A 56302-nucleotide genomic window follows, 5' to 3' on the forward strand; every position below is an offset into this window, starting at 1 on the left:
GACGGGCTGGGAAGAGCTGGGTGGTGTGTTCAGTTCGCCTCCGGCTGTCGTGTCGTGGGGGTCCGGCCGGTTGGACATCTTCGGGCTGGGCATGGACAAGCAGATGTTCCACAAGGCGTGGGACGGTTCGAATTGGTTGCCGTCCAGGACGGGCTGGGAAGAGCTGGGTGGTGTGTTCAGTTCGCCTCCGGCTGTCGTGTCGTGGGGGTCCGGCCGGTTGGACATCTTCGGGCTGGGCATGGACGACCAGATGTTCCACAAGGCGTGGGACGGTTCGAATTGGTTGCCGTCGAGGACGGATTGGGAGCCGTTGGGCGGTGCGTTCAGTTCGCCTCCGGCTGTCGTGTCGTGGGGGTCCGGCCGGCTGGACATCTTCGGCCTCGGCATGGACAAGCAGATGTTCCACAAGGCGTGGGACGGTTCGAATTGGTTGCCGTCGAGGACGGATTGGGAGCCGCTGGGCGGTGCGTTCAGTTCGCCTCCAGCCGTCGCGTCGTGGGGATCAGACCGGCTGGACATCTTCGGCCTCGGCATGGACAAGCAGATGTTCCACAAGGCGTGGGACGGTTCCAACTGGCTGCCGTCCAGGACGGACTGGGAAGAGCTCGGCGGTGTCTTCTCGTCCGCTGCCGGTGGCATGTTGGTCTGACGTTCACCTCCCCAAGTCCCTACTCGGACGCAGCGAGGACCCCACACATCGTGTGGGGTCCTTTCGTCCTACCACCCCGGTCGGGGTCGTTCACGTCCCCAGGACCACCAGGCCCGTCGGGGTGGTCAGGCTGCCCGGCGTCACCGATGTGAAGGTGTGGGGCAGGGACAGGCGGGGGTGGCCGGTGGCCGGGGCCGCGTCGAAGAGGTAGGCCGCCGCGGCCGTGGTGTCGCTGACCAGGTGGGGGCCGTCCGCGGCGGGCGTGGCTCCGGTGAGCGGGGTACGGAAGAGGCGGCGCAGGTGGCGCAGGGTCTCCGGGGTGACCGGGGCCCGCATCGGCCGGGGCTGCGCGGGCGGGGACGGGGGCTCCGCGGCGGGGGAGTCCGCCGCGGCCGGGGCGTCCGGCGGGATCGCGCCGGACAGGAGCAGGGCGAGGAGGACCGGGACGGCCTTGCGGCGCAGGGCCTCGGTGGCCGCGCGCAGGCGGTGGGCATGGCTCGCGGGCAGGGAGAGCGCGAGGCTGCCGGCGGCGTCGCCGGTGGCGATCGGGACCGCCGAGCAGACGACCCCCGGGGAGTATTCGAGCAGGTCGAAGACGGGCGCGCCCGGGGCCACCGCGTCCAGGGCGGTGAACAGGGCCCGGCTGTCGGTGATGGTCTGCGGGGTGAGCCGGGCGGGCCGGTGCCGGGCCACATGATCGGCTCGGCGGTCGTGGTCGAGCTGGGTCAGCAGGCACTTGCCCACCGCGCTGGCGTGGGCGGCCGCCCGGAAATCGACCCACTCCCGGACCGGCGGGGTCGCGGGCCCGTCGGCCATCTGCGTGATCCGGACCTCGCCCTCGGCGTACCGGCTCAGGTACACCGCGGCGCCCGCGCTGTCCCGGGCCAGGGCCAGGGTGCGCTGGAGCTGGCTCGCCAGGCCGTGGCCGCCGGGGGTGGCGAGCCGGTCCAGGGCGGGCCCGCTCGCGTACACCGCCACGCCGGGGCAGTACGCGTACTCCTCCTCGCACAGCATCGACAGCAGGGGCCGCAGCTCCCCTTCGGCGAGGCCCGACTCCCGCGCGAGCTGGGCGGCCCGCACCCCCAGCGGGTGCTGCTCCAGGACGCGTACGACGGTCAGCGCGCGCCGGGCCTCCGCCAGGGCCTCGCTCGTCCCGTCCTGGACGACGGTCCCGCGGGCCGCCGCCGTCAGCGCGGGGTGGCGCAGCGGTCCGGCGGCCGGGCGGCCGGAGCGCTGCGCCACCGCCGCCTCGACCGATACCGAGGTCGATACCGAGGTCGATACCGAGGTCGAGGTCGAGGTCGATACCGAGGCCGCCGCCGTGACCGTGACGGTGACGGGCGGCGGCAGGAACGCGGCCAGCACCCCGGACAGCCCGGGCCGCGGCAGCGGCACCGGCCCCAGATCGGGATCCTCGAGCTGGTCGAGGTAGCGCAGCACGGCCGCCTGCGCGCACAGCCGGACCTCCCGCAGGTCCCGCCGGCCGCCCGGCCGGAACCCGCGGCGGCCGAGCTCGCGCGCCCAGTGCCGGGCGTCGTGGTGCTCACCGCGCCGGGAGTGGTCGAGGAAGAGGCAGTAGGCGGCCGCGGCGGTCCGCGGGCTCCCGGAACCGGCGGCGAACTGCCACCAGAAGCGGGCCCCTTCGCGCAGCCCGGCGAGGTACAGCAGACAGCCGAAGACGGCGGCGCCGGCCATGTCGGTGTGCCCGCCGGTGAGGAAGGAGTCGAGGTGCGCCCCGGCCTTCGGCGCGCACACGGAGGCCAGGCAGGTGGCCTTGAGGTCGCGCCGGGCCCGTTCGGCGTCGAGCGGGCAGTCCCGGGCGGGGTCGCTCCAGCCGTAGGCCGACCGCCGCCGGGCGCGGTGACCGGCGGCGGGGGAGTGCGGTGTGGCGCGCAGCAGGCGGGCCTCGGCGGCGCCGAGGTCGTAGTGCCGGTAGCGGTCGCGGACGCCCGCCCGGGCGAGGAACTCGGCCAGGGAGCGGGGGGTCGCGTCGCCGCCCTGCTGCTGCCGGCGTTCGTACCGGCTCATGACTCGGCCGATTCTGCTGATTCGGTCGATTCGTCCGACTCCGCGGACGTGTCGAGCAGGCGGGCGAGCCGCCGGTGGGCCTGGCCGAGGTAGGAGCGGACCGTGGCCTCGTCGACGCCCATCACGGCGGCGGCCTCGCCGGGGGTGCACTGGAGTCCGTACCGCAGGAGGACGGCGTCACGCTGCCGTTCGGCGAGCCGGGAGACGGCGGAGTAGAAGCGGATGGTGTCGGTCAGCACCTCGTACTGGTCGGCGTGGGCCTCCTTGAGGGCGGCCTCGAAGGCGCTGATGTCCATCGGCTCGGGCTGCTGCTGCCAGGGGTGGCGCCGGCGCTGCCGCTCGGCCAGGCAGTGCTTGAGTATGGTCCAGGCGTAGGCGTCCAGGCGGTCCATGGGGAGCATCCGCAGCCACTCGCCCATGATCGAGTCGAAGGCGGCGTCCACCGCCTCCTCCGCGGCCGCGTCGGAACCCAGCTGCAGATACGCGAAGCGCATGTACGCGGGCCGCCGATTGGCGTGGAAGGCCCAGTACGACAGGCGCGCCGTCGGATCCCACTGGCTCATGGGAGTCGGCCGTCGGCGCCGGCTCGGCAGTCCCACGGCCCCACCGGACTCCTCCGGTCCGCCATCGCTCACCGTTCCACCTCATCCCCTGTGCGCTGGAACAGGAAAGCAGCGCGGGCGCACTCGGAGGGCGCAGAGAGGAAACCTGGAGACATTCCGTCGGTGGTGATCGACTCGTGATCGATGTCGATCGTCCGGGGGTCCAGCCGGTACGTATGCATATGCCCGCTGCCGGTGCCCTCGGCCGCCGTTCGGGGGCGCCGCCGTCCGGCTGTACCATGGGCCCGATCGCGAGGGCCGTGACGGAGAGGTCACTGCCCTCGCTTTTGCGTTACGCCCACCCATGAACAAATGCGGCGCGTGGCCTTTCGGCGGTTCGATACGATGAACCGTATTCACACTCCGTCACGTCACGTTGTACCGCACATAGGAAATGGAGCATCCGAGGATGGCTCGACACCTGATCACCAGCGCGCTTCCGTACATCAACGGGATCAAGCACCTGGGCAACATGGTCGGGTCGATGCTTCCGGCGGATGTGTACTCCCGGTACCTCCGCCAGCGCGGCCACGACGTCCTCTACATCTGCGCCACCGACGAGCACGGCACCCCCGCCGAACTCGCCGCCAAGGAGGCCGGCCTCTCCGTCTCCGAGTTCTGCGCGCAGGCCCACGACGCCCAGAAGGCGGTCTACGACGGCTTCGAGCTGTCCTTCGACTACTTCGGCCGCAGCTCTTCCCAGCAGAACCGCGAGATCACCCAGCACTTCGCGCGCCAGCTCCAGAAGAACGGCTTCATCGAGGAGCGGGCGATCCGGCAGGTCTACTCGCCGGTCGACGAGCGCTTCCTGCCGGACCGCTACGTCGAGGGCACCTGCCCGCACTGCGGCTACGACAAGGCCCGCGGCGACCAGTGCGAGAACTGCACCCGCGTCCTGGACCCCACGGACCTGATCGAGCCCCGCTCGGCCATCTCCGGCTCCACCGACCTGGAGGTCCGCGAGACCAAGCACCTCTTCCTGCTGCAGTCCAAGCTCCAGCACGAGGTCGAGGCCTGGGTCTCCGAGCACGAGGAGGAGTGGCCGCAGCTGGCTTCCTCCATCGCCCGCAAGTGGCTGACCGAGGGCCTGCACGACCGCGCCATCACCCGCGACCTCGACTGGGGCGTCCCGGTCCCGGCCGACACCTGGCCGGAGCTGGCCGCCGACGGCAAGGTCTTCTACGTCTGGTTCGACGCCCCGATCGAGTACATCGGCTCCACCAAGGAGTGGTCGGACCTGGACCCGGAGAACCGCGACTACAAGTCGTGGTGGTACGAGGCCGAGGACGTCCGCTACACCCAGTTCATGGCCAAGGACAACGTCCCGTTCCACACGGTGATGTTCCCCGCCACCGAGCTGGCCACCCGCGAGCCGTGGAAGAAGGTCGACTACGTCAAGGCCTTCAACTGGCTGACGTACTACGGCGGCAAGTTCTCCACCTCGCAGAAGCGCGGTGTCTTCACGGACCAGGCGCTGGAGATCCTCCCGGCCGACTTCTGGCGCTACTTCCTCATCGCCAACGCACCCGAGTCCGACGACTCGTCCTTCACGTGGGAGCACTTCACCGCCACGGTCAACAAGGACCTCGGCGGCACCCTCGGCAACTTCGTCAACCGCGTACTGACCTTCTCCCGCAAGAAGTTCGGCGACGAGGTCCCCGCCGGCAGCCCCGCCGGCGAGGTCGAGGCCAAGCTGGGCGAGCAGATCGCCGAGCTGCTGGCCGAGTACGAGGGCCACATGGAGTCCCTCCAGTACCGCAAGGCGGCGGCCGCGCTGCGCGCCCTGTGGTCGGCCGGCAACGCCTACCTGGACGAGAAGGCCCCCTGGCTGGAGGTCAAGACCGACCTGGAGGGCGCGGCGCTCACCCTGCGCACCGCGATGAACCTGATCCACCTCTACTCGGTGGTCTCCGAGCCATTCATCCCGGCCTCGGCGCGCGCCATGCGCTCCTCCTTCGAGCTCGCCGACGACACGGCCACGTGGGTCACCCCGGAGCAGGCCAAGGCACTGGACGCGGTCCCGGCCGGTACGCCGTTCACCGTGCCGCCGGTGCTCTTCGCGCGGGTCACCGAGGAGGACCTGGAGTCCTACCGCGAGCGTTTCGGCGGCAACCCGGAGGCCTGAGCCTTCGAGTGAGAACTCCGTGAGGGGCGCGACCGGTCCAGGTCGCGCCCCTTCCGCGTACCCGCCGGCGGGGCCGGCATCGGCATGGCGAGCGTGGCGTGGCCGGAGCTGGAGGGGGTCTTCAGCTGCCGGTGCGTACGAAGGTCCGTACGGCGGTGTCGAAGTAGCCGCGGGCCTCGTCGGTCCGGCCCACCGGTGCGGACACCCACACGTCGTACAGCCGGCCGCCCTCCTCCCAGCACATGTCACGGGTGTGCCGGGGGCCCTCGGCCGCCGAGAAGCCGTCCCAGGTGAACCGCCAGAGGGCCGCCTGCCGGTCGTCGTGGGTGGTGGCCACGACCTCGGCGTCGCGGTAACCGGGGTTGCTCTCCGGCCCCTTGGCGTGGGCGCGCTGGTGGACGGCGAGCGGTCCGCCGGATTCCGGATCCGAGACCTTGATGCCGATGCGGAAGGTCTCACCGGGCGACATGTAGAAGATCCGCGAACCCTCGACCTTGCGCGTGAAGCCGGTGGGGACGGCGAGCGAGAAGCCCGCCGGGTCGTTCACGATGCGGTAGCCGGCGGGGGCGGGCTTGTTGTCGGCGGAGGGGGCGGCCGCCGGCGGCGCCGACGGGGACGCCGTCCCCGTCCGCCCACCGGGGGCCGTGGGAGTGGGGGTGCGCGCCGGGGCGGGCGCGGAGTTGCCCACGTCCGTGGCCGCGGTCCGGGTGCCGGCCGCACCGCTCGTGGACGCCTGCCCTCCGCGTTCGTCCTCGTTCATGAGCAGCGCGGCGGCGGACAGGCCGCCCCCGGCGATCGCGGCCGCCAGCAGGCCGGCGATGAGCGCGGCCCGCGGCCGCCGCTTCCCGGAGGCGGCGGCGACGGTGGGCGGGGACGGCGGCGTGGGTGCGGGTGCGGGCGTGGGTACGGGCGTGGGCGTGGGTACGGGCCCGGCTGCGCGGGTCGGCTCCGACCCGGCCGGCCTGGTCACGCTGCGCTGCGTCGGCGTGTACGACGGCGCGGTGTCCACGTAGGCCCGCAGCATGTCCTCCGCCTGCGCCGCGCCCAGCCGCTTGGCCGGATCACGCTCCAGCAGACCCCGCACCACGGGCAGCAGCGCGCCGCACGCGGCGGGCGGCCGGACCTCGTCGAAGACCACCGCGTGCAGCACCCCGCCGAGGGAGTCCCGCCGGAAGGGCGACGCGCCGCTGACGGCCGCGCACAGCAGGGCGCCCAGCGACCACAGGTCGGACTCGGGCCCCACCGGCGTCTCGGCGGACATCCGTTCGGGCGCGGTGTACTCGGGGGAACCGACGAACGCCCCGGTCGAGCTCAGCGTCGTCGCGCCCGCCACCTGCGCGATGCCGAAGTCCGTGAGCACGGCCCGGCCCCCCGGCGCCTCCAGCAGCACGTTCGCCGGCTTGATGTCCCGGTGCAGCACACCGGCCGCGTGCGCCGTACGCAGGGCGCCGAGCAGCGCGATCCCGATCCGGGCGCCCTCGACGAGGTCCACCGGACCGGTGCGGGAGAGCCGGTCGGCGAGGGAGCCGCCCTCGACCAACTCCATCACGATGTAAGGGCGTTGGCGATCCTCGACGATGTCGTGCACCACGATGATGTGAGGGTGCTTGAGCTGCGCGGCCGCGCGCGCCTCGCGGAGCGTGCGCTCACGTTGCAGCCGGGCCTCGTCCCCGGACAGCGCCGGGTCGAGCGCCACCTCCTTGACGGCGACGTTGCGGCCGAGCAGCTGGTCGGTGGCGCGCCACACGATGCCCATGCCGCCGCGTCCGAGCTTGGCATCCAGCCGATACCGCCCGGCGATCAGACGGGCGTTCTCCCCCTCGGTCCCCATGGCGACATCATGCCGCATCTCGCGACGTCCGCCGCGTGTCGAAGGCGGCCCTTGATCGTTTCTCCAGAGGTAGGCCTTACATCTGCTCCGGAGATTCGGGAGGACGCGCGGTGACCGCTTGGCAGTACTTCGCCGGTGCGGGTCTGGTGGCGGCGCTCTGCCCGCTGCACGGCCATGTGGCGGTTGCGGGCGACGGCCACGGCCCCGGCCGCGGAGCGCGCGTCGACCTGTGCGTGCCGGGCGGGCAGCCGCAGCGGCCCGCCGTACGGCCTTCCGCGCGGCCCTCGGTCCGGGCGGCCCTGCCCGGCGACGACCGGCCGACCGTGCACCACCCGGGGCGGACCCCCGAGCCGCCCGCCGCCCCGCGGGGGCCGCGGCGGCCCGGGCAGCCGGAGCCGCCGGGTCCGGCTGCCCCGGCTGGGCCGGCTGGGCCGTCGGCGGAGGCCCGGGCCGGGGACGCGGAGCCGCCGCCGCCCGCGCCGGGTCCCGGGGGCGAGGACGGTGCGGCGCCGGCCGAAGCTTCGGCTCCGCCCCGGCCCAGGGCCGCCGCCGCGCACGTGAGCGCCTTTCACGTGCGTCCGTACCGCTCCGTGGCCCTGAAGCGGCGCGGCCCGGGCGGGATGTCCACCGTGATGCTCATGGTCGTCGTCACCACTCCGGCCGTACTGGCCGCCGCCGCCCTGCGCCCGCGTTCCAAGAGCCGCGGCTGACCGCCGCGCGCGCGTACGTACGGCCCGTACACAGGCCGTACAAGGCCCGTCCATCGAGTCATCCACCGATCCGTCCACCGATCCACACCGGGAGAATCCACGTGTCCGAATGGCTGGTCCTGGCCATCGCCATGGCGCTCGTCTGCGCCGTCGTCCTCGCCATCACCGCGATCCGGCACCGCCGGGCCGCCGACGACGAGGACACCAGCGAAACCCCCGATGTCATCGAGTACATGACGATGATGGTGGGCGTGGTCTACGCGATCGTGCTGGGCCTGGCCATCGCGGGCGTCTGGGAGGCGCGCGGCGCCGCCGAGGACAGCGTGCGCCGCGAGGCCCAGGCGCTGTACGAGGTCACCCAGCGCGCCGACGTCTACCCGGCCCCGGTCCGCGACCGGATCCGCGGCGAGGTGGACGCGTACGTCGCCCACACGGTCGCGGTGGACTGGCCGCGGATGACCTCCGGGGAGACCGCCTCGGCCGAGGGGGCCCAACTGCTCGGCAAGCTGCGCACCGACGTCACCCACCAGAGCCCGGCCACCGAGCTCCAGGCGCAGGCCTACCAGCCGCTGCTGGACCACATCGCCGCCGCCGACGACGCCCGCCACTCGCGGACGCAGAGCTCCGAGTCCACGCTGCCGGCCGTGGTGTGGCTGGGGCTCGTCGTCGGCGGGGTGGTGACCGTCGGGCTGATCTTCACCCTGCAGATCCGCCGCTCCGGGCGGGAGCTGCTGCTGGCGGGGCTGTTCAGCGCCCTGATCGTGTTCCTGCTCTTCATGGTGTGGAGCTTCGACGCCCCGTACGGGAGGGGCGGGATCGACTCGGCGGGCCCGTTCCAGGACCTGTTCCCGGCGACGGCGATGGCCGCCGCCGACTAGCGCTGTGACAGGACGGGGCCCAGCCCGCCAGGACCCGCCAGGACCGAAGGGGTCCTAGACGGACACCCGCTGCCGGACCGCCTGCACCACCGGGGAGTGCCGCAGGGCGTGCGAGATCCGCAGGAGGTCCCGGGGCCCGTCGGCGGTGTCGAGCAGGGGCTCCGCCTCGTCCCCGATGATCTTGCCCTCGGGGTCCGCGGAGCGGGCCCGCACGGCGGCCGCGACCATGGCGGCGTCGGCGACCGCACGGGCGGTCTCCGCGTCGGCCCCCTCGGCGACGGCGCTCTCGTAGGCGCCGTCGCGCAGGCCCTTGTCGAAGTACGGGCCCAAGTGCAGGAAGCCGTCGTGGATGTCCGACTCCCGCTGGATCACCCGCAGCTCACCCGCGGTCCACCAGGCCATCTGCACGGAGGGCGTGCCGCTGGGTGCGGAGATCTGCACCTCCTGCCAGAGGGTGCCGAGCCGGCGGTACGTGGCCCAGGTCTGCCAGTGGTCCGAGAACCGCTGGCAGACGAGCGGGACCACGAAGCCCATCGCGCTGACCAGCGCGCCCACGGCGGCGAGCGGCGGGGCCACGTAGGTGCTCAGGTCGTCGAGGTTGTGGCCGAACCAGCGGGCGGTGACCGCGGACATCTTCGTCGCGTCGTAGGCGAGGTTGAAGATGTAGCCCGCGACGATGATCATCAGGCCGATCCGCAGCCAGCCGCGCACCTGCATGGACCAGCGCCAGCACAGGACGACCATCACCACCGCGGCCACGTGGTGCGCCAGCAGGTAGAGGGCGATCATCGGGCCGATGTACGGGGTGTTCGCGTAGTAGGTGTCGAAGTCGCGCAGCCGCTCGACCGGCGTCTCGCCGAGCGCGAAGAGCACGACCAGCACCACGATCACGGCGCCGTAGCCGATGATCCAGCGCTGCGAGACGCGAAGGGTCTGATCGGGCGGCCCGCCGCGCCAGTTGACCATGAGGACCAGGCAGGACGCGCTGAAGGCCGTGAGCAGGCAGTACACCAGCGGGGCGGAGACGTTGACGATCCCCGTCCAGCGGTTGACCGCCGCGATGGTCGGGGGAGCGGCGAAGGTGAACACCGCTCCCGCCAGGGTCAGCAGGGCCACGACCGAGCGCAGGAGCGGGTCGCGCCAGTTGTGCCGAAGGGCCGGCAGCTTGAAGGCGAGTGAGATCGCCATCGCGGCCGCCGGTATGTAGTAGTCCTCGCCGTTCAACGGTCGTTCCTGTGCCCCCGGTAGCCCAGCGAGGCCTCGATCCGGCCCGCCAGTTGGTCGCGCTGGGCCGGAGGGCGATGGTTCGCCGATCCGGCCAGCCAGGTCCGGCACCGGCTGCCCAGCAGTAAACCGAAGGTCTCGGCTTCGGTCTCCTCCTGGACGTCGGCGCGCGTGCGTGCGGCGACGCGGCGGACCGCCTCGCCGATGTCGGCCTCGTCGGAGAGCAGCCGCGCGGCGACGGCGGCGCCGTCGACGTGGTGGCTGCAGTGGCCGGCCTTCATGTGCCACAGCTCGTGGCCCAGGATCACCAGTTGGTGGTCCGGCGCGGTGCGTTCCTCGATGACCACGAGATCGCGGTCCGCCATGTCGAGCCACAGTCCGCTCGCCGTCCGCGGAGGGAACGAGGCCATCCGGAAGTCCACCCGGCGGCCGCGGTGCCTGCTCATGCCCTCGCAGAGGGCAGCGTAGAGGTCCATGGGTTCCGCGGGTGCGGTCAGCCGGATGCCGGCCACCAGCTCCCCGCACAACCGCCGCTGCTCTCTGCCTATGCTCACCGTTCTCCCCGTCGGCGCGGATCCGGATCAGGACTCAAGGATCAGACCCAGACTTTCGACTGGGTCAGGATTCATTCGGTTTGACGCTTTCGAGGAGCATGTCCAGCCATTCGGTCACCTTGTCCCGGTGCTTGTCGCTGGGCAGTTGGGCGGCGCGCCAGGCGATGCCCCGTACGCCGTGGTTCTGGAGAAGTCTTGCCAGCGGATCGCCCGCCGATGCGGCCGAGGCCGGTACGGTTTCCCGCGCGCGGCCCGCGAAGTCCTGGAGCAGCTGTTGCTCGGTCCGCTGGAGCGCGTCGGTGAGGGCGTCGGAGTCATGGGCCGTCAGGAAACCGGCGTGTACCCCGAAGAAGCGCTGGATCGCGTCGCAGTGCTCCATCGTAGGGCGGCGGTCGCCGTTGATCAGGGCCCCGGCCTGCTGGCGGGACATTCCCGCGCCGTCGGCGATCTCCTGCTGCGTGTAGCGGCGGCCGTTGGATTTGACGCGGGTGCGGCGGAGCAGATCGAGCCGTTGGAGGAAGCGGGTCTGCAGATCGGGTTCGCCGGCCGGCCTGCCCTCCAGCAGGGTCCTGATCACGTCCGTGGGCACGCCCGAGGCCTCCGAGAGCCGCCGCAGGTCGAAGACCTGGTTCGGGTCGCGGCCCATCTTGCCCGCGAGTTCGGCGACACGCGTGATGGTGGCTGCCAGGGGTGCGTTGGCTACCGCGACGGGAGCCGGGAAGCCGTCTGTCACCAGTGGTTCTCCTAGATCGCGCGAAGTCGGTACGGCACATGGTCGGCTTCTGGAATCTAGCCGCTCTCGCCCAGAAGGGCTAGAACGTGCCACAGCTGTGGCGGGAATGAGCTGTCAAGAGGCTGGAATTGCCACAATAGTTGACACTCGAATGAAGTCGGTAGCAGGATCGCCACACGGAATTGAAGATCCATACCGGAGGAGGGGGAGCTCTCGGTGCTACATCTCGCAGCGGTGGGCCCGTCCGATGGCCTCGCCCGAGCCGGTGAGGAACGCCTGGCGGGCGAGGAGTCCGCACGTGGCGCCGTACGGTCGGAGCGACGCAAGGAGATTTTGCGCCAGCGCCGCGAGGAGCTGGGCCTGAGCCAGGAGGACCTCGCGGCACGCCTGCGCATCAGCGTGCGTGCCTATGGAAACTGGGAACGCGGCCTGGTCAAGGAGTGGACGGACCGCAAACTGCTCGCCCTGGCCGAGGCCTTGGAGATGAGCGAGCGGCAGTGCTTCTGGCTGTTCCGCGTCATGGTCGACCGCGACCCGCCGCCCACCTGGCGGGCCGCCGAGGACAGCCGGCTGCCCGAAGACCCCGCCCAGCGCGACTACTTGTGCGACTACGCGGCCCTGATGGAGTCCATGCCCTACCCGAGCTTCCTGGTGGACCACCGCTGGGACGTCGCGCTCACCAACTCGGCCTTCGACACGCTCTTCCAGTCCGTACGGCCGCACCCGACGGCCCTGCCGGACGACAACTTCCTGCGCTTCGTGCTGTTCCACCCGGACGCGGCGGGCGTGCTGGAGGACCACGAACCCGGCTGGTGCGTGCCGCTGCTGGCACAGTTCGCGACCGCGCTGGCCGCGGCCCCGGAGGACGAGGGGCTGCGCAGCATCCGCCAGGAGGTGGCCCGTGACCCGTTCATGGAGGCCGCCTACCGGTACGGGGTGCCGCACTGGCTGAGCATGCGGGGGGCCGACGCCGCCGAGCAGGACGGGGCGGTGCGCAGCGTGCGCCACCCGGACCCGCAGTGGGGGCTGGTGCGCTGCCGGATGGTGGCCGAAAGCAGCCGGATGCTGGACGAGATGGGCCTGACCCGGATCACCCTGATCCTCTCGGCGCCGCTGGGCGCGCCGGTGGGTCCCGTACCGGGCCGCGGCGGATCCCTGCACCAGCAGGGCGCCAGGCTGCGCGCCGTGCCGTCGCTGGGGGAGTGACCCGCCGGGGGAGACTGGTGCCGGCAGGAGCGTGCCGCGGATCCCGTGTCACCGATCGTGTCATCGATCGTGGCACTGGGAACCGCATCGACGCGGGGACTGCCACCGGAAAGGGCACTGCCACCGGGAACGGCACTGCCACCGGGAACGGCACTGGCGAAGGGCGGTAAGGACGTGCGGCTGACGATCCTCGGCGGAGGCGGCTTCCGGGTACCGCTGGTCTACGGAGCACTGCTCGGTGACCACGCCGAGGGCCGGGTGTCCCATGTGACGCTGTACGACGAGGACCCGGCGCGGCTCACCGCCATGGCCCGGGTTCTCCACGACCAGGCCACGGCCGCCGGAGTGCCGGACGCCCCGGCCGTCACGGCCACCGGAGACCTCGACGAAGCCCTGCACGGGGCCGATTTCGTCTTCTCCGCCATCCGCGTCGGCGGCCTGGAAGGGCGCGCCGCGGACGAACGGATCGCCCTGGCCGAAGGGGTGCTGGGCCAGGAGACGGTGGGCGCGGGCGGGATCGCGTACGGCCTGCGGACCGTGCCGGTGGCCCGTGAGATCGCGCGCAGGATCGCCCGTACGGCGCCCGAGGCGTGGGTCATCAACTTCACCAACCCGGCCGGGCTGGTCACCGAGGCGATGGCCGAGGAGCTCGGCGCGCGGGTGATCGGCATCTGCGATTCCCCCGTGGGCCTCGGCCGGCGCATCGCCAGGCTGCTGGGGGCCCGTCCGGGGGAGGCCTGGATCGACTACGTCGGCCTCAACCACCTGGGCTGGGTACGCGGGCTGCGCATCGGCGGCCGCGACGAGCTGCCCCGGCTGCTGGCCGACACCGAGGCACTGGAGTCCTTCGAGGAGGGGCGGCTCTTCGGGGCCGAATGGCTGCGCTCGCTCGGCGCGATCCCCAACGAGTACCTGCACTACTACTACTTCAACCGTGACACCGTACGGGCGTACCAGGAGGCGAAGCAGACGCGCGGGGCCTTCCTGCGCGACCAGCAGCGCGGCTTCTACGCCGAGGCGGGCCGGGCCGGACAGCCGGCCGGGGCGGCGCTGGCCGCCTGGGACCGGACCAGGGCCGAGCGCGAGGCCACGTACATGGCCGAGAACCGCGAGGCGGCGGGCGTCGGCGAGCGTGACGAGAGCGACCTGGAGTCCGGGGGCTACGAGAAGGTCGCGCTCGCGCTGATGCGGGCCATCGCGCGGGACGAGCGGGCCACGCTGATCCTGAACGTTCCCAACGGCTCGACGCTGTCCGTCCTCGACGCCGGGGCGGTCATCGAGGTGCCCTGCCTGGTCGACGCCAACGGCGCCCACCCGGTGGGCGTCGAGCAGCTGCCCCTGCACGCGGTGGGGCTGGTGACGGCGGTCAAGGCGGTGGAGCGGGAGGTCCTGGCGGCGGCCGCGAGCGGTTCGCGGGCGGACGCGGTGAAGGCCTTCGCGCTGCACCCGCTGGTGGACTCGGTGGGGGTCGCCCGGCGGCTGCTGGACGGGTACGCGGCGGCCCATCCGGGGCTGGCCTACCTGCGCTGATCCGGTGGCGGTGGGGCGGCCGGGCGGCCCCGTTCGGACCGGTGCTCGGGGGGCCGTTCGCGCCGCCGTTCACCTCGCCCGTTCGGCGGAGCGTGGCATGCGGCCCGGCCGGGGCGCTGTGAGAGTGCGAACTGTGACCACTGCCACCGCCATACCCGCGGCGCCACCCGTGCTGGACCGGCGGCGGCGCAATGTCGTCTTCGGCACGATCATGCTGGGCGTGCTGCTGGCCGCCCTCGACCAGACCATCGTCGGCACCGCCCTGCCCACGATCGTGGCGGATCTCGGCGGGGCCGCACACATGTCGTGGGTCGTGACCTCGTACCTGCTCGCGGAAACCGTCGCGACGGTGCTGGTGGGCAAGTTCGGTGACCTCTTCGGGCGGAAGCTGATCTTCCAGGTCTCCGCGATCATCTTCATCACCGGCTCGTTCCTGTGTGGTCTCGCGGGCAACATGACCCTGCTCATCCTGTGGCGGGGCGTGCAGGGCATCGGCGCGGGCGGCCTGATGGTCACCTCCATGGCACTGATCGCCGACGTGGTCCCGCTGCGCGAACGCGGCAAGTACCAGGGCGCGATCGGCGCGGTCTTCGGCGTCGCGACGGTGATCGGGCCGCTGCTCGGCGGACTCTTCACCGACCACCTGAGCTGGCGCTGGGCCTTCTACGTGAACGTCCCGATCGCCATCCTGGTGGTGGCGGCGGCCGCTCGGACCATCCCGTCCGTACGCGCGGCCGGGCGCCCGGTGATCGACTATCTGGGCATCGCACTGGTCGCGATCGGATCGAGCGCGCTGATCCTGGCCACGAGCTGGGGCGGGAACGAGTACGCCTGGGGCTCCGCGACGATCGTCGGGCTCTTCGCGGGCGGCGCCGTCGCCCTGGCGCTGTTCTGCGTGGTGGAGACGCGGGCGGCGCAACCGATGCTGCCGATGCGACTGTTCCGCAATCCCGTCTTCACCGTCTGCTCGGTGCTCAGCTTCGTCGTCGGTTTCGCCATGCTGGGCGCGATGACGTTCCTGCCGACGTACTTGCAGTACGTGGACGGGGATTCGGCCACGGTCTCCGGCGTCCGGACGCTGCCGCTGGTCATCGGCCTGCTGATCGCGTCCGTCTTCAGCGGCAACGTCACCAGCAAGACGGGGCGCTACCGGATCTTCCCCATCGTCGGCTGCGCCGTGATGGGCGGCGGGCTCTACCTGCTGTCCCTGATGGGGCCGGGGACGAACGCCTGGCTGGAATCGCTCTACATGTTCGTCCTCGGTGTCGGCATCGGCCTGTGCATGCAGGTGCTGACGATCGCCGTGCAGAACACCGTGGACTACGCCGACCTCGGCACCGCCACCTCGGGCGTCACCTTCTTCCGTACGCTCGGCAGCTCCTTCGGGACCGCGGTCTTCGGCACGATCTACGCCAACAGCCTGGAGCCCGAGCTGGCCAAGGGCGTGGCGGAGGCGGCGCGGGCGACCGGGGCCGATCCGGCGCAGCTGGGCAAGGCCGCCCAGAGCCCGCAGGGCGTACACGGGCTCGATCCGGCCGAGGCCGGGCCGGTCATCGACGCGTACGCGGAGGCGCTGCAGACGGTGTTCCTGTGGACCGTACCGGTGGCGGTGATCGGATTCGTCGTGGCGCTCTTCCTCAAGGAGGTGCACCTGCGCGACACCGCCCGGGCCGGGTCCACGGACATGGGCGACGGCTTCGCCTCGCCGGCCACGACCTCGGGGGATTCGGCCAAGCTGCTGGAGCTGGCGGTCGGCAAACTCGTGCGGAACATGGGCCCGGAGACGGCGCGGGGGATCGTCGAGGCCTCGGACACCCGGCTGGACATGGCGGGCGCGTGGGCGGTGATGCAGGTGGAGCTGATGACCCGGACGGTCGGCCACGCCAGCCTCGGCCTGATCGCCGGGCGCCGCTCGCTGCCGCCGGAGGTACTGCTCCCGGTCTTCGACCGGATGGAGGACGAGGGCTTCCTCAGCCGCGAGGGCAGCTTCCTGACCCTCAATCCGGCCGGGCAGCGGGAAGCGGACGTCATCTCGCGGGCGTGGGCCGACTGGCTCGGCGACCAGCTGGAGAAGGACCGCGGCCGGCCGCGGAGCGCCGAACTGCGGGTGGCGGCGGACGCGATCGCCAAGCGCCTGCTGGCCGAGGACCTGGGAGAGGGCAACTTCGCGCCGAGGGTGGCGCTGCGGGGGTAGAGGCGGGGCGCGTCAGGAACCTCCGACGGCCGCCGGGCGTCCTTCGTACACGGGGGGACGAGGCGAGGCGGACGCACCGACGACGGGGGAGCGCGCATGGGGATCACGCTGGCCGAGGAGATCATGCTGCTGTGCCTGGACGACGAGTCCGGGGCGATGCAGCAGCGTCAGTCGGCGGGCTGGGCCGTGGCGGGCGGGATACTGCTCGAACTCGTCATGGCGGAGCGGGTGTCGGTGTCGGGCAAGTACCTGGAGCTCAGGGACACCACACCGACGGGGGAGCGGCTGCTCGACAGCCGGATCCTGCTCATCGGGGCCTGGCTGCGGGGCCGCAGCAAGGGCCGGGTGACGGACTGGCTGACGAAGGACCACACCAAGGCGGTCGACGCCGCGCTGGCAGGCCTGACCGAGCGGGGGCTGGTGGTGGAGGAGGTGCGCAAGGTGCTCGGGATGTTCCCGCAGCGCCGCTACCCGGAGGCCGACGCCGCCGTCGAGCGCGCACTGCGGGAGCGGCTCCGCGACGCCGTCCTCGACGACGCCGAGCCGGACGAGCGCACGGCGGGCCTCATCGCCCTGATCCACTCGGCCAAGCTGCACCGGCTCGCCTTCCCCGACCGGCGGCTCGGTTCGGTGGCACCGAGGATGGCGGAGATAGCCGCCGGTCAGTGGGCCGCGGAGAGCGTCCGGGTGGCCATCCGCGACGTGCAGGCCGCGATGGTCGCGGTGACGACGGTGACGGTGCTGACGGTCGCCCCGCCGGCGGGCTAGCCCGTTGGCGCGTCGCGGTGGTCCGTTCCGGTGGCCCGGTCGCGGTGGCTCGTCGCAGCCCGTGGCGGGGCGCTCAGGCGGTCGGGCTCGCGGTCGGGTAGTCGTACGAGGGGACGTGCGGCAGCGTGGTGAGCTCCGGGCGCCAGGTGCGCAGTACGGCCGCCGACGGGGGGTACAGGGCCGAGGGGATCTCGGCCGGGGCGAACCACTGCCAGCGGGCGATCTTGTGGGGCTCGGTGACCGTGGGAACCCCCTGGGCCGCGGTGGTGACGGCGGCCGCCGTCAGCCGCGTCACGCCCGACGCCGCGTCGATCTGGACGGAGAGGACGCGGATCGTGTCGGGGGCCGCCCGCAGATCCGTTTCCTCGGCGAGCTCCCGGGCAGCGGCCTGCTCGAAGCCCTCCCCGGGGTCGACCTTGCCGCCGGGCAGCTCCCAGCGGCCGTCGTGTGCCTGGCCGAGCAGCACCCGGCCGTCGGGGCCGACGACGACCAGCCCGACGCCTACGACGGCATTGGGCTGGGGCACGGCCCGCTCGGGGCGCTCGTCGGTGGTGGTCATGGACGTCCTTCCGGTGCGGTGGTGGTGGTAGTGGTGGCGGGGCGGGCGCGGACATGGATCCGCTCGCCCTGGGGGCCGAAGAGGCTGAGGAACTCCGCCGGCTGCGGACCGGCGTTGAAGAAGGCGTGCGGGGTGCGCGTGTCGAACTCGGCGGCCTCTCCCGGGCCGAGGACGAGATCGTGCTCGCCGAGCAGCAGCCGGACGCGCCCGGACAGCACGTACAGCCACTCGTAGCCCTCGTGGACGTTCAGTTCGGGCTCGGGCGGCGGGCCTGAGAGGGGCGGGAGGATCTGCTTGAAGGCGTGCACCCCGCCGAAGTTGCGGGTCAGCGGTACAAAGGTGTGGCCGTGCCGCACGAAGGGGCGCGGCCGGATCCGGGGGTCCCCGATGTCCGGGGCGCCGACCAGCTCGTCGAGCGCCACCCGGTGCGCCTTGGCCAGCGGCAGCAGCAGCTCCAGCGTCGGCCTGCGCCGGCCCGACTCCAGCCGGGACAGCGTGGAGAGCGAGATGCCGGTGACCTCGCTGAGCTGGGCCAGCGTGGTGCCGCGCTGTCGGCGCAGGGCGCGCAGCCGCGGGCCCACGGCGGTGAGCACGTCCGCGAGTTCCTCGTCGTGTTCCTCGGTGGCCATGGGTCCATTTGCCGCTTCGGCAAGAAGTTTTGTCAAATGAGAGCCCCCGGACGGACCCTCGCAGGCATGGACAACGCAATGGACGACTCGTTCGACGTGGTGATCGTCGGCGGCGGGGCCGCCGGCCTCGCCGGGGCCCTCACCCTGGCCCGGGCCCGCCGCTCGGTGCTCGTGATCGACTCCGGCAGCCCGCGCAACGCCCCCGCCGCGCACATGCACGGATACCTCGGCCAGGACGGGGAGAGCCCGGCCGGGCTGCTGGCCAGGGGGCGCGCGGAGGTGACCGGCTACGGCGGGGAGATCCGCCGGGGCACGGCGATCGCCGCGGACCGGCTGCCCGACGGGGGCTTCCTGGTCCGCTGCGGGGACGGCTCGACCGTGCGGGCCCGGCGGCTGCTGGTCGCCACCGGTCTGGTGGACGAGCTCCCGGCAGTGCGGGGCCTCGGCGCGCGCTGGGGGCGGGACGTGCTGCACTGCCCGTACTGCCATGGCTGGGAGGTCCGGGACCAGCCGATCGCGGTGCTGGCCGACGGCCCGCTCGCCGTGCACCAGGCTCGGCTCTGGCGGCACTGGAGCGAGCGGACCACCTTGCTGGCGCACACCTGGCCGCTCACCGCCGAGGACCGGGAACTGATGGCCGCCCTGGGCGTACGGGTCGTCGAGGGGGAGGCGACCGGCCTCGCGGTCGAGGACGACCGGCTGACCGGGGTGACCCTGGCCGGCGGCGCCGTGGCGGAGTGCCGGGCCCTGGTGGTGGCCCCACGGTTCACCGCCCGCTCGGGCGTGCTGACCAGCCTGGGTCTGTCGACCGCCGCCGTGGAGCGGGACGGCCACGTGATCGGCACCTGCGTCGAGTCCGACCCGGCCACGGGGGCCACCGCGCTCCCCGGCGTATGGGTGGCGGGCAATGTGACCGACCCGCTGGAGAAGGTCGCGGGCGCGGCCGCCCAAGGGGTGCGCGCGGCCGTCGCCGTCAACACCGACCTGATCGAGGCGGAAACCCGGCGGGCCGTGGAGGCGTACCGCGCGGGCGGGGCGTAGGGCCTCGGACGCCTGTGCGGGTTTCGGCCGACCTCCGTCCGCGCAGGCTCTGGGCGATGTGATCGTCGTACGGTTCATCGGCTCAGGGGGGCGCTCGAATGGCACATGTGCTGGTCATCGGCGGAGGCGTCGGAGGGCTGGCCACCGCGCTGCTCGCGGCGCGGCAAGGGCACACCGCCGAACTGTTCGAGCGCGATACGCGCGCTCCGGGCACGGCGCTCGACCGTGACTTCTTCGGCTGGCGGCGGCCGACCGTGCCGCAGGCGTCCCAGCCGCACGTGCTGCTCGGGGCCGCCCGCAACGTGCTGCGGGAGGAACTGCCCGACGTCCACGCGGAGATGCTCCGGCTCGGCGCCCGCGAGCGGCACGAGCTGGACTGGTTCGACGTGCGTCCCCCCGAGCTCCCCGGCGACGAGGACCTCGTCATGCTCCAGGCCCGGCGCATCGTGCTGGAGAGTGCGCTGGCCACCGCCCTGCGAGCGGAGGCCGGGGTCGTCGTCCGGTACGGGGAACCGGTCACCGCGTTGACCACGGCCCCGGTCCCGGTCCCGGTCCCGGTTCCCGGACTGGCGGCCGCAGCTGGGATCCAGGTGACGGGAGTGACCACCGGGGCCGGGACGTACGAGGGGGACGTCGTGGTGGACGCGGGCGGGCGGCGCGGTGGCCTGGAGCGCCGGCTGGCCGCGGCGGGCTGCCGGCCGCCCGTCGTGGAACGGCACCGCACGGGGCTCGCGTACTTCTGCCGCTGGTACCGGCTTCCCGAGGGCATGGACGAGGGGCCGCGCCGGCCCTGGGCGGTGACCGGCGGGGCCTTCGCCGGGTGTGCGGTCTTCCCGGCCGACAACCGGCTGTTCGCCGTGACGCTGTTCGTGCACACCGCCGACACCACGCGCTCGGCGCTGCGCGATCCCGCCGTCTTCGAGCGAGCGGCGCGCACCTTCCCGCCCGCCGCGGTCTGGCTGGCGCTGGGGGCCGAGCCGCAGTCGGAGGTGCTGGCCACCGCGAGCCTCGACAACCGGTGGAGTGCGCTGGTCGACGAGCGGGGCCCGGTGGTGAGCGGTCTGGTGCCGGTCGGGGATTCGATCACGCACACCAATCCGACGCTCGGGCAGGGCACCTCGCTCGCCCTGTGGGCCGCCCGCCGGGTGGCCCGTACGGCGCACCGGGACCCGGGATCGGCGCGGTTCGCCGTCGATCACCACGCCTGGGCGGTGCGCACCCTGAAGCCGTGGTTCGACTTCCAGGTCGTCGCGGACGCGGCCATCGGGGAGCGCTTCGCGACGCGGGCCGGGCGTACGGGGACGGCGCGCGAGGTGGCCGCGCTGTTCGACTGCGCGCTGGAGGACCCCGAGGTGATGCGGGCGCGGGCGCGGGTGCGGCACCTGGTGGAACCGCCGGAGCGGGCGTACGCGGATCCGGAGATCCGGGCCCGGGTGGCGCGCTGGCTGGCCGCGCGGCCGGACTACGCGCCGAACGCGGCGGGGCCGGACCGGGCGCAGTGGGAGGAGCTGACGGCGGGGGCCGGCGGGTGGGCCGCTCAGCCGGAGGAGCCGGCGTCGGCGTCGGCACCGGTGGCGCTGGCGTCGGCACCGGTGGCCGGGCCGGTGGCCGGGCCGAGCACTTCGGCCAGGTCGTAGCCGACGACCTCCTCCAACTGGGCGTACGTACAGCTCTCCGGCACCCGGTCGGGCCGCCAGCGGCGGAACTGGGCGGTGTGCCGGAAACGGTCGCCCTCCATGTGGTCGTACGCGACCTCGACGACCCGCTCGGGCCGCAGCGGCACCCAGGACAGGTCCTTCTTCCCGGTCCACCGGCTCTGCGCGCCCGGCAGTCGCGCGCTCTCGTGCGCGGACTCCTCGGCCCAGGCGGCCCAGGGGTGTCCGGTCGCGTCCTCCATCCTCAGCGGTTCGAGCTCCTCCACCAGCTCGGCGCGGCGCTTCATGGGGAAGGCGGCGCACACACCCACGTGCTGGAGGGCGCCGCGACTGTCGTACAGCCCCAACAGCAGCGATCCGACAATCGGACCGCTCTTGTGGAAACGGAAACCCGCGACGACGACGTCGGCGGTACGTTCGTGCTTGATCTTGAACATGAGGCGGGCATCGGGCCGGTAGGGGAGATCGAGGGGTTTGGCGATCACCCCGTCGAGCCCGGCGCCCTCGAATCGTTCGAACCACTCCTGCGCGAGCGCGGGATCGGTGGTCGCGGGCGCGAGGTGAACGGGGGGTCGAGCAGTGGAGAGGGACTGGGTCAGGGCCGTGCGGCGGTCGGTGAGCGGGGTGTCCAGGAGCGACTCGTCGCCGAGCGCGAGCAGGTCGAAGGCGACGAAGCTGGCCGGGGTCGTCTCGGCGAGCAGCTTCACGCGGGAGGCAGCGGGATGGATCCGCTCGGTCAGCCGGTCGAAATCGAGGCGCCCGCCCTGAACGATCACGATCTCGCCGTCCACGACGCAGCGGGCGGGCAGATTCGCCTTCAGGGCCTCCACCAGCTCGGGAAAGTACCGGGTCAGCGTCTTGCCCGTCCGGCTGCCGATCTCGACCTGGTCGCCGTCACGGTGCACGATGGCCCGGAAGCCGTCCCACTTGGCCTCGTACTGCATGCCGGGCGGGATCTTCGCCACGGACTTGGCGAGCATCGGCTTCACGGGCGGCATCACGGGCAGATCCATGCCTTCGATTCTGCGGTCGTACGTGCGGACCCGCCCGGTGTGCGCGCGTGACCGGTCCCGCCTACCGTGGCGCACATGGGTGCTGCCGGTAATGCGATCGAGCTGGACGCGGGCGGACGGACGGTACGGCTGTCCAGCCCGGACAAGGTGTACTTCCCGGAGCGCGGACTCACCAAGCGGCACGTGGCCGAGTACTACCTGGCGGTCGCGGACGGCATCACGCGCGCCCTGCGCAACCGGCCGACCACCCTGGAGCGCTTCCCGGACGGAGTGGAGGGCGAGTCCTTCTTCCAGAAGAGGGCCCCGAAGAACCTCCCCGACTGGATTCCGACCGCCCACATCGCCTTCCCGAGCGGACGCTCGGCCGACGAGATCTGCCCCACCGAGCCGGCCGCCGTGCTGTGGGCCGCCAATCTGGGCTGTCTCACCTTCCACCCCTGGCCGGTGCGCCGCGAGGACACCGACCGGCCCGACGAACTGCGGATCGACCTGGACCCGCAGCCGGGCACCGACTACCACCACGCGGTGGCGGCCGCTCACGAACTGCGCGCCCTGCTGGAGGAATTGGGCCTGCGCGGCTGGCCCAAGACCTCGGGCGGCCGCGGCCTGCACGTCTTCGTTCCGATCGCACCGCGCTGGACCTTCACCGAGGTCCGGCGCTGCGCCATCGCCCTCGGCCGGGAACTGGAGCGCCGGATGCCGGGCAAGGTCACGACGGCCTGGTGGAAGGAGGAGCGCGGAGAGCGGATCTTCGTCGACTACAACCAGACGGCGCGTGACCGCACGATCGCCTCCGCCTACTCCATCCGCCCGCGCCCGCACGCCCCGGTGTCCGCGCCGCTGCGCTGGGACGAGGTGGACGACGCGGAGCCGCGCGACTTCGACATCGTGACGATGCCGGCCCGCTTCGCCGAACTGGGCGACCTGCACGCGGACATGGACGACCACGCCTTCACCCTGGACGCCGTACTGGAGCTCGCGGCACGCGACGAACACGAGCACGGCCTGGGCGACATGCCCTACCCGCCGGACTACCCGAAGATGCCGGGCGAGCCGAAACGCGTCCAGCCCAGCCGGGCGAAGCACGAGGACTGATGCGGCCCTTGTCCTGGCATCCGGCCACGGAGCTTCCGCAAAACCTCGACATCGAAGATAGTCGCGTGCAGCGCGCTGATCTGGGGCGACTGGGTTGGATGTCAATGCGTGCGGCTCTTCTCGAGTGAGCTAGCGCCTGCCTTTCGGATCATTCCGGGCTCGCGGAGTCTGGCACTGCGCCTCGCCGCTCGGCATGACCCGGCGGTCTTGCTGCCACCGTCTCACTGCCATCCGTCGTTCCACACCGCGGTGCCGGCTGCGGACCGCTGTGACCCATAACGAGGGTGATCGTTACTCAGCGAGTTGAGCCGGACCGGGCACTCTGGGTGCCCATGGGGGAGAGGGTGTTGCATGGCGACGTTATGTCGGCCTGCCGTGTCGGTTCCGGAGTACGTCATCACCATGGAGGAGACGCTTGAGCTCGCGCGCTCGCGCCATGCCGACCACCCCCAACTAGGCCTCTCGCTGCGCCTGATCGAGAACACCGGGGTACGGACCCGCCACCTGGTGCAACCGGTCGAAGAGACGCTCGCACACCCGGGCTTCGAAGAGCGCAACCGGCTCTACGCGGCAGAGGCCAAGGCCCGCGTGCCCCTGGTCGTACAGCGGGCGCTGGAGGACGCCGGGCTGCGCGCCTCCGACATCGACCTGATCATTTACGTGTCCTGCACCGGGTTCATGATGCCCTCGCTCACCGCCTGGCTCATCAACTCGATGGGATTTCCCTCCACCACCCGGCAGCTGCCGATCGCCCAGCTGGGCTGCGCGGCCGGCGGCGCCGCGATCAACCGGGCGCACGACTTCTGCACGGCCTACCCGGAGGCGAATGCGCTGATCGTGGCCTGTGAGTTCTGCTCCCTGAGCTACCAGCCCACCGACATCGGCATCGGAACTCTGCTGTCCAACGGACTTTTCGGCGACGGTGTGGCCGCCGCAGTTGTCCGCGGGACGGGCGGAGCCGGCATCCACCTGGAGCGAAACGGCTCGTACCTGGTCCCGGGCACCGAGGACTGGATCGCGTACGACGTACGCGCCACCGGCTTCCACTTCCTGCTCGACAAGCGGGTGCCGGGCACCATGGAGCCGCTCGCCCCCGCGCTGCGCGCCCTCGCCGACGAACACGGCTGGAACGCGCCCGACCTCGACTTCTACATCGTGCACGCCGGGGGGCCGCGGATCCTCGACGACCTCAGCAAGTTTCTGGGCGTGCCCCCGGACGCCTTCCGCTTCAGCCGGGCCACGCTCACCGAGTACGGAAACGTGGCGAGCGTCGTCGTACTGGACGCGCTGCGTCGGCTGTTCGACGAGGGCGGCGCCGCCGACCGGGCGCGCGGCCTGCTGGCCGGATTCGGGCCGGGCATCACCGCCGAGATGACATTGGGCCGCTGGAGCCGTACGCCGTGACCCTTCCCGAAGCAGACACCACGACCACATCCGCCACATCCCCCACGGCTCCGCGGCCACCTGGCGGCCTGATCGTGCCGCCCGGCGGTGGCCGCACGCTGCGCACCGCCGCGCAGCAGGTGACGTTCAAGGTGACCGGCGAACAGTCGCGCAGCGCATCGAGCTTCGAGGTCGTCGTACCGCCCGGCTTCGACGTCGGCGCGCACGTCCACACCCGCAGCGAGGAGCTCTTCTACGTACTCGAAGGGGAACTCGACGTCCTCGCCTTCGAGCCGCGCGTGCGGACTCCCGACGGCTGGCGCGGGTGGCGGTCCACGCAGGGGGACCGCGTGGTCCGCGCCACACCCGGCACGGTCATCCTGGTCCCGCAGGGCTGCCCGCACGCGTTCGCCAATCCCACCGAAGCCCCGGCGAGGATGTTCTTCCAGTCGTCCCCGCCGCCGGACCACGAGCGGTATTTCGAGGAGCTCATGGACATCCTGTCCGCCGACGGACCCACCGACCACACCGCCATCGCGGCCCTGCGCCGCCGCTACGACATCGAGCAGCTCACCCCTCTGCGCCACGACCGGCCGGCGAGGAGCCAGTGATACAGGACACCGCTCCCCCCGTGTACGAGGCCGTTGACCTGGCGGCGCTGGACTTCGACCCCTTCCTCCGAGAGGCACTGCGGGAAGCGCCGGTCGTCCGGGTCCGGCTGCTGCACGGGACCCCTGGTGAGTGCTGGCTGGCGACGCGGCACGACGTGGTCCGGTTCGTCACCTCCGACCCCCGGTTCAGCCGGGACATCGTCGGCCGGCCGCTGCCGAGCATGAACATGTACCTCGTGCCGCTGGACCGGGCGGTCAGCTTCGTGGATCCCCCCGACCACACCCGGGTCCGTTCCGTGGTCTCCTCGGCGTTCAACCGCTCGGGCATGGCGGCGCTGCGTCCGCGCGCGCAGGCTGTGCTCGACGGCCTGATCGACCGCATGGTGGCGTCGGGGCCGCCTGCGGACCTCGTACGGCAGGTGACCTCGCCGTTCCCTCTGCACGTCATCGGAGCGGTGCTGGGCGTGCCGGAGGCCGACCGGCCGCGCCTGCGCGTCTGGGCGGACACCGTGCTGACGAGGGCGACGGACGAGGCAGGCGTCGAGCGGGCCCGTCAGGCCAAGGAGGCCGCCTGCGCCTTGTTCCGCGAGCTGGCCCGGGAGCGCCGGGCCCGGCCGCAGGGTGATCTCACGAGCACGTTGGCAGCCGCGGTCGCGAGTGGCCAGATCGAGGAAGAGGAAATGCTCGCCCTGGCGGTGCTGATGGGGCTGAACGGCTGGCACGCCGTCCGCAATCACACCTCGAACATGATGTACGTACTCCTGACCGACGACAGCCTGATGAGCCGGCTGCGGTCGGACCCGCGGGCCGTGCCGGCTGCCGTGGAGGAGCTGCTGCGCTGGATTCCGCACAAGCACGGCGTGGGACAGCCACGCGTCGCCACCGAGGACGTCGAGGTGAGCGGGGTCCAGATCCGCCGGGGCGAGGCCGTGTACGTCTCGTACGTGGCGGCCAACTGGGACGAGTCGTGCTACCCCGAGCCTGGCCGCATCGACATCGGCCGCCAGGGCCCGCCCCACCTGGCCTTCGGGCACGGTCCCCACCACTGCGTGGCACCGCTGCTGGCCCGGCTGGAGGCGGAGTTGCTCCTGACCACCCTGGTCGAGCGGCTACCGGACCTCCGGCTGGCAGTTGACCCCGGCGAGGTGATCTGGCAGAAGGACGTGCTCATCCGCGGGCCTGTGGGACTGCCGGTGACCTGGTAAGCCCACGGGGCGGAGCCGGGGCCGCAGACCGGCAGTCCGGCAGCGGCCGGCGGGCCGTACCCGTGCGCGGGCCGGTGGTCGGTTCGTGCCCACCCCGTCCATCCCAGCCGATACCGACACACAACACCCCCAGCGTGATCACCCCTCACGACTAGATTCACTGTCAGAGAAGTCGATTCGGCTGGGTTCGCTGTCAAAGCGCCTCGATTGAATGACAAGGGACAGGCGGATGTCCGTTCTCACCGAAGCTAGTCGTCGTCTCATCCAATCCAGTCCAGCCTTCAGCTCTGGCAACTCTCGCTGCGCCGGTCGGACAACTTCATCTACTGAACTGAGCGGGTTTCTTCCGCTCGCGGCTCTTGTGATTCTGCTCCGAGACCGGCAGGACGCCGCCGACGACCGTCACCACGGTCGCCGCGAGGCTGGCCCACCTAGCGAGGGTGTCCACGAGGGGTATCGACTGTGCCCGCGCGGCGCGCTGCGGGTGGTGTCACGGGGATGACGCGCCGGCCGGAAGGAGCAGCTTTGCCGTCGATGCATCATGCGCGGCTGCGGGGTGCTCCGCCTGCCGCCTGCCCAGCGGCGCGGGCCGCAGCATCTGCGAGATGTCGATCAAGCGCCTGGCGGTCGTCAAGCTCAGCTGGTAGGTATCTGCTAGCTCGCCGGTCATCCATGCGTCCAGTGGCTGGGTGGTGTCCCAGCCGGCCAGGGCCATGCGAACCGGTACGGGTTCGTCGGCTTCCCGCTTCTCGAGCAGGCCCAGCATGAGTTCGACGGCCAGGACTGTTTTGCCCACTCCCGCGGCTCCGGTAATAAGCAGCCGCCGGGGCTGCATGCCGCGGTAGTAGCCGCTGATCTCGCTCAGACGACCGGTGGGCGCAGCACCAACAGCTACCCGGGACGGAGCGGCGCGGAAGGTGAAGGCGACGTCGATGGGCTGGTTGTCGCCGCCCAGCAACCGGATGCGCTGCGCCAGTTCACTTGTCTCCACCGCTTCGGCGAGTTCCCGGGCCGTTTGGACGAGGTCTACCTCGGACGACGGCTTGAGCATCTTCGCCGCTGCGCCGGACAGGGGCAGCAGCGCGAGCAACAGCCCGAACACACCCAGCTTGTCGGACGTGGTCAGGTTGCCGCTGATGAACGTGACCACGGCCCAGAAACCGACAGCCAGGCACGCCGAGGCGAGCAGCAGCCCGCCTGAGTATCGAACCCATTCCCGCTGTCGTGCGCCTCTCACCTCTCACAGCATGCCCTCTACCAATCACCCGGCGCGGGAGCGCCGCGCTGGAGCCGAGTGGAACCAAGCCGCCGAGCACCCTTGCTGCAGCGCAAGAAGCCAAGCTGACAACCTCAGCGCCGTGTCATTTCTGCCATGCGAAGAAGACGCCCGTGTCCGTTATCAGGGAAGTTGGGCGGCGGCGAAGCCCGGACGTGCCACGACTGGTGTCCCGTCTCACCGAAGGTTGGTCAGTCTCACCGAACCTTGACCACTCGGCCGTTTGTCTCATCGAACTTTGACCGCCGCAGGTCAAGGGCAGTGGCCCCCGGGCCAGCCAGGTGCTGACAGCGACGAGGCTGGCCATACGCAGCTGGGCAGCGAGCTCGAAGGTCAAGGTTCGGCTCCGACGGGATTCATCACCACGCAGGCGATGCCATACGCCTGCTCATGGAGTTCAGTCTCCGAGCCAGGTCAGGACCAGCCCGACCGAGTCAGCGGGAATCCGTTGCGTCGTCCTCGGCTGGGCCGGGGGCCGCCGTGCTGTCGGCGGCCTGGCCGGCGGCTCGTTCCGCGCGGAGTTCTTCGGCGACGTCGTAGGCCCGGCCCGGGTCGTAGACGGTGACCGAAGTGCCAGGGCTGTACATCGCGCTCGTCCGGGGCGTGTACCGATAGATTTCGACGCCGCGCTGGGCAGCTATGTTGTCGACCTCGCCGACGGGTACCCGCCACAGCTGGGCGGTGTGGGACTGGGTCCACCACTCGTCCGGACGCAGGAAGTCTCGCTGGACCTCCGTCTGACGCTCCACCGGCACCTGGGCCTGGCCGAGTTGCTCGGTCAACCAGCCGGTCAGCTCCTGTGCGTCGACCCGGAAAAGCGGTGCGAACGGATCCGGTTCGCACTCCACCGTCTCGCTGCGGGTGTGAAACACCACCTTGATCGACCGTCGCTGCCCCAGCCTGAGTCGCTCGATGACGACGACTCGCCGCAGATCAGCCATCGCCGTGGTCGACGAACGCAGAAAGCGGGCGATCACGAACTGGGCCGGAGTTCCCAGGGGGCGGAGCTCGACCCACCGCACGGTCAGGGAGACCGTGGCGAACAGCATGGCTGCGGCGAGCACGACCACCGCGACGACCGTGAGCGTCAGTAGGACCCAGAAAATGCCCCAGATGATTGCGTTCCCCCAGACCACGGCGGGCACCAGAGAGGCCAGCAGAAGCGGGGCTGCGACCTTCGGCGGGACCATGATGCTCCCGACGAGCGCGGTAGCCAGCTCGTGGCCCCTGCTGCGCACGAACATCAGCCGCCATCCGGCTGTCACGGGTAACACAACTTCCGCAAGTGAGGCGGGACGCCGAGTTTCCATGACGCAAAGGTAGGGCCCTGCGGAGAAGTGCGTAAGGCCGCAGCGAGCCGTACCTTCTCGAGGTGGAAACCGCAGACGACAGTGCGTCGTCCGGCCACGCAGCGCCTGCCAGGCCCGGGGGCCATCTGCCCTTGATCTGCGGCGGTCAAAGTTCGATGAGACAAACAGCCGAGTGGTCAAGGTTCGGTGAGACTGACCAACCCTCGGTGAGACGGGACAACTGGATTGGGTGACGCCGTCGCTCTGGGAGGCACCGAATCCAGCGCGCTGATCCCTCTGAAGCGTTGAACTGCTGACCTGCGACGACTGTATTAGATGAGACAGAGCGCCAGCCGCCTGACTTCGATGAGACGACGACTGGGTTTGATGACAACGGACAGCGGACCAGCCAGTCGGGGCGGCGCGAAGCCTTCATGAAACAACACGAACGATCGTGCTAATATCCTCCTCATCGTCCCTCCCGCGCCCCCTGGCGCACTCTGAGGAGATTCCGGAGAACCGCACATGCACCCCATGGCTTCACTCCTGAGCACCACCCTCAACGTCGCCGGCCGGCTCACCCCGGGCCTGGCCGGCCCCCGCGCCTTCGCGCTGTTCGTCCGCCCCCTCGGCCGTGTGAGGCTGCGCCCCGAGGAAGCGGAGGTGATGGCGAGGGCCCGGACCGGACGGTTGGTCGTGCGTGGCGTGGCCGTCACCACGTACCGCTGGGGTGACGGCGACCGGCCCGTCCTCCTGGTACACGGCTGGTCCTCGCGCGCCTCGCGGTTCGCCGGCTTCGTCGAGGCCCTCCGGGCCCAAGGCCGCACCGTGATCGCCTTCGACGCCCCCGGTCACGGCGAGTCCGACGGCCGGGCCTCCACGATCGTCGACTACCGCGCCATCATCGGCCGACTGCACGCGGAACACGGAGACTTCTCGGCCGTCGTGGCCCACTCCTTCGGGGTGCTCGCCACCTTCTTCATGCTGCGGGACGGCATACGGGCCGACCGCGTCGTCGGGATCGGGGGCGTCGCCGACTTCGACTACATGCTGGACCAGTTCTGTGCCCGGCTGCGTCTGGGCGAGAGCGTCAGACGCGCCCTGCGCACCCACGTCGAGCGCCGCCTCTTCCCCGGCGAACCCGACATCTGACAGCGCCTCGACGCCGGCCGCCCTCCCGCGGACATGCGGGCGCCGATCCTTCTCGTCCACGACGTGGACGATGACGTGGCGGCCCCCGCCCAGTCCCGTGCGATCGCCGACGCCTACGGCCGGCAGGCCCGCCTGATCGAGACCGCCGGCCTGGGCCATCGCCGCATCCTCGCCGACCCGGAGGTCATCGCGGCGGCGGTCGAATTCGCGATCTCCGCGCAGGCGGCCACACGTGCGTGACTGAGAACTGAGAACCGAGAACCGAGGACTGAGGTCAGGAAGAGAAAGAGAAGGCGAAGGCAGGCGGCCGCTCCGGGAGCTCGTCCGGAGCGCCCGCCACCGCCCGCAGCCGGTCGAGGATGCCCCGGCCGGCCCGTTCGTACGCCAGCCCGTCCGCGTGCAGGACGGAATGCGCGTTGGCCAGTTCCATCAGGGCGATCAACTCGAAGGCCAGCTGCGGTACGTCGGCCGCGCCGGCCCCGTCCCGGAAACCGCCCGCCAGCCGCGCCTCGTCCAGGACCCGCTCCATGTAACGCGTCCAGTCGGACCGCGCCTTGGCGACCTCGTCACGTACCGGGCCGGGGCGGGCGTCGAACTCCGCGGAGACGGAGTAGAAGAAGCAGCCGCCGGGGAAGACGCGGCGCCCGGAGTAGTCGAGCCAGCGCTCGCACACCCGCCACACCTTGGCGAGACCGTCGGGCTCCGCGTGCACGGGGCGTACGACCTGCTCGACGAAAACGTCCCGGGCGGCGCGGACGGTGGCGAGCTGCAGGTCCTCTTTGGAGCCGAAGAGCGCGAAGACGCCGCTCTTGCTCAGACCGAGATCCGCAGCGATCTTCCCCAGGGACAGGCCCTCCAGGCCGTCCACGGAGGCGATGCTCATCGTCCGGTCGAGAACGGTCCGCCGCGTCTGGTTGCCGCGTTCCACGCGTCCGTCTGCCATGCGGCCATCTTACCGAACGCACGGTCGTTCACTCTGTGGGGCGGGCCACTGTCAGTGGGGGGTGCGATGCTCTAAGAGGACAGGAGAGTCATGGCGGAAGAGGTCGGAAGGAGTGCGGACCATGCTCACCACGGACTACAAGGACGGCTCCCCGAACTGGGTGGACCTCGGCACCCCCGACGTCAATGGCGCCGCCGCGTTCTATGAGGGACTCTTCGGCTGGGACTTCCAGCCGGGCGGCGAGGAGGTCGGCGGCTACGGCATGTTCCACCTCGGCGGCAAGACGGTCGCGGGCGGCATGACCGTGCCGGCGGAGCAGGGCCCGTGTGCCTGGCAGGTGTACTTCCAGACCTCCGACGCGGACGCGACGGCGGCGGCCGTGACCGGGGCGGGCGGCACGGTGCTCTTCGAGCCGATGGACGTCATGGACTTCGGCCGGATGGCGATATTCGCCGATCCGGCGGGAGTGAGCTTCGGGGTGTGGCAGCCGAAGAAGAACACGGGACTGGGCGCGGTGACGGACGTGGGCACCCTGTGCTGGACGGAGCTGTACACCGGCGACGTAGCCGGGGCGCGCGAGTTCTACGGCACGGTCCTCGGCTGGGAGATCAGCGAGATGCCGTTCGAGGGCGGAACGTACACGATGGTCAAGCCGGCCGGAACGACGGACGAAGCCGCCTTCGGGGGCCTGGTCCCGATATCCATGGACCCGGTGGAGGACACCGAACGGCCCTACTGGACGCCGTACTTCGAGGTGGCCGACTGCGACGCGACGGCGGCGAAGGCGGAGGAGTCGGGCGGAAAGGTCCGTCTGACCCCGGTGTTCATGGAGGGAGTCGGCCGTTTCGCCAAGCTGGCGGACCCCTACGGGGCGAGGTTCGCGGTCATAGCCAGCGCGCCGGCGCCGGGGCCGTGACGGGGTGTTGATCAGGCGTTGATCGGACGTCCATCCCCGGCGGTCAGTATCTCCCGCATGTCGATGAACACCACCACCGCAGCCACTGACACCGCCTGGTACGACCTCGCCCTGTGCGCCCAGACGGGCCCGGGCTTCTTCTTCCCGGAGCCTGGCTCGTCGCTGCGCGACGCGAAGCGACTGTGCGGGGCGTGCGAGGGGCGGGCGGCGTGCCTGGAGTATGCCCTGGCCAATGACGAGCGCTTCGGAGTCTGGGGCGGCCTCTCGGAATCCGAACGCCTCGCCCTTCGGCCGCGCCGCTGATCAGGTACGCGTGCCTTTGCCGCTGCGGCGCACCAGCCCCACGCGCAGGGCGAGCTCGAACCCCTCGCCTCCGCACTCCCCGCGCCGCGGCGTGTGGGGTACGACCCGCACGGGGTAGTGCCCCCCGACTGGTGACACGACCCCACCGAAGCGGGGGTCCCCGGCGAACCAGATCCGCTCCGGGTGGTCGTCCTCCAACTTTGCGCGCGGAACGGGGAACGGGACGATGCGGAACGTGGCGGTGAACTCCTCCCGGAACGGGATGGCGAGGGTGGCGGGGCTCCCGGACACATACGGAAGATGTCGGCACGGCAGCTCATGCCAGGGGTATGCCCGGAGGACGGCTCTGATGCGACGGCGCCTGAAATAGGCGGCGGCAACCCACGGGAGCCCCGGAAGGGAGAAGACCACCAGCATGAGGAAGAGGGCCGTGGCCGGGCGGAGGATTCCCCGATTGAGGCACATCGCAGCGAACAGGAAGGTCGCGATGAAGCCGCCCAACCAGGCGGCCCGGCGGATGGCCAGCCGTTTGTATCCGCTGACCGTTGTGGGGTGATCCCACGCCACCTTGGTGAGTAGGAACTTCACTGGAGCACCTCCAGGATACGCGAGGGCCTTGGCGCGGGAGCGGGACTGGGATCGGGATCAGAGAAGCTGACGGTGTGGGCGATGGCCTCGATGATGTCGGTGTACGCGTCGGCGTAATGGGTTGCCGCACTGGTCAAGTCGAGGATGAGGGCGTGTAGTCCATCCGCGTGAGCCATGGCGACTCTGGCTTGAAACAGTTGTTGCCCGGTGCCCGGGAGGGTGATGGTTCCCGCGATCAAGTAGCACGGGAGCTCAGAGGGCAGCGCGATGAGCCGGCGCACCGAGTGCGTCCACAAGCCGGATCGCGCGATGGCGAGTGCGGTTCGTGCCACGCCCAGTTGAAGGTTGGCGTGTTCGGCGGGTCGGACGGTCAACGAGAACAGTGATGTGGACACCCCGGCCAGATCGTCCGGGTGCAGACCGAGCGCCGTGTGCACGACGTGATGTCCGGAGAGTTCGGCGAAGCCGTCCATCAGCCGCGCAAGCTGCTGCTGAGCGTCCGGGCGGGCGAGTGCGCAGGCGATGTCGTCCAACGCGGCCCGGTCGTTCGGAGAGACATCGTGGAAGCCCGGCGGGAGCCGGAACCACACAGGTGGAGAACTTGCATCGGTCATCATGGCCGGATCACCGACCATGCCTGCTTCGACTTCGCGAAGGCTGAAGGAGCGTCGTCCAATGTGCCACGGACGCCGTCCACCGCAGTCGAGGTGTGCTCGACCGTTTCGCTCTCCGGCCCGTAGTCCACGAAGGCCGTTGCCGCTCCGGCGGCAGGCGCCACCATGTTCACAGAGTTCCTCACAGTGGTGTTCGTCGTACTGCGCAAGGCCCATTTGGTGAGCGGGCTCTCGACCTCCTGGATGGCGAGGCCGGTCGACCATGTCGTGCTGCGGAACGTGGTGGCTCCTGTGCCGAGGGATGAGAGGGCGCTGGCCTCCGGGGCGGCGGCCATCGCCGCGCGGGCGGCCAGCGTGCCGGCCTTCGCGCCCGAGGCGACCGCCGCCACGCCCGGAACCGCTCCGGCGACGTCTCCGAGGAGGGTGACCCCGCTCTTCCAGAAGTCCGCGTCGAACTCGCCCTTGGTGACCCCGTCCGCCAGGGACTTGCGGAACTTCGGGTCCGAGGTGTGCACCGTCAGCGCCGCCAGGGACAGGCCTCCCGCGACCAGCATCACCGCCAAGCCCGCCGGCGGGCAGAGCAGGGCCACGCCGGCCCCGATCGCACCCAGGATCGCGGAGGCGTTGGACAGGGCGTCGCCCGGGTCGTCCACGATCTTGTGCCAGATCGAGGACATCAGGCCCGGCTCCTTCGGGGCCAGGCGGTCCGATGCCGCGTTCAGGGTCTGCGCCACCCCTCGGGCCGCCTTCGCGTGTTCGGCCGCGAGCTCGTGGGCCAGGCGGCGGGCGTCCGCCAGGGCTTCCGAGGTTTTGGCCGCCGCGGCCTGGGACTCGTACCGGGCGGCCAGCGCGCGGTGTGCGACCAGGGTGTCGTGCCACGCGGCGAGCCGGCGGGCGGCCTCCGCCAGGGCGGTGTGGGCCGAGCCCAGGTAGCGGGGGAGGTCCTGCGAGAGGGAGGCGCGGAAGGCGGTGGCGGCCTCGCCCTGCCAGGCCGAGCTGTGGGAGACCAGGGCCTTCACGACGCGGGAGGCCTCCCCGAGGGAGTGCGCCGAGGCGTCGAGCTTCTTGGTCAGGGCCAGGACCGCGGCCGGATTCCCGGGGGCCGGGTCGAAGCCCAGCGCCGCGTGGTCAGCCATGCGTGGCCGCCGCCCGGAGGAAGGCCGCGCGGATGGCCTCCTCCAGCTCCGCGTACTCCGCGGCGCTGCGGCCCACGCCCTCCCGTACGGCCTTGACGCGTTTGGTCAGCTCCCGCGTGCCGTAGGCCCACCGTTCCTGGAACCCGTCGCACGCCGCGTCCAGGTCGGCCGTGCCCAGCTGGTCGGCCCGTACGTGGTCCAGCGCCCGCCGGGCCTCCCGCAGGGAGACCAGCGAGGAGTCCAGGGCGCGCGTCAGACGGGTCAGCTGGTCGATGTCCACCTGGAGCGAGGTCATAACGCGAAACCCTGGCAGAGCGCTGCTCTGCCAGGGCAATCCGCGTCACTCGGGGGAGGGAGCGTAAACCGGTCAGGCCGGAGACCAGGCCGCAAGCCAGACCAGCGGTCAGGCCAGCGGTCAGGCCTTGCGGGCCGCGATGCGCGCCGCGCGGGCGGCCAGGCGCTCGTCGAACTTGCGGGCCTCGCTGTCCAGGCCGTTCATGAACAGGCCGAGCTCCTCCTGGGCCTTCTGGCCCTCGGGGCCGAGGCCGTCGATGTCCATGATCTTCAGGAAGCGGATCACGGGGCTCAGCACGTCGTCGTGGTGGATCCGCAGGTTGTAGACCCCGCCGATCGCCATCTGTGCGGCCATCCGCTCGAAGCCGGGCATGCCGTGTCCGGGCATCCGGAAGTTGACCACGACGTCCCGCACCGCCTGCATCGTCAGGTCCGGGGCGAGCTCGAAGGCCGCGCCCAGCAGGTTGCGGTAGAAGACCATGTGCAGGTTCTCGTCCTGCGCGATGCGCGCCAGCATCCGGTCGCAGACCGGGTCACCGGACTGGTGGCCGGTGTTGCGGTGCGAGATGCGGGTGGCGAGCTCCTGGAAGGCCACGTACGCCACCGAGTGGAGCATGGAGTGGCGGTTGTCGGACTCGAAGCCCTCCGACATGTGCTGCATCCGGAACGCTTCCAGCTTGTCCGGGTCCACGGCGCGCGAGGCCAGCAGGTAGTCGCGCATCACGATGCCGTGGCGGCCCTCCTCGGCCGTCCAGCGGTGCACCCAGGTGCCCCAGGCGCCGTTGCGGCCGAAGAGCGAGGCGATCTCGTGGTGGTAGCTGGGGAGGTTGTCCTCGGTCAGCAGGTTCACGACCAGCGCGATCTTGCCGATCTCGGTGACCTTGGACTGCTCCGGGTCCCAGGCCTCGCCGTCCTCGAAGAATCCGGGGAAGTTCCGGCCGTCGCTCCACGGGACGTACTCGTGGGGCATCCAGTCCTTGGTGACCTTCAGGTGGCGGTTGAGCTCCTTTTCGACCACCTCTTCCAGCGCGAACAGCAGCTTGGCGTCGGTCCACGCCTCCGAGCTGCCGAGGTGGGGAGAGGTGATCGTCACGGGTACTCCTGGGTGCAAAGCGAATTACCTACGGTTCCGTAGCCTACGGAGTCGTAGGTTAAGCGCGACATCAAGGCGAGCCAAGCCCCGGCTAGGTGTATGTCCGGTTACATCCAGTTATCTGTGCAGTTTAGGAGGGGTGTGAGAGGGAAGCGGAAGGCCAAAATCACGCCGACAGGTGGTCCGCCGCCCCGCCTTGACGGCGGGGATCGGCGTGCGGAGGGCGTCGATGGGGTCGGGGATGTACGCGGCGGACCCGGTCGTTCCGATGTCCGTCTTCCCGTCGGCGTCACGACGGAAGCGGAAGCAGTCGGCTCCCTCGCCGCAGAAGGCGTCCTCCCGGAGCAGTGCGAGCCGGCCGGCTGCACGGTGTCCAGCCGGCTCATCGCGGCCGCCGCGTGCGTGAAGGACCGACCGGCCCCGGGAAGCCGCCCGCGGTGACCTCGCTTACGTGTGAGTGATCCGCGATCCGCGATCCCCGCCGGCTACGCGTGCCACAGCGTCTCCCTGACCTCCTCGGCCGTGGTCGGCCGCAGCTCGCCGTCCAGCAGCAGCCAGCGGGTGATGCCGATCGACTCCAGGAACGGCACGTCATGGCTCGCCACCACGAGCGCGCCCTCGTACGCATCCAGCGCACCGGTCAACTGCCGCACGCTCGACAGGTCCAGATTGTTCGTCGGCTCATCCAGCATGAGCAGCTGTGGAGCCGGCTCCGCCAGCAGCAGCGCGGCCAGCGCCGCCCTGAACCGCTCCCCGCCCGACAGGGTGCCGGCCGGCCGGTCCGCCCGGGCGCCCCGGAAGAGGAAGTGCGCGAGCCGTGCCCGGATCAGGTTGTTCGTGGCCTGCGGGGCGAACCGCGCCACGTTCTCCACCACCGAGCGGCTCTCGTCCAGTACGTCGAGCCGCTGCGGCAGGAACCGCGTGGCCACATGCGTGACCGCCTCCCCGGACACCGGCGCGAGCTGTCCCGCGATCGTGCGCAGCAGCGTGGTCTTCCCCGAACCGTTGCGGCCCACCAGTGCGATCCGCTCCGGGCCCCGCAGCTCCCACTCGCCCCGTACGGCTGCCCCGTGGGCGAGGCGCAGATCGCTCAGGGTCAGGACGCGCCGCCCCGGCGGGACCTGGGTGGCGGGCAGCTCGATCCGGATCTCGTCGTCGTCGCGCACCGCCTCCACCGCCTGGTCAAGCCGTTCCTTCGCCTGTGCCAGCTTCTCGGTGTGCATGATCCGGTGTTTGCCGGCCGACTCCTGCGCGGCGCGCTTGCGCGCACCCATCACGATCTTCGGCTCGCGCTTGTTGTCGTTCATCTTCTGGCCGTACCGCTTGCGCCGCGCCAACTTCAGGTGTGCGTCGGCCAGTTCGCGCTTCTGCCGCTGTACGTCGGCCTCCGCGACCCGGACCATCCGCTCGGCCGACTCCTGCTCGGCGGCGAGCATCTCCTCGTAGTCCGTGAAATTCCCTCCGTACCAGCGGACTTCGCCGTCGCGCAGATCGGCGATCTGATCGACCCGCTCCAGCAGCTCCCGGTCGTGGCTGACCAGGAGCATCACCCCGGACCAGGACTCGACCGCCGCGTACAGGCGGCCCCGGGCGCGCAGGTCCAGGTTGTTGGTGGGTTCGTCCAGCAGCAGGACGTCGGGACGCGCGAGCAGCAGGGCGGCCAGCCGCAGCAGTACGGACTCGCCGCCCGACAGCTCGCCGACCGTGCGGTCCAGGCCGATCCGGGCGAGCCCGAGCTGGTCGAGCGTGGCCAGGGCCCGCTCCTCCACGTCCCAGTCGTCGCCGACGGCGGCGAAGTTCGCCTCGGTGGCCTCGCCCGCCTCGATGGCGTGGAGTGCGGCGCGGGCGGTGTGGATGCCGAGCGCCTCGTCCACGCGCAGTGCGGTGTCGAGGGTGACGTTCTGCGGGAGGTAGCCCACCGAGCCCGCGACGGACGCCTGGCCCTCGGTCGGGGTCAGTTCACCGGCGATGAGCTTCAACAGGGTGGATTTCCCACAGCCGTTGAGTCCGATCAGGCCGGTGCGGCCGGGGCCGACGGCGAGCTGGAACCCGTCGAAGACGGGAGTGCCGTCGGGCCAGTCGAAGGACAGGGCGGAGCAGGTGATGAAAGCAGGGGGGTGACTCATGGAGGCCTCCAGGTTGCGTGAGTGGTGCGTGCAACGCGGGGAGACAGCCGACGCTCAGATGGTCACGGCCGGCGGTCACGGTGAAAACGTGACGACGACGGCGGGGTGGTGATGGCTGTGGTGGTGACGGTGAGGGCGGTCGGTGTCTCGAACCTCAGACGAGCAATGTCCTGCTCCGTTTCGACGGCGGTGTGGCGGCACCTCCCAGCGGTGGCCGGGGGAACGTCAACGAAGCTACGGGCGGCGGAAGCCGCCCGCAAACGAATAATCCGAGCGGGCGGCGGCGTATCAGCAGCTGTCGCGCAGCAGCTCGGCCAGGCTGTGGTCCATGTCGAGGTAGAGGTGTTCCAGGCCGGGCGGGACGACGCCCGCGGCCCGCTCCAGGAACCGGTGCAGCTCGGCCGTCAGCATCAGCACGATCGCGACGCCCTCCGCCGCGTGGAACTCGATCGTGGTCCGGTCGCCGTCGTACGGGCGCACGCGCACGTCGCCGTGGCCCGTCGGGCGGTCCAGCCCGGACTCCAGCAGCTCACGCGAGAAGGTCCACGAGACCTCGACGCCCTCCAGCGTCGCCGGGGCGGGGAAGGCCATCCGCACGGCGAACGGATCCGCACGGTCGTAGCAGAGGGTGACGGGAACGGTCTCGACCTTCGGCGCGGTGGCGACCAGACGGGCCTGTGCGGCCTGCTCGATGACAGTGATCAAGGCTCACTCCCTTGCGGCGGATCTGCTGCCGGGCTGTGGGTGGAGCCCGGCAACCCGATAGACGCCGGAATCGGCAAATCCGTGCATGGGGATTCGCGTGAGCTGTGTCACCGATTGGCTGGAACCCATCTGTGTGATCGCACAGAGTGACCGGGTGAGGGGAAACGCCCGAAGGGAGATCAAGGAAGATCAATGAGTTGCGCGGGCGCCTGACAGGCCGAAGAAGGGCTGGTTACCGCTCACTCCACAGGCCCAAAGCACGGCCCGCCTCCCCCCTGCGCACCGCCCGGCCCGGGTGGTCACGCTCAGCTACCCGTGCAGCACGAGCTGGCCGACGGGCGAGCGTACGAGGGTGGCCGGGCACGGGCCCGGGCCGGGAAGCCGGGGGCGCGGACGCACTCTGGACGGCGAATCCGGCGTGCGTTAGCTTCCGGCGCCATGAGACTTCTGGAAGTGGGAACGGGCATGTGCGCGGCAGCTCTGCTGGTGGGGATGCTGGCCGCCCCCGCCCAGGCCGATGCGGGCCCGGCCGAAGAGCCGGCCGGGCCGGGCGCGGGCCTCGTGGCGCAGGACTTACGGGGCGCGGGCTGGGCGCTGAAGGAGACCGGCACGGCGGTCCGCTTCCGCGGCCTGGCGGCCGTCAGCCGGAGCACGGCCTGGGCGGCCGGTTCCAAGGGGACCGTGCTGCGCACGGTCGACGGCGGCCGTAGCTGGCAGGACGTCTCACCGCCCGGCGCGGTCGCGGACGGGCTGGAACTGCGCGACATCGAGGCCTTCGACGCGCGGCGCGCGGTGGCCCTGTCCATCGGGGAGGGCGAGGCCTCCAGGGTGCTGCGCACCGAGGACGGCGGCGCCACCTGGACCGAGACCTTCCGCAACCCCGACCCGCGCGCCTTCTACGACTGCCTCACCTTCTTCGACGCGCGGCACGGCCTGGCGATGAGCGATCCGGTGGACGGGAAGTTCCGCATCCTGTCCACGGACGACGGCGGACGGAACTGGCGGGTCCTGCCGAACGCGGGCATGCCCGAGGCGCTGCCGGGCGAGGCGGGTTTCGCCGCGAGCGGCCAGTGCCTGGTCAGCGCGGGCCCGCGCGATGTCTGGCTGGCCACGGGCGGCGGGGCGACCGCGCGGGTCCTGCACTCCGCGGACCGGGGCCTGACCTGGCGGGTCGCCGAATCCACCGTCCCGGCGGGCGACCCGGCGCGAGGCGTCTTCGCCCTGGCCTTCCGCGACCGTACGAAGGGACTCGCGGTCGGCGGTGACTACCGCACCGGGCAGGCCTCCCCGCAGGCCGCGGCCGTCTCCTCGGACGGAGGCCGCAACTGGAGCCAGGCATCGCCCCCGCCGCCGGCCTACCGCTCGGGCGCGGCCTGGTACCCGTACAGCCGGGGCACGGCCCTCGCGGTGGGACCGACGGGCACGGACGTGACCACGGACGGCGGCCACAGCTGGCGCCCCTTGGGGACGGGCTCGTTCGACACGGTCGACTGCGCGGCGGACACCGGCTGCTGGGCGGCGGGCGAGAAGGGCCGGGTGGCGCGGCTGGAACGGCGGTGAGGGTGGCGCCCCGCCACGCTCACGCTCATGCCGCGGGGTTCTCCCGGACCGTCGCCAGGTCCGCGGAGGTCTTCGTGGCGATGAACTCCGTGATGCGGTAGATGCAGACGCCCGCCACCGTGAAGGGGTCCTCGGCCGCGATCTTCTCGATCTCCGGTCGGGAGACCCCGCCGGCCAGGATCACACCGCCGTCGCGCGGGACCTTGCGGCCCGACGCGAGGAAGACGCCCGCGGCGTAATGGCCGTCCAGCCAGGCGATGTGGGCGTCCAGCACGTCTTCGACGGCTTCGATGGGCGCGGTGTAGGTGAGCTCCATGACGAACATGATCGCCAGGCTACTCTCGCTCCATCATGACGAGTGCGAAGACCCCCGCCGACGAGGCCGAGGCCCGGGCGATACAAGACGAACTGCGTGATTCCGTCGTCCTCGACGAGGTCGGTCCGCCGCCCGGCCGCGGGCTGATCGCGGGGGTCGACGTCGCCTACGACGACGCCCGCGACCTCGTCGCCGCCGCGGCCGTGGTGCTCGATGCCGCCACCTTGGAGGTCGTCGAGGAGGCCACCGCCGTCGGGCACGTCAGCTTCCCCTACGTGCCCGGGCTGCTCGCCTTCCGCGAGCTGCCGACCGTACTGGCCGCCCTCGACGCCCTGACCGCCGAGCCCGGCCTCGTCGTCTGCGACGGCTACGGCCTCGCCCACCCCCGCGGTTTCGGCCTCGCCTGCCACCTCGGCGTGGTCACCGGGCTCCCGGCCATCGGGGTCGCGAAGAATCCGTTCACCTTCACCTACGAGGAACCGGGCCCCCGGCGCGGTGACGCCGCCGCGCTGCGCGCCGCCGACGGGGCCGAGGTCGGGCGGGCGCTGCGGACACAGGACGGGATCAAACCGGTCTACGTCTCCGTCGGTCACCGCGTCTCGCTGGACAACGCCTGCGCGCACGCCCTGGCCCTGAGCCCCCGCTTCCGGATCCCCGAGACCACCCGGCACGCCGACTCCCTGTGCCGGAGGGCGCTGCGCGAGGCCACCGGGCCCTGAGGAGCGTCGGTCAGCGGGCGTCGGCCACCCGGAAGGTGATCCCCGCCTTCCGGAGCCGCTCCAGCAGGGCGTCGCCCATCGCCACCGCCGTCGTCAGCTGCCCGGCGCGGTCCGGCAGGGCGTCGTGGGCGAGGCAGAGCGCCGACTCCGCGAGCATCTTCGCGGTCTCCCCGTAGCCCGGGTCGCCGCCCGACACCTCGGTGAGCACGCGCCGTCCGCCGCCCTCGCCGACGAACCGTACGGTGAACCAGCTGCGCGCGCGGCGTTCCGCGTCCGGCCCCTGGCCCGGCTCCCAGCGGTTCATCAGCCACCGCCGGGCCGGCGGCACCTGGGCCAGCGCCGCCGCCGCGCCCAGCGCCGCCGTACCGCCCACCGCGACGGGCAGGTGCTTGACGGAGGCGTAGTGCCGGTAGCGGAAGTCCGGACCGTACCGCTCCAGCGCGGCCGCCGACCGGGTCACGATCCGCGGGTCGAGCGAGGGCAGCGGCAACGCCCAGGTGCCGGTCTCCCGGCTGAACCGGGGCGCCCCCAGCGGCCCCCGGGCCCGCCGCTCCAGCAGCCGGGGTTCGTGCAGCCGGCGGGCGTGCGCGGCGGCCAGGGTCTGGGGGCCGCGGCCCAGCGCGGTCAGCGCGGAGGCCAGGGTCCCGCCGGAGAAGAGGGCGTTGGACCGCATGAACCCGTCGACCCGCAGCGGTACGCCTTCCGGCAGTTGGCCGACCGTGAAGTACGCCCCGAGGTCCGCCGGGATCGAGTCGAAGCCGCAGGCGTGGACGAGCCGCGCCCCGGTCTCCCGGGCCCGCGCGTCGTGCTCGACGTACATCCGGTCCACGAACTCCGGCTCGCCGGTGAGGTCCACGTAGTCGGTGCCCGCCGCGGCGCAGGCGGCCACGAGTTCCGCCCCGTACCAGATGTACGGTCCCACGGTCGTGGCCAGCACCCGCGTGGACGCGGCCAGGGCGCGCATGGCCCCGGCGTCTCCGGCGTCGGCCCGCAGCAGCGGGATCTCCGCGCACGCGGGATCGATCGTGGCCAGCCGTTCGCGCAGCCGCTCCAGCTTGGCGAGGTCCCGGCCCGCGAGGGCCCACCGGCAGCCGGCGGGTGCGTGCGCGGCGAGGTACTCGGCGGTCAGCGCGCCCACGAACCCGGTGGCGCCGAACAGCACGACGTCGTAGGCCCGTGCCGGTCGGTCCTGCCGGTCCTGCCGGTCGTTCCGGACCTGTGCGTCGTTCATGAGGGCTCCCCCCGGGTCGTGGCGCAGGTGGTGTCGGTGGCAGAGGCTAGCGTGCGGCTCGACCGCCTGTGCGACCAGGTGGGACGAGAACGGCTCGCGCGGGGATCCGATGAGAACAGCGCCCCGGGAACGGCCTGGCGGCCGCGCCCGGGGCGCTGTCAGAACCACCTCTTGGTGGAGAACCACCTGTCAGTGGTGAACCACCAATCGGTGGAGAACCACCTGTCGGTGGATCAGCCCTGCTGGTAGAGCCCGAAGAGGTCGACGACGAGGTCGATGTCGTCCCAGCCCTGGTTCCAGAAGTCGATGATGCCGTTGTTCCCGGTGCTCGCCTGGACCAGGTTCGGGACGGTGTCGCCCTTCGTCCAGTTCAGGTTCGAGGAGTTGGGCGGCGTCGGCCAGACCTCGGTGCCGTTGTCGTAGTCGTCGATCGTGTTCGGGTCCGGGGCGACCGTGAGGAACCCGTTGCCGTTCGTGTTCGTGACCGTGGAGTTCATCACGAAGCCCGTGATGCTGGGCTCGCCGTAGGAGAGCGGCATGTAGATGTAGCTGCGGCCGCCCAGCGGGCCGTACACGCTGCTCTGGGGGTCACGGGTGTCGAGCAGTCGCTCCGGCGTGAGCGGCAGGAAGGCGCTCTTGCTGTCGGTGCTGTAGTAGCCGACGACGTCGACGACGACGTCGGTGGCCGACCAGGCGCCGTTGAAGACGCTGATCTTGCCGTCCGCGCCGACGGGCACGATCACCGAGTTGGCGACCGTCTGACCGGCGGTGAAGTTCAGGTTGGACGCGGTGGGGGTCTGCGCCCCGCCCGGGAAGACCGACAGGTGGCCGGCCTGCTTCGGGTTGGTGACCGTCACGTTGAGCGCCACGGCCTTGATGCCCTGGGGCACGCCGCGCAGGCCGCTGATCTGGGTGGAGAAGGTACCCCGACCGGCGAGCTGGCCCTGGGCGGTGCCGAGGCCCTCGCGGGTGTCGACGAAGCGCGCCGGAGTGATGGGGGTGTAGCCGCTGGACGCGGTGTGGCTGAAGTAGCCGGTCACGTCCGCGATCAGGTCGACCGACTGCGAGCCGCGGTTGGCGAGCTCGACGTAACCGTTCTTGCCGACCGGCACGATGACCAGGTTCGGGACGGTCTGACCGGCCTTGAAGTTGACGTTCGACGTGGTCGGACGCTCGGTGCCCTCGGGGAAGGCCGTGATGTGCCCGCCGCTGGTGGTGTTGGTGACGGTGACGTTGAGCGCGACGGCGGTGACGCCGGCCGGGATCCCGCCGTTGCCGCCGACCTTCACGCGGGTCGAGCCGTATGCCGCGACCTTGCCCTGCGCCGCGCCGGTGCCGTCCCGGGTGTCCAGGAGGCGGGTGGGGGCGTACGGGGTGAAGTCCGAGCCCGGCGTGACGACCGCGAGGTTGTTCTCGGCCGAGACGTTGTTCGCGGCGTCCGTCACGGTGACCTTGACCGTGTAGGCACCGACCTCGGCGTAGGTGTGCGCCGTGGTCAGGGTGGTGGAGCCGAACGCGTCGACCACGTCGGTCTTGCCGTCGCCCCAGACGATGGTGACCTTGAGCGCGGTGTCCACGCTCGTGGTGGTGGTGTCCAGCTCGATGCCGTGCGCGGAGGTCCCGTAGGCGGCGAGGCCGACCGAGAGGTCCGGGTTGCCGGCGACGGACTGCACCGACGGGGCGGCGGAAGCGCCGGTCTTGGCGGTGGGCAGGGCCTTGCGGACCGTGCGGTCAGCCGGGCTGGTGAAGGTGTTGCCCTTGGACTTGGCGGCCTTGCCCAGGCCGAGGTCCAGGTCCGGAGTGGTCGCACCGTGCGCGTCCGGCTGGGCCGGGTCGGCCTGGGCCACGCCCGGGATGAGACCAACGCCGGCCGCGATGGCGGCAGCGGAAATTACAAGTCGGCGACGGTTGCGCACCGGCCCCCCATTATCTGTTGAACGCTTGATCAGACTCGAAAGCTTGCTCAGGGTACATAGCCGCGCGGCGTTTGGTGAGGGGGGTGGTCGTGCATCTCGACCAGGGGCTTGTGCTCGGTGGAACACGTTCCTAGCATCACTGGTGTTACATCAGTTGTGTCACACAGTCGCACACCACGCGGACGCAGACCACGCAGACCATGCACACCAGAGACGCTGGGGGCTCGATGGCAGTGACAGGGAACGGCAACGGGGGCGCGAGCAGGAGCGGTCCGCTCGCCGGGGTGCGCGTCGTCGAACTGGCGGGCATCGGCCCGGGACCGTTCGCCGCCATGCTCCTCGCCGACCTGGGCGCGGACGTCGTACGGGTCGACCGGCCCGGCGGTGGCGGGCTCGCGGTCAATCCGGCCTTCGACATCACCAACCGCAACAAACGGTCCGTCCTGGTCGACCTCAAGTCCGCCGACGGCCCCGCCCGCGTCCTGGACCTGGTCGAGCGCGCCGACGTCCTCGTCGAGGGCTTCCGCCCCGGGGTCGCCGAGCGGCTCGGGGTCGGCCCGGCCGACTGCCACGCACGCAACCCGCGACTCGTCTACGGGCGGATGACCGGCTGGGGCCAGGAGGGCCCGCTCGCGCAGAGCGCCGGCCACGACATCGCGTACATCGCCGTCACGGGCGCCCTCGGCATGATCGGCAACCCGGACCAGCCCCCGGCCGTCCCCGCCAACCTGGTCGGGGACTACGCGGGCGGCTCGCTCTACCTGGTGATCGGAGTCCTCGCCGCCCTCCAGCACGCCCGCACCACCGGCACCGGCCAGGTCGTCGACGCGGCCATCGTCGACGGCACCGCCCACCTCACCGCCATGATCCACGGCATGATGGCGGCGGGCGGCTGGCAGGACCGCCGCGGGGTCAACCTCCTCGACGGCGGCTGCCCCTTCTACGGCACCTACGAGACCTCCGACGGCCAGTACATGGCGGTCGGCGCACTGGAGCAGCAGTTCTACGACACCTTCGTGGAGCTCCTCGGCATCAGGGACCAGGCTCCGGCCCGCAAGGACCTCGCCCGCTGGGGCGAGCTGCGGGAGGCCGTCGCCGCACGCTTCAAGACCCGTACGCGCGCGCAGTGGACGGCGGTCTTCGAGGGCTCCGACGCCTGCGTGGCGCCCGTGCTGTCCCTGCGCGAGGCCCCGGATCACCCGCACCTCGCCGCCCGCGGGACCTTCACCGACTTCGGCGGGATCGTGCAGCCCGCCCCCGCGCCGCGGTTCTCGGCGACGCCCGTCGCCGTCGGCAGCGGACCGGCCCAGCCGGGTGCGCACGCCGAGTCGGTCGCCCGAGACTGGGACCTCCCGGCCCTGGGCAAGGAGGGTTGATGGAGCTCGCCGCCTCGTTCGCGTATGGGGGCAATCCTCGACGGGTCCCTGCTAGGATGCGAACATCCGTCAACGATAACCAAGTTGGCGGAATTAGGCAGGTTTCTGACCTGCCCGGCGGTCGGGAGGATCGTCGCCGGACGGACGTAAGTGCCGTCAAACCCGCCGGAGCAATCCAGGGGGGAGTCTCCCGCCTCGCAGGCGGGAGAGAGCTCCAATCGCGCACCCCCGGCCTACCCGCCCGGACTGGCGTCGGCCTCGACGCCGTCTCGGGCGGCCGGGCGCTGCTCGGCCTCGGCGCCTCCGGCCCGCAGGTCGTCGAGGGCTGGCACGGGAAGCCGTACGACAAGCCGCTCGGCCGGACCCGCGAGACGGTCGAGCTGTGCCGACGCATCTGGCGTCGCGAGACGATCGACCACCACGGCATCACCGACATGCCGCTGCCGCCGGAGAAGGGCGGCCGGCACGGCAAGCCGCTGAAGATCCTCACCCGGCCGGTCCGCCCCGGGATCCCCGTCTACATCGCCTCGCTCGGCCCGGCCAACGTGCGGATGACCGCCGAGATCGCCGACGGCTGGCTGCCCACGCTCTTCATCCCCGAGAAGGCCGGCGCGGTGTGGGGCGGCCCCCTCGCGGAGGGCGCGGCGAAACGGGCGCCGGAGCTCGGCCCGCTCCAGACCGTCGCGGGCGGCCTGCTCGCCATCGGCGAGGACGCGGCCGCCGTACGGGACCTCGCGCGCCCGCAGATCGCGCTGTACGTCGGCGGCATGGGCGCGGTCGGCAAGAACTTCTACAACGACCTCGCCGTGGCCTACGGCTACGAGGAGGAGGCCCGCAGGATCCAGGAGCTGTACCTCTCCGGCCGCAAGCGCGACGCCGCGGCCGCCGTCCCGGACGAGTTCTGCGAGCTGATGACCCTGTGCGGGCCCGAGGGCTACGTGCGCGAGCGGGTCGAGGCCTTCCGCGAGGCGGGCGTCACCATGCTCAACGTCACGCCGGTCGGCCCCGAGCCGGCCCGCCTGATCGAAACCGTCAAGAACTGGCTCTAGGGGGTGTCTCGCCGATCATGCCGGGCTCGCGGTGTCTGGCACGCACGCTCGCCGCGTTGTCGTCAGTCACCGACGCTCCGCGTCGATTCCTTCCTCCGCCTTGCGATCGCACGCACCAGACACCGCTCACTGATCCGGCCCGACCGGCAAGACACCCCCTTGGGAGCCCCCTGATGCAACGCCAGATCTTCGACGCCGACCACGAGGCGTTCCGTGAGACCGTGCGCACCTTCCTCACCAAGGAGGTGCTGCCGCACTACGAGCAGTGGGAGAAGGACGGCATCGTCAGCCGCGAGGCCTGGCGGGCCGCCGGCCGGCAGGGGCTGCTGGGCCTGGCCGTCCCCGAGGAGTACGGCGGCGGCGGGAACCCCGACTTCCGCTACGCCGCCGTGATCGCCGAGGAGTTCACCCGGGCGGGCGCCCCCGGGCTCGCCATCGGCCTGCACAACGACATCATCGGCCCCTACCTGACCTCGCTGGCCACCGAGGAGCAGAAGCGCCGCTGGCTGCCCGGCTTCTGCTCCGGGGAGATCATCACCGCCATCGCGATGACCGAGCCGGGCGCGGGTTCCGACCTCCAGGGGATCCGGACCAGCGCCGAGGACCGCGGCGACCACTGGGTGCTGAACGGCTCCAAGACCTTCATCTCCAACGGCATCCTCGCGGACCTGGTGATCGTGGTCGCCAAGACCACCCCCGAGGGCGGGGCCCACGGCCTGTCGCTGCTGGTCGTCGAGCGCGGGGCGGAGGGCTTCGAGCGCGGCCGCAACCTCGACAAGATCGGCCAGAAGTCCCAGGACACCGCCGAACTGTTCTTCCACGACGTACGCGTCCCCAAGGAGAACCTGCTCGGCGAGCTGAACGGCGCCTTCGTCCACCTGATGACCAATCTCGCGCAGGAGCGGATGGGCATCGCGATGGCCGGCATCGCCGCCGCCGAGTACCTCCTGGAGATCACCACGCAGTACGTGAAGGAGCGCGAGGCCTTCGGGCGTCCGCTCTCCAAGCTCCAGCACATCCGGTTCGAGATCGCGGAGATGGCCACCGAGGTCGCCGTCACCCGGACCTTCCTCGACCGCTGCATCACCGACCACGCCAACGGCGAACTGGACCACGTACACGCCTCGATGGCCAAGTGGTGGGCCACCGAGCTCCAGAAGCGCGTTGCGGACCGCTGTCTGCAACTGCACGGCGGATACGGATACATGACCGAATACCGGGTCGCTCGGGCCTTCACCGACGGCCGGATCCAGACCATCTACGGCGGCACGACCGAGATCATGAAAGAGATCATCGGCCGCTCCCTCCTCGGCTGAACCTCCCTGGAACCCCTCCGCCCAGAACACTCCGAAAGGCTTGACCAGTGAGCACCGAAGCTTACGTATACGACGCGATCCGCACCCCGCGCGGCCGCGGCAAGGCCAATGGCGCCCTGCACGGCACCAAGCCGATCGACCTGGTCGTCGGGCTCATCCACGCCCTGCGCGAGCGCAACCCCGGGCTGGACCCCGCCACCATCGACGACATCGTGCTCGGTGTCGTCGGCCCGGTCGGCGACCAGGGCTCCGACATCGCCCGTGTCGCGGCCATCGCCGCCGGGCTCCCGGACACGGTGGCCGGCGTACAGGAGAACCGCTTCTGCGCCTCCGGCCTGGAAGCCGTCAACCTGGCCGCCGCCAAGGTCCGCTCCGGCTGGGAGGACCTGGTCCTGGCGGGCGGCGTGGAGTCCATGTCCCGCGTCCCGATGGCCTCCGACGGCGGCGCCTGGTTCAACGACCCGATGACGAACTGGGACGTCAACTTCGTCCCGCAGGGCATCGGCGCCGACCTGATCGCCACCATCGAGGGATTCTCCCGGCGCGACGTGGACGAGTACGCCGCCCTCTCCCAGGAGCGCGCCGCCGCGGCCATCAAGGAGGGCCGCTTCGCCAAGTCGGTCGTCCCGGTGACCGACCGCAACGGCCTGGTCGTCCTCGACCACGACGAGTTCGTCCGCCCGGGAACGACCGCCGACACCCTCGCCAAGCTCAAGCCGTCCTTCGCGGACATCGGCAACCTCGGCGGCTTCGACGCCGTCGCGCTCCAGAAGTACCACTGGGTCGAGAAGATCGACCACGTCCACCACGCGGGCAACTCCTCCGGCATCGTCGACGGCGCCTCGCTCGTCGCCATCGGCTCCCGCGAGGCGGGCGAGCGCAACGGGCTGACCCCGCGCGCGCGGATCGTCTCGGCGGCCGTCTCCGGCTCCGAGCCCACCATCATGCTCACCGGTCCGGCCCCCGCCACCCGCAAGGCCCTCGCCAAGGCCGGGCTGACCATCGACGACATCGACCTCGTCGAGATCAACGAGGCCTTCGCCGGCGTCGTCCTGCGCTTCGTCAAGGACATGGGCCTGTCCCTGGACAAGGTCAACGTCAACGGCGGCGCCATCGCGCTCGGCCACCCGCTCGGCGCCACCGGCGCGATGATCCTCGGCACGATCGTCGACGAGCTGGAGCGCCAGGACAAGCGCTACGGGCTCGTCACCCTCTGCGTCGGCGGCGGCATGGGCGTCGCCACCGTCGTCGAGCGACTCTGAACCGTCCTGTATCCCCGCCCCCTGGACCTTCCGAAACGAAAGCAGTGACCATGAGCGAGTCCACCACGATCCGCTGGGAACAGGACGAGACCGGCGTCGTCACCCTGATCCTCGACGACCCCGACCAGTCCGCCAACACGATGAACCAGGCCTTCAAGGACTCCATCGCGGCGATCGCCGACCGCGCCGAGGCCGAGAAGGACTCCATCCGCGGCATCATCTTCACCTCCGCCAAGAAGACCTTCTTCGCGGGCGGCGACCTCAAGGAGATGATCCAGCTGCGCCCCGAGCACGCGCAGCTCGCCTTCGACACCGGCACGGCGATCAAGGGCTCGCTGCGCCGCATCGAGACCCTCGGCAAGCCCGTCGTCGCCGCGATCAACGGCGCCGCCCTGGGCGGCGGTTACGAGATCTGCCTGGCCTCCCACCACCGCGTCGCCCTCGACGCGCCCGGCTCCAAGATCGGCCTGCCCGAGGTCACCCTCGGCCTGCTCCCGGCCGGCGGCGGGGTCACCCGCACCGTCCGCCTCATGGGCATCGCCGACGCGCTGCTCAAGGTGCTGCTCCAGGGGACCCAGTACAACCCCCAGCGCGCCCTGGAGAACGGCCTGGTCCACGAACTGGCCGCGACCCCCGAGGAGATGCTCGCCAAGGCCCGCGCCTTCATCGACGCGAACCCCGAGTCGAAGCAGCCCTGGGACGTACCCGGTTACCGGATCCCCGGCGGCACGCCGTCGAACCCGAAGTTCGCCGCCAACCTCCCGGCCTTCCCGGCCAACCTGAAGAAGCAGCTGAACGGGGCCCCCTACCCGGCGCCGCGCAACATCCTGGCCTGCGCCGTCGAGGGCTCCCAGGTGGACTTCGAGACCGCGCTGACCATCGAGGCCCGCTACTTCACCGAGCTGGTCACCGGGCAGACCGCCAAGAACATGATCCAGGCGTTCTTCTTCGACCTCCAGGCCGTCAACGCCGGCCGCAGCCGCCCCCAGGGCGTGGAGCCGCGCACGGTCCGCAAGGTCGCCGTCCTCGGCGCCGGCATGATGGGCGCGGGCATCGCCTACTCCTGCGCCCGCGCGGGCATCGAGGTGGTGCTCAAGGACGTCACCGCCGAGGCCGCGGCCAAGGGCAAGGCGTACTCCGAGAAGCTGCTCGACAAGGCCCTCTCCCGCGGCCGGACCACCGAGGCCAAGCGCGCCGAGCTGCTGGCCCGGATCACCCCGACCGCCGACGCGGCCGACCTCGCGGGCTGCGACGCCGTCATCGAGGCCGTCTTCGAGGACACCGCTCTGAAGCACAAGGTGTTCCAGGAGATCCAGGACGTCATCGCGCCCGACGCGCTGCTGTGCTCCAACACCTCCACCCTGCCGATCTCCGGCCTCGCGGAGGGCGTGAAGCGGCCTGCCGACTTCATCGGCCTGCACTTCTTCTCGCCCGTGGACAAGATGCCGCTGGTCGAGATCATCAAGGGGGAGCAGACCGGCGACGAGGCCATCGCCCGCGCCTTCGACCTGGTCCGCCAGATCAACAAGACGCCGATCGTGGTCAACGACTCGCGCGGCTTCTTCACCTCGCGCGTCATCGGCCAGTTCATCAACGAGGGCGTGGCGATGGTCGGCGAGGGCGTCGAGCCCGCCTCGATCGAGCAGGCCGCCGCCCAGGCCGGCTACCCGGCCAAGGTGCTCTCCCTGATGGACGAGCTCACCCTCACCCTCCCGCGCAAGATCCGCAACGAGACCCGCAAGGCCTTCGAGGCCGAGGGCCGGGCGTGGGCCGAGCACCCCGCCGACACCGTCATCGACCGCATGGTCGACGAGTTCGGCCGCCCCGGCCGCACCGGCGGGGCCGGCTTCTACGAGTACGACGAGACGGGCAAGCGCGCCCGCATCTGGCCGGGCCTGCGCGAGCACTTCGCCAAGCCGGACGCCGAGATCCCCTTCGAGGACATGAAGGAGCGGATGCTCTTCTCCGAGGCGCTGGACACCGTCCGCTGCCTCGACGAGGGCGTGCTCACCTCGATCGCCGACGCCAACATCGGCTCCATCATGGGCATCGGGTTCCCGGCCTGGACCGGCGGCGTGATCCAGTACATCAACGGCTACGAGGGCGGCCTGCCGGGCTTCGTCGCCCGGGCCCGCGAGCTCGCCACCGCGTACGGCGAACGCTTCACCCCGCCCGCCTCGCTCGTCGAGAAGGCCGAGCGCGGCGAGACGTACACGGACTGAGGTCCTGTCCGCGGCCGGAACGCAGGGGCCGCCCCGGGGACTTCCCCGGGGCGGCCCCTGCCGCATGAGGACCCTCCGAGATGCGCCGCCGCCGGATGCGGCGCACGATGGATCACCGAAGGCGGCGTCTGAGCCCGGCGGCGTCTGAGCCCGGCCGCGCCGAGCCCGGAACCACCGCACCGGCGGGCGGCGTTCACTCGGACTCCGAGGCGAACGCCGCCCGCAGTTCCTCCTTCAGCGACCGCTGGAAGGCCGTCACCAGCGCCTGCACCACCATCGGCTGCATGTGCGCCGACAGCGCCTTCATCGACTCCACCCGCTCCGGATCGCTCTCGCCCTCGGTGAACGGCCCCCACACCTCGTCCCGGAACAGCGTCGTCAGCTCGTGCGCCGCCGATCTGGTGTGCTCCAGCAGCACCTTGCGCGCCGCCAGGATCGTCTCGTGCGCGATCGGTACGTCGAGCAGCGCGACCCCCAGCCGCAGCAGCCCCACGTCGACGCGGAAACCGTCCCCCGAGACGGCGAGCACGTTCATCGCCGTCAGGCGCCGCACGTCGGCCTCCGACAGGCTCCGGCCCGCCCGCTTCTCCAGATCCTCCCGGGACACCTCCTGGGCGGCGTCCGGAGCCCAACTGGCCACCATCGCACGGTGGATCGCCAGATCGTGCGCGCTCAGATCGTCGGGCAGCGCGTCCAGATAGCGCTCGATCGCGGACAAGGTCATGCCCTGGTTCTGCAGTTCCTCGATCAGGGCCAGCCGGGAAAGATGCTCCGGCCCGTAGTGGCCCACCCGACGAGGGCCGATCACGGGGGGAGGCAAAAGCCCCCGGGTGCTGTAGAACCGTACGGTGCGCACGGTGACGCCCGCCCTCGTCGCCAGCTCATCGACGGTGAGCATCGGCTCGGGTGCCTGGTCGGCCATCGTCTGCGCCTCGCTCTCTGCTCCACAGCTTGGGTTCAACAGTATTGCTGTCGCACCAACGATGTGAAACGGCCAGGAGCTGCCCATGACCACGAACCTGCGACTGCCCGGACGACCCGAAGAGATCACCCTGCCCGCCCTGCTGGCCCGCAACGCCGCCGAGTACGGGGACCTCCCCGCCCTCTCGTGGCGGGCCGGCCCCGATGCGGCCGAATGGACGACCCTCACCTGGAGCGAGGTCCGCCGCCAGGTCGCCGTCCTCGCCTCCGGCTACACCGCCCTCGGCGTCGAGCGCGGCGAGCACGTCCTGCTGATGATGGGCAACCGCCCCGAGCACTGGCTCAGCGACCTCGCCCTCGTCCACCTCGGCGCCGTGCCCGTCACCGTGTACGGGACCTCCGCGCCCGAGCAGATCGCCCACATCGCCCGCCACAGCCGGGCCAGGGTCGCCGTCGTCGAGGGCGCCCGCGAACTCGCCCGGTGGGAACCGCTGCTGGCCGACGACGGGGTGCCCCTGGAGCGCCTCGTCGTGGCCGAGGCCGCCGACGCGGGCGCGCACTCCACGTACGGCTCCCTGTACGCCGGCGGCGCCCGGATCCACCGCGCCGACGACTTCGAGAAGGCCTGGCAGGAGACGCGGCCCGCGGACCCGCTGACCGTCGTCTACACCTCCGGCACCACCGGCGACCCCAAGGGCGTCCGGCTCACCCACCGCAACCTCATGCTCCAGGCGGTCCGGCTCGACCGGCACGTGCAGCTGCCCGAGCACGCCGAGCACATCTGCTACCTGCCCTTCGCGCACATCGCCGAGCGGGTCCTCGGCATCTACCTGCCCCTGCTGCGGGCCGCGCACGTGCGGCTGTGCGCCGACCCGACCGCCGTGTCCGGGGCGGTCCGCGAACTGCACCCGGTGCAGTTCTTCGGCGTGCCCCGGGTGTGGGAGAAGCTCGCCGCCTCCGTCCGCGCGGTGCTCGCGCAGCTTCCCGAGGCGCAGCGCGGGGCCATCGAGGCCGCGAACGACCTGGCCCGCGCCCGGGCCGGGCACCGGGAGCGCGGCGAGGAGGTGCCGGCCGCGCTCGAAGCCTCGTACGCGACGGCGAAGGAACAGGTGCTGGACCCGCTGCTGAGGCTGGCGGGCCTGGACCGGCTGGTCTGGACGGCCAGTGCCACCGCGCCGATGCCGATCGACGTGGTCCGCTTCTGGGCGGGCTGGGGCATCACCATCATGGACGCCTGGGGGCTCACCGAGACCGCCGGCGTGTGCACGGTCAACAGCCCCGACGGCTTCCGGCTCGGCTCGGTGGGGCGCCCCATCGAGGGGCTGGAACTGAGGCTCGCCGAGGACGGGGAGATCCTCACCCGTGGCGAGACCGTCTTCGGGGGCTACCTGCGCCCCGACGGCTCGGTGGAGAGCGCCTCCGACGCGGAGGGCTGGTTCCCGACCGGGGACATCGGCCGGCTCGACGAGGACGGGTTCCTCTGGCTGACCGACCGCAAGAAGGAACTGATCATCACCTCGAACGGCAAGAACGTCTCGCCGGCGCTGGTGGAGAACACGGTCAAGGAGCACCCCCTGATCGGCCAGGCCCTGGTCCACGGCGACGGCCGCTCCTACCTCGTCGCCCTGCTGGTCCTGGACCCGGAGCTGGCCCCGGCCTGGGCCGCCGCCCGGGGCATCGAGGCCGGCTCCCTCGGCGCGCTCGCCGAACACCCCGCCGTGCGGGAGGAGGTGGCCCGCGCCGTCGAGGCGGCCAACGCCCGCCTCAACCGGACGGAGCAGATCAAGAGGTACCGGGTGCTGACCGAGGAGTGGGGCCCCGAGAGCGGGGAGCTCACCCCCTCGCTGAAGCTCCGCCGCCGGGTGATCCGGGACAAGTACGGGGCGTTGATCGACGCCCTCTACGAGAAGGCGTACGACACTCCGTAGCCCGGCCGTACCTGTGTCCGTGCGACCCGGCCCGGTCGGTGCGGGTCGCACGGCCCCCGGACTAACGCCCGATCAGCGGGTAGTGGTCGGAGAGGTTGGTGTACGTGTAGGAGGTGCCCCAGCTGGAGACCGTCCACGGCGCCGACTGCTCCAGGACCACGTTGTTCTCCCAGCCCGCCGGGCGGGCGTTGCCCTTGCGGTAGAGGACGTAGTCCAGGTCCTCGCGCGGGTCGGTCGGGTAGCGGTACTTCGCTATCGAGTTCAGCGCGGTGTCGAAGGAGTACGTGTGACCCGTCCGGGTGTCGGAGTCGACCAGGTCGGCGTTGGCGAGCATGGCGGCGAGCTCCGGGGTGCGCGAGTCGACGTTCATGTCGCCCGCCACGATGACCTGCTCGTTCGCCGGGATGTTCTTCCCGTCCAGGAAGGCGTCGATGGCGCGGAACTGGCGGGCGCGCATCTCCGCCGCCTCGCCCGCGTCGCAGCCCGGGTCGGTGGACTGCGCGTGCGTGCCGACCACGTGCACCTTGGTGCCGTTCACGTTCAGCACCACGTAGGCGAAGCCCTTGTTGGACCACCAGTCCGCGCCGCAGGCGTCCTTGTAGACGACCTGCTCCTTGCGGACGATCGGCCACTTGCTGAGGATCGCGACGCCGCCGTCCTCCGGGGTGGTGGAGGAGTAGGCGCCGCCCGTGGCGTCCCAGCCGGTCTTGCTGCGGCCCACGACCGGGGTCTGGTACGGGTACTGCGCGGCCGAGTTGGCCTTCAGCGCGTCCGAGGCGGCGTTGTCGAAGGCCTCCTGGAGCACGACCACGTCGTGGCCCTGGTAGAAGGAGGCCCTGGGGATCTCCGCCGCCCGGTGGTCCTGGCCCCAGTTCGGGTAGAGGTTCTTGCTCATCAGGAACACGTTGTACGACAGCACGCTGAGCCGCGGGGTGGTGGCAACGGCGGCCTCGGCAGAGGGCGCGGCAGCGGCCGTGGGCGCGGTGGTGGCGGCCAGCGCGCCGGCGGCGACCGCCGCGACGGCCGCGGCTGCGACGCGGTGACGGCGGGGGGAGGCGTGGGTCATGGGGGTCTCCAGCATTCCTGCGGGGAAGATCGGCTCCGCCATCCAAGCAGCCACGGTTACCTCTGGGTAACACCCGTGCAGCGACTTTCTGTCCGGCTCGGGGCCATCTGGCTCTCGCATACTGGTCCCATGGAAAGAACGGCAGCCCACGCGTCCGAAAACCACCCCGCGCGAACCCGCACCGACCCCGAGCCGCCGCCGCCCGGCGGGGTCCTGTGGACCAACGCGGGGGACATCCGGTCCCTGCTGACGCTGCCGGCCGCGTTCACCCTGCAGGTCGCCCACCCCGCCGTCGGGGCCGGAGTGGACCAGTACTCGGTCTTCCGCACCGACCCCTGGGGCCGCGGCGAGCGCTCCCTGCGCTCGGTCCAGCTGTGGGTGTACGGCGGGGAGGCCGCGGCCGAGGAGGGCCGCCGGGTCCGCCGCGTGCACAAGGAGATCCAGGGCACCGACACACGGGGGCGGCGCTACCACTCCCTCGACCCGGCCTGCTACGCCTGGGTGCACGCCACCGGCTTCCCGGTCGCCCTGTACGCCGGCCGCTACCTGTTCCGCCGCATCACCCCCGCCCAGGAGCGCCAGCTCTACCGGGAGTGGCTCCAGGTGGGCCGGATCCTCGGCCTGCACGACCGGGACATGCCGCAGACCATCGAGGAGTACTGGGTCTACTGGGGCCGGATGCTGGCCGAGGAGATCGAGCCCACCCGCGTCGCCCGCGAGCTGGTCGCCACCGACGTGCCCGTGCCCCGGCCCGAGGCCGGC

The 56302-nt window shown here is 71.5% G+C and carries 50 protein-coding genes and 1 pseudogene (1 of these 51 cut by a window edge); 27 read left to right on the forward strand and 24 right to left on the reverse strand.

Going from position 1 to position 56302, the window contains the following annotated elements; translation table 11 throughout:
- Positions 1-649 (forward strand): PLL family lectin (locus tag ACZ45T_RS27060; RefSeq protein ID WP_468445650.1); only part of this gene is annotated, 649 nt, incomplete at its 5' end.
- A 420-nt stretch (positions 650-1069) separates the two neighbouring features.
- Here the strand turns inward: ACZ45T_RS27060 and ACZ45T_RS27065 are convergent.
- Together ACZ45T_RS27065 and ACZ45T_RS27070 are read right to left on the reverse strand one after the other, a co-directional pair.
- Positions 1070-1789: pseudogene (locus tag ACZ45T_RS27065) on the reverse strand (IclR family transcriptional regulator domain-containing protein); the annotation flags it as partial.
- A gap of 884 nt (positions 1790-2673) precedes the next feature.
- Positions 2674-3276, reverse strand: a complete 603-nt coding sequence (locus tag ACZ45T_RS27070; RefSeq protein ID WP_468445652.1) for a sigma-70 family RNA polymerase sigma factor — start codon at positions 3274-3276, stop codon at positions 2674-2676.
- A gap of 412 nt (positions 3277-3688) precedes the next feature.
- Between ACZ45T_RS27070 and metG the strand changes: the two genes are divergently transcribed.
- Positions 3689-5404: a methionine--tRNA ligase gene (gene metG / locus ACZ45T_RS27075; protein ID WP_468445654.1), complete on the forward strand. Its 1716-nt coding sequence runs from the start codon at positions 3689-3691 to the stop codon at positions 5402-5404.
- A gap of 121 nt (positions 5405-5525) precedes the next feature.
- Here the strand turns inward: metG and ACZ45T_RS27080 are convergent, their stop codons facing one another.
- On the reverse strand, positions 5526-7235 hold the full coding sequence (locus tag ACZ45T_RS27080; protein ID WP_468445656.1) for a serine/threonine-protein kinase: 1710 nt from the start codon (positions 7233-7235) through the stop codon (positions 5526-5528).
- A gap of 110 nt (positions 7236-7345) precedes the next feature.
- Between ACZ45T_RS27080 and ACZ45T_RS27085 the strand changes: the two genes are divergently transcribed.
- Together ACZ45T_RS27085 and ACZ45T_RS27090 are read left to right on the forward strand one after the other, a co-directional pair.
- Positions 7346-7945 carry a hypothetical protein gene (locus ACZ45T_RS27085; protein WP_468445658.1) on the forward strand — a complete coding sequence of 200 codons (600 nt, stop codon included), beginning with the start codon at positions 7346-7348 and terminating at the stop codon, positions 7943-7945.
- A gap of 101 nt (positions 7946-8046) precedes the next feature.
- A complete protein-coding gene (locus tag ACZ45T_RS27090) occupies positions 8047-8823 on the forward strand; it encodes a bestrophin-like domain (protein WP_468445660.1) in 777 nt (258 codons plus the stop codon).
- 54 nt (positions 8824-8877) lie between these two features.
- Here the strand turns inward: ACZ45T_RS27090 and ACZ45T_RS27095 are convergent, their stop codons facing one another.
- The 3 genes from ACZ45T_RS27095 to ACZ45T_RS27105 form a co-directional block, all read right to left on the reverse strand.
- A complete protein-coding gene (locus ACZ45T_RS27095) occupies positions 8878-10047 on the reverse strand; it encodes an MAB_1171c family putative transporter (RefSeq protein ID WP_468445662.1) in 1170 nt (389 codons plus the stop codon).
- Positions 10044-10523: a toxin-antitoxin system, toxin component gene (locus ACZ45T_RS27100; protein WP_392056609.1), complete on the reverse strand. Its 480-nt coding sequence runs from the start codon at positions 10521-10523 to the stop codon at positions 10044-10046. The genes ACZ45T_RS27095 and ACZ45T_RS27100 overlap by 4 nt, the downstream gene beginning before the upstream one ends.
- A 142-nt stretch (positions 10524-10665) precedes the next feature.
- A complete protein-coding gene (locus ACZ45T_RS27105; RefSeq protein WP_468445664.1) occupies positions 10666-11334 on the reverse strand; it encodes a helix-turn-helix domain-containing protein in 669 nt (222 codons plus the stop codon).
- A 216-nt stretch (positions 11335-11550) separates the two neighbouring features.
- On the opposite strand from ACZ45T_RS27105, the gene ACZ45T_RS27110 reads away from it, so the two are divergent.
- The 4 genes from ACZ45T_RS27110 to ACZ45T_RS27125 all read left to right on the forward strand — a co-directional run bounded on the left by ACZ45T_RS27110 (position 11551) and on the right by ACZ45T_RS27125 (position 17032).
- Complete coding sequence (locus tag ACZ45T_RS27110; protein WP_468445666.1) at positions 11551-12540, forward strand: helix-turn-helix domain-containing protein; 990 nt, start codon at positions 11551-11553, stop codon at positions 12538-12540.
- Positions 12541-12714: 174 nt separating this feature from the next.
- Positions 12715-14070: a 6-phospho-beta-glucosidase gene (locus tag ACZ45T_RS27115; RefSeq protein ID WP_468445668.1), complete on the forward strand. Its 1356-nt coding sequence runs from the start codon at positions 12715-12717 to the stop codon at positions 14068-14070.
- Between the two features lie 97 nt (positions 14071-14167).
- Complete coding sequence (locus tag ACZ45T_RS27120; RefSeq protein WP_468445670.1) at positions 14168-16264, forward strand: MDR family MFS transporter; 2097 nt, start codon at positions 14168-14170, stop codon at positions 16262-16264.
- Positions 16265-16360: 96 nt separating this feature from the next.
- Positions 16361-17032 (forward strand): GOLPH3/VPS74 family protein, encoded by a 672-nt coding sequence (locus tag ACZ45T_RS27125; RefSeq protein WP_468445672.1) that lies wholly within the window; start codon positions 16361-16363, stop codon positions 17030-17032.
- Between the two features lie 73 nt (positions 17033-17105).
- Here ACZ45T_RS27125 and ACZ45T_RS27130 read toward each other — a convergent pair whose 3' ends face one another.
- Positions 17106-17591 carry a nucleotide triphosphate diphosphatase NUDT15 gene (locus ACZ45T_RS27130; RefSeq protein ID WP_468445674.1) on the reverse strand — a complete coding sequence of 162 codons (486 nt, stop codon included), beginning with the start codon at positions 17589-17591 and terminating at the stop codon, positions 17106-17108.
- Positions 17588-18220 (reverse strand): helix-turn-helix domain-containing protein, encoded by a 633-nt coding sequence (locus tag ACZ45T_RS27135; RefSeq protein ID WP_468445676.1) that lies wholly within the window; start codon positions 18218-18220, stop codon positions 17588-17590. Before ACZ45T_RS27135 ends, ACZ45T_RS27130 begins: the two co-directional genes overlap by 4 nt.
- A 66-nt stretch (positions 18221-18286) precedes the next feature.
- Here ACZ45T_RS27135 and ACZ45T_RS27140 point away from each other — a divergent pair, with 66 nt between their 5' ends.
- Entirely contained in the window at positions 18287-19261 is a 975-nt protein-coding gene (locus ACZ45T_RS27140; protein WP_468445678.1) for an NAD(P)/FAD-dependent oxidoreductase, read from the forward strand.
- 98 nt (positions 19262-19359) lie between these two features.
- Positions 19360-20898, forward strand: coding sequence for an NAD(P)-binding protein (locus ACZ45T_RS27145; protein ID WP_468445680.1), 1539 nt, complete (start codon positions 19360-19362; stop codon positions 20896-20898).
- Here ACZ45T_RS27145 and ACZ45T_RS27150 read toward each other — a convergent pair.
- On the reverse strand, positions 20799-21929 hold the full coding sequence (locus ACZ45T_RS27150; protein WP_468445682.1) for an ATP-dependent DNA ligase: 1131 nt from the start codon (positions 21927-21929) through the stop codon (positions 20799-20801). The two genes, ACZ45T_RS27145 and ACZ45T_RS27150, sit on opposite strands and share 100 nt — an antisense overlap.
- Before the next feature lie 75 nt (positions 21930-22004).
- Here ACZ45T_RS27150 and ligD point away from each other — a divergent pair, with 75 nt between their 5' ends.
- The 4 genes from ligD to ACZ45T_RS27170 all read left to right on the forward strand — a co-directional run bounded on the left by ligD (position 22005) and on the right by ACZ45T_RS27170 (position 26223).
- Positions 22005-23024 (forward strand): non-homologous end-joining DNA ligase, encoded by a 1020-nt coding sequence (gene ligD / locus ACZ45T_RS27155; protein WP_468445684.1) that lies wholly within the window; start codon positions 22005-22007, stop codon positions 23022-23024.
- Positions 23025-23375: 351 nt separating this feature from the next.
- Positions 23376-24428 (forward strand): type III polyketide synthase, encoded by a 1053-nt coding sequence (locus ACZ45T_RS27160; RefSeq protein ID WP_468445686.1) that lies wholly within the window; start codon positions 23376-23378, stop codon positions 24426-24428.
- A gap of 68 nt (positions 24429-24496) precedes the next feature.
- Entirely contained in the window at positions 24497-25018 is a 522-nt protein-coding gene (locus ACZ45T_RS27165) for a cupin domain-containing protein (protein ID WP_468445803.1), read from the forward strand.
- A complete protein-coding gene (locus ACZ45T_RS27170) occupies positions 25015-26223 on the forward strand; it encodes a cytochrome P450 (protein ID WP_468445688.1) in 1209 nt (402 codons plus the stop codon). The genes ACZ45T_RS27165 and ACZ45T_RS27170 overlap by 4 nt, the downstream gene beginning before the upstream one ends.
- A 490-nt stretch (positions 26224-26713) precedes the next feature.
- Here the strand turns inward: ACZ45T_RS27170 and ACZ45T_RS27175 are convergent, their stop codons facing one another.
- The gene (locus ACZ45T_RS27175; RefSeq protein WP_468445690.1) at positions 26714-27373 is read right to left on the reverse strand and encodes a hypothetical protein; all 660 of its coding nucleotides are present in this window, start codon (positions 27371-27373) and stop codon (positions 26714-26716) included.
- Between the two features lie 560 nt (positions 27374-27933).
- The gene (locus ACZ45T_RS27180; protein ID WP_468445692.1) at positions 27934-28743 is read right to left on the reverse strand and encodes a hypothetical protein; all 810 of its coding nucleotides are present in this window, start codon (positions 28741-28743) and stop codon (positions 27934-27936) included.
- Between the two features lie 579 nt (positions 28744-29322).
- Here ACZ45T_RS27180 and ACZ45T_RS27185 point away from each other — a divergent pair.
- Together ACZ45T_RS27185 and ACZ45T_RS27190 are read left to right on the forward strand one after the other, a co-directional pair.
- Complete coding sequence (locus tag ACZ45T_RS27185; RefSeq protein ID WP_468445694.1) at positions 29323-29940, forward strand: alpha/beta hydrolase; 618 nt, start codon at positions 29323-29325, stop codon at positions 29938-29940.
- Between the two features lie 63 nt (positions 29941-30003).
- Positions 30004-30180, forward strand: a complete 177-nt coding sequence (locus ACZ45T_RS27190) for a hypothetical protein (RefSeq protein WP_468445696.1) — start codon at positions 30004-30006, stop codon at positions 30178-30180.
- A 34-nt stretch (positions 30181-30214) separates the two neighbouring features.
- Here ACZ45T_RS27190 and ACZ45T_RS27195 read toward each other — a convergent pair whose 3' ends face one another.
- Entirely contained in the window at positions 30215-30883 is a 669-nt protein-coding gene (locus ACZ45T_RS27195) for a TetR/AcrR family transcriptional regulator (protein WP_468445698.1), read from the reverse strand.
- Positions 30884-31004: 121 nt separating this feature from the next.
- Here ACZ45T_RS27195 and ACZ45T_RS27200 point away from each other — a divergent pair, with 121 nt between their 5' ends.
- Positions 31005-31799, forward strand: coding sequence for a VOC family protein (locus ACZ45T_RS27200; RefSeq protein ID WP_468445700.1), 795 nt, complete (start codon positions 31005-31007; stop codon positions 31797-31799).
- Between the two features lie 57 nt (positions 31800-31856).
- Positions 31857-32102 carry a WhiB family transcriptional regulator gene (locus ACZ45T_RS27205; protein ID WP_468445702.1) on the forward strand — a complete coding sequence of 82 codons (246 nt, stop codon included), beginning with the start codon at positions 31857-31859 and terminating at the stop codon, positions 32100-32102.
- Here the strand turns inward: ACZ45T_RS27205 and ACZ45T_RS27210 are convergent, their stop codons facing one another.
- From ACZ45T_RS27210 to ssgD, 7 genes are all read right to left on the reverse strand, one after another.
- Positions 32103-32393 carry a hypothetical protein gene (locus ACZ45T_RS27210; protein WP_468445704.1) on the reverse strand — a complete coding sequence of 97 codons (291 nt, stop codon included), beginning with the start codon at positions 32391-32393 and terminating at the stop codon, positions 32103-32105.
- 293 nt (positions 32394-32686) lie between these two features.
- Complete coding sequence (locus ACZ45T_RS27215; RefSeq protein WP_468445706.1) at positions 32687-33307, reverse strand: hypothetical protein; 621 nt, start codon at positions 33305-33307, stop codon at positions 32687-32689.
- Positions 33304-34440 carry a hypothetical protein gene (locus ACZ45T_RS27220; RefSeq protein WP_468445708.1) on the reverse strand — a complete coding sequence of 379 codons (1137 nt, stop codon included), beginning with the start codon at positions 34438-34440 and terminating at the stop codon, positions 33304-33306. Before ACZ45T_RS27220 ends, ACZ45T_RS27215 begins: the two co-directional genes overlap by 4 nt.
- Positions 34433-34735, reverse strand: a complete 303-nt coding sequence (locus ACZ45T_RS27225; protein WP_468445710.1) for a hypothetical protein — start codon at positions 34733-34735, stop codon at positions 34433-34435. The genes ACZ45T_RS27220 and ACZ45T_RS27225 overlap by 8 nt, the downstream gene beginning before the upstream one ends.
- 120 nt (positions 34736-34855) lie before the next feature.
- A complete protein-coding gene (locus tag ACZ45T_RS27230) occupies positions 34856-35827 on the reverse strand; it encodes an acyl-ACP desaturase (protein WP_266939876.1) in 972 nt (323 codons plus the stop codon).
- A gap of 485 nt (positions 35828-36312) precedes the next feature.
- On the reverse strand, positions 36313-37953 hold the full coding sequence (locus ACZ45T_RS27235; RefSeq protein ID WP_468445712.1) for an ABC-F family ATP-binding cassette domain-containing protein: 1641 nt from the start codon (positions 37951-37953) through the stop codon (positions 36313-36315).
- A gap of 288 nt (positions 37954-38241) precedes the next feature.
- A complete protein-coding gene (ssgD, locus tag ACZ45T_RS27240) occupies positions 38242-38658 on the reverse strand; it encodes a spore wall synthesis regulator SsgD (RefSeq protein ID WP_468445714.1) in 417 nt (138 codons plus the stop codon).
- A 465-nt stretch (positions 38659-39123) separates the two neighbouring features.
- Here ssgD and ACZ45T_RS27245 point away from each other — a divergent pair, with 465 nt between their 5' ends.
- The gene (locus ACZ45T_RS27245) at positions 39124-40218 is read left to right on the forward strand and encodes a WD40/YVTN/BNR-like repeat-containing protein (RefSeq protein ID WP_468445805.1); all 1095 of its coding nucleotides are present in this window, start codon (positions 39124-39126) and stop codon (positions 40216-40218) included.
- 25 nt (positions 40219-40243) lie between these two features.
- Here the strand turns inward: ACZ45T_RS27245 and ACZ45T_RS27250 are convergent, their stop codons facing one another.
- Positions 40244-40543, reverse strand: a complete 300-nt coding sequence (locus ACZ45T_RS27250) for a YciI family protein (RefSeq protein ID WP_468445716.1) — start codon at positions 40541-40543, stop codon at positions 40244-40246.
- 26 nt (positions 40544-40569) lie between these two features.
- Between ACZ45T_RS27250 and ACZ45T_RS27255 the strand changes: the two genes are divergently transcribed.
- Positions 40570-41253: an endonuclease V gene (locus ACZ45T_RS27255; RefSeq protein ID WP_468445718.1), complete on the forward strand. Its 684-nt coding sequence runs from the start codon at positions 40570-40572 to the stop codon at positions 41251-41253.
- A 10-nt stretch (positions 41254-41263) separates the two neighbouring features.
- Here the strand turns inward: ACZ45T_RS27255 and ACZ45T_RS27260 are convergent, their stop codons facing one another.
- Both ACZ45T_RS27260 and ACZ45T_RS27265 read right to left on the reverse strand, forming a co-directional pair.
- Positions 41264-42484 carry a saccharopine dehydrogenase family protein gene (locus ACZ45T_RS27260; protein WP_468445720.1) on the reverse strand — a complete coding sequence of 407 codons (1221 nt, stop codon included), beginning with the start codon at positions 42482-42484 and terminating at the stop codon, positions 41264-41266.
- Between the two features lie 233 nt (positions 42485-42717).
- Positions 42718-44400 carry a PKD domain-containing protein gene (locus tag ACZ45T_RS27265; RefSeq protein ID WP_468445722.1) on the reverse strand — a complete coding sequence of 561 codons (1683 nt, stop codon included), beginning with the start codon at positions 44398-44400 and terminating at the stop codon, positions 42718-42720.
- Positions 44401-44627: 227 nt separating this feature from the next.
- Here ACZ45T_RS27265 and ACZ45T_RS27270 point away from each other — a divergent pair, with 227 nt between their 5' ends.
- From ACZ45T_RS27270 to ACZ45T_RS27290, 5 genes are all read left to right on the forward strand, one after another.
- Positions 44628-45776: a CaiB/BaiF CoA transferase family protein gene (locus ACZ45T_RS27270; protein ID WP_468445724.1), complete on the forward strand. Its 1149-nt coding sequence runs from the start codon at positions 44628-44630 to the stop codon at positions 45774-45776.
- A gap of 56 nt (positions 45777-45832) precedes the next feature.
- On the forward strand, positions 45833-46825 hold the full coding sequence (locus ACZ45T_RS27275) for an LLM class F420-dependent oxidoreductase (protein WP_468445726.1): 993 nt from the start codon (positions 45833-45835) through the stop codon (positions 46823-46825).
- A gap of 173 nt (positions 46826-46998) precedes the next feature.
- Positions 46999-48141 carry an acyl-CoA dehydrogenase family protein gene (locus ACZ45T_RS27280; RefSeq protein WP_468445728.1) on the forward strand — a complete coding sequence of 381 codons (1143 nt, stop codon included), beginning with the start codon at positions 46999-47001 and terminating at the stop codon, positions 48139-48141.
- Positions 48142-48188: 47 nt separating this feature from the next.
- Positions 48189-49403, forward strand: coding sequence for an acetyl-CoA C-acetyltransferase (locus ACZ45T_RS27285; protein ID WP_468445730.1), 1215 nt, complete (start codon positions 48189-48191; stop codon positions 49401-49403).
- Between the two features lie 50 nt (positions 49404-49453).
- Positions 49454-51625, forward strand: a complete 2172-nt coding sequence (locus ACZ45T_RS27290) for a 3-hydroxyacyl-CoA dehydrogenase NAD-binding domain-containing protein (protein WP_468445732.1) — start codon at positions 49454-49456, stop codon at positions 51623-51625.
- 193 nt (positions 51626-51818) lie between these two features.
- On the opposite strand, the gene ACZ45T_RS27295 is transcribed toward ACZ45T_RS27290, so the two are convergent.
- A complete protein-coding gene (locus tag ACZ45T_RS27295) occupies positions 51819-52547 on the reverse strand; it encodes a MerR family transcriptional regulator (protein WP_468445734.1) in 729 nt (242 codons plus the stop codon).
- An 85-nt stretch (positions 52548-52632) separates the two neighbouring features.
- Here ACZ45T_RS27295 and ACZ45T_RS27300 point away from each other — a divergent pair, with 85 nt between their 5' ends.
- On the forward strand, positions 52633-54474 hold the full coding sequence (locus tag ACZ45T_RS27300; RefSeq protein WP_468445736.1) for an AMP-dependent synthetase/ligase: 1842 nt from the start codon (positions 52633-52635) through the stop codon (positions 54472-54474).
- A gap of 61 nt (positions 54475-54535) precedes the next feature.
- Here ACZ45T_RS27300 and sph read toward each other — a convergent pair whose 3' ends face one another.
- Positions 54536-55540: a sphingomyelin phosphodiesterase gene (gene sph, locus ACZ45T_RS27305; RefSeq protein ID WP_468445738.1), complete on the reverse strand. Its 1005-nt coding sequence runs from the start codon at positions 55538-55540 to the stop codon at positions 54536-54538.
- Positions 55541-55669: 129 nt separating this feature from the next.
- Here sph and ACZ45T_RS27310 point away from each other — a divergent pair, with 129 nt between their 5' ends.
- A protein-coding gene (locus tag ACZ45T_RS27310; protein ID WP_468445740.1) for an oxygenase MpaB family protein crosses the window boundary here: on the forward strand, positions 55670-56302 show its 5' portion. Its footprint extends 261 nt past the window's final position; only the first 633 of its 894 coding nucleotides appear in the window; the start codon lies at positions 55670-55672; its stop codon lies beyond the right edge, outside the window.

Source organism: Streptomyces sp. NPDC030995 (genome assembly GCF_055571215.1).

What these genes read in the sequence shown, in the direction of transcription:
- ACZ45T_RS27145 (WP_468445680.1), top strand. Translation starts at nt 19,360, where the DNA reads ATGGCACATGTGCTGGTCATCGGCGGAGGCGTCGGAGGGCTGGCCACC.
- ACZ45T_RS27275 (WP_468445726.1), top strand. Translation starts at nt 45,833, where the DNA reads ATGCGAACATCCGTCAACGATAACCAAGTTGGCGGAATTAGGCAGGTT.
- ACZ45T_RS27295 (WP_468445734.1), bottom strand. Translation starts at nt 52,547, where the DNA reads ATGGCCGACCAGGCACCCGAGCCGATGCTCACCGTCGATGAGCTGGCG.
- ACZ45T_RS27290 (WP_468445732.1), top strand. Translation starts at nt 49,454, where the DNA reads ATGAGCGAGTCCACCACGATCCGCTGGGAACAGGACGAGACCGGCGTC.
- metG (WP_468445654.1), top strand. Translation starts at nt 3,689, where the DNA reads ATGGCTCGACACCTGATCACCAGCGCGCTTCCGTACATCAACGGGATC.
- ACZ45T_RS27245 (WP_468445805.1), top strand. Translation starts at nt 39,124, where the DNA reads ATGTGCGCGGCAGCTCTGCTGGTGGGGATGCTGGCCGCCCCCGCCCAG.
- ACZ45T_RS27140 (WP_468445678.1), top strand. Translation starts at nt 18,287, where the DNA reads ATGGACAACGCAATGGACGACTCGTTCGACGTGGTGATCGTCGGCGGC.
- sph (WP_468445738.1), bottom strand. Translation starts at nt 55,540, where the DNA reads ATGACCCACGCCTCCCCCCGCCGTCACCGCGTCGCAGCCGCGGCCGTC.
- ACZ45T_RS27185 (WP_468445694.1), top strand. Translation starts at nt 29,323, where the DNA reads ATGGCTTCACTCCTGAGCACCACCCTCAACGTCGCCGGCCGGCTCACC.
- ACZ45T_RS27120 (WP_468445670.1), top strand. Translation starts at nt 14,168, where the DNA reads ATGCGGCCCGGCCGGGGCGCTGTGAGAGTGCGAACTGTGACCACTGCC.
- ACZ45T_RS27080 (WP_468445656.1), bottom strand. Translation starts at nt 7,235, where the DNA reads ATGGGGACCGAGGGGGAGAACGCCCGTCTGATCGCCGGGCGGTATCGG.
- ACZ45T_RS27180 (WP_468445692.1), bottom strand. Translation starts at nt 28,743, where the DNA reads ATGTTCGTGCGCAGCAGGGGCCACGAGCTGGCTACCGCGCTCGTCGGG.
- ligD (WP_468445684.1), top strand. Translation starts at nt 22,005, where the DNA reads ATGGGTGCTGCCGGTAATGCGATCGAGCTGGACGCGGGCGGACGGACG.
- ACZ45T_RS27280 (WP_468445728.1), top strand. Translation starts at nt 46,999, where the DNA reads ATGCAACGCCAGATCTTCGACGCCGACCACGAGGCGTTCCGTGAGACC.
- ACZ45T_RS27215 (WP_468445706.1), bottom strand. Translation starts at nt 33,307, where the DNA reads ATGATGACCGATGCAAGTTCTCCACCTGTGTGGTTCCGGCTCCCGCCG.
- ACZ45T_RS27255 (WP_468445718.1), top strand. Translation starts at nt 40,570, where the DNA reads ATGACGAGTGCGAAGACCCCCGCCGACGAGGCCGAGGCCCGGGCGATA.
- ACZ45T_RS27235 (WP_468445712.1), bottom strand. Translation starts at nt 37,953, where the DNA reads ATGAGTCACCCCCCTGCTTTCATCACCTGCTCCGCCCTGTCCTTCGAC.
- ACZ45T_RS27125 (WP_468445672.1), top strand. Translation starts at nt 16,361, where the DNA reads ATGGGGATCACGCTGGCCGAGGAGATCATGCTGCTGTGCCTGGACGAC.
- ACZ45T_RS27250 (WP_468445716.1), bottom strand. Translation starts at nt 40,543, where the DNA reads ATGTTCGTCATGGAGCTCACCTACACCGCGCCCATCGAAGCCGTCGAA.
- ACZ45T_RS27135 (WP_468445676.1), bottom strand. Translation starts at nt 18,220, where the DNA reads ATGGCCACCGAGGAACACGACGAGGAACTCGCGGACGTGCTCACCGCC.
- ACZ45T_RS27270 (WP_468445724.1), top strand. Translation starts at nt 44,628, where the DNA reads ATGGCAGTGACAGGGAACGGCAACGGGGGCGCGAGCAGGAGCGGTCCG.
- ACZ45T_RS27200 (WP_468445700.1), top strand. Translation starts at nt 31,005, where the DNA reads ATGCTCACCACGGACTACAAGGACGGCTCCCCGAACTGGGTGGACCTC.
- ACZ45T_RS27260 (WP_468445720.1), bottom strand. Translation starts at nt 42,484, where the DNA reads ATGAACGACGCACAGGTCCGGAACGACCGGCAGGACCGGCAGGACCGA.
- ACZ45T_RS27160 (WP_468445686.1), top strand. Translation starts at nt 23,376, where the DNA reads ATGGCGACGTTATGTCGGCCTGCCGTGTCGGTTCCGGAGTACGTCATC.
- ACZ45T_RS27220 (WP_468445708.1), bottom strand. Translation starts at nt 34,440, where the DNA reads ATGGCTGACCACGCGGCGCTGGGCTTCGACCCGGCCCCCGGGAATCCG.
- ACZ45T_RS27225 (WP_468445710.1), bottom strand. Translation starts at nt 34,735, where the DNA reads ATGACCTCGCTCCAGGTGGACATCGACCAGCTGACCCGTCTGACGCGC.
- ACZ45T_RS27300 (WP_468445736.1), top strand. Translation starts at nt 52,633, where the DNA reads ATGACCACGAACCTGCGACTGCCCGGACGACCCGAAGAGATCACCCTG.
- ACZ45T_RS27100 (WP_392056609.1), bottom strand. Translation starts at nt 10,523, where the DNA reads ATGGACCTCTACGCTGCCCTCTGCGAGGGCATGAGCAGGCACCGCGGC.
- ACZ45T_RS27130 (WP_468445674.1), bottom strand. Translation starts at nt 17,591, where the DNA reads ATGACCACCACCGACGAGCGCCCCGAGCGGGCCGTGCCCCAGCCCAAT.
- ACZ45T_RS27195 (WP_468445698.1), bottom strand. Translation starts at nt 30,883, where the DNA reads ATGGCAGACGGACGCGTGGAACGCGGCAACCAGACGCGGCGGACCGTT.
- ACZ45T_RS27205 (WP_468445702.1), top strand. Translation starts at nt 31,857, where the DNA reads ATGTCGATGAACACCACCACCGCAGCCACTGACACCGCCTGGTACGAC.
- ACZ45T_RS27150 (WP_468445682.1), bottom strand. Translation starts at nt 21,929, where the DNA reads ATGGATCTGCCCGTGATGCCGCCCGTGAAGCCGATGCTCGCCAAGTCC.